The sequence below is a fragment of the Pseudomonas sp. MF6747 genome (genome assembly GCF_963890955.1).
Taxonomy (GTDB): Bacteria; Pseudomonadota; Gammaproteobacteria; order Pseudomonadales; family Pseudomonadaceae; genus Aquipseudomonas.
The window spans coordinates 1-56047 of record NZ_CAWPSZ010000020.1 but is presented as its reverse complement, the minus strand read 5'-3'; the positions used below and the strand labels follow the sequence as shown (position 1 = coordinate 56047).

At 60.8% G+C, this 56047-nt stretch carries 53 protein-coding genes, 4 tRNA genes and 1 riboswitch (1 of these 58 cut by a window edge); of the genes, 14 read left to right on the top strand and 43 right to left on the bottom strand.

What is annotated here, in order from left to right; translation table 11 throughout:
* The 16 genes from AACW30_RS18400 to leuC all read right to left on the bottom strand — a co-directional run.
* A protein-coding gene (locus tag AACW30_RS18400) for an SDR family oxidoreductase (RefSeq protein WP_106576690.1) crosses the window boundary here: on the bottom strand, positions 1-263 show its 5' portion. Its footprint begins 502 nt before the window's first position; only the first 263 of its 765 coding nucleotides appear in the window; its start codon is at positions 261-263; its stop codon lies off the left edge, out of view.
* Positions 264-274: 11 nt separating this feature from the next.
* Positions 275-1486: an O-succinylhomoserine sulfhydrylase gene (locus AACW30_RS18395; protein ID WP_099583998.1), complete on the bottom strand. Its 1212-nt coding sequence runs from the start codon at positions 1484-1486 to the stop codon at positions 275-277.
* A gap of 65 nt (positions 1487-1551) precedes the next feature.
* Entirely contained in the window at positions 1552-3057 is a 1506-nt protein-coding gene (gene purF / locus AACW30_RS18390; protein ID WP_058426877.1) for an amidophosphoribosyltransferase, read from the bottom strand.
* A 41-nt stretch (positions 3058-3098) separates the two neighbouring features.
* Positions 3099-3656 (bottom strand): CvpA family protein, encoded by a 558-nt coding sequence (locus tag AACW30_RS18385; RefSeq protein ID WP_003192538.1) that lies wholly within the window; start codon positions 3654-3656, stop codon positions 3099-3101.
* A gap of 255 nt (positions 3657-3911) precedes the next feature.
* Positions 3912-4589 carry an SPOR domain-containing protein gene (locus AACW30_RS18380; protein WP_200625574.1) on the bottom strand — a complete coding sequence of 226 codons (678 nt, stop codon included), beginning with the start codon at positions 4587-4589 and terminating at the stop codon, positions 3912-3914.
* The gene (folC, locus tag AACW30_RS18375) at positions 4573-5880 is read right to left on the bottom strand and encodes a bifunctional tetrahydrofolate synthase/dihydrofolate synthase (protein ID WP_200625573.1); all 1308 of its coding nucleotides are present in this window, start codon (positions 5878-5880) and stop codon (positions 4573-4575) included. The genes AACW30_RS18380 and folC overlap by 17 nt, the downstream gene beginning before the upstream one ends.
* Positions 5877-6797 carry an acetyl-CoA carboxylase, carboxyltransferase subunit beta gene (accD, locus tag AACW30_RS18370; protein WP_106576687.1) on the bottom strand — a complete coding sequence of 307 codons (921 nt, stop codon included), beginning with the start codon at positions 6795-6797 and terminating at the stop codon, positions 5877-5879. Before accD ends, folC begins: the two co-directional genes overlap by 4 nt.
* Positions 6798-7040: 243 nt before the next feature.
* A complete protein-coding gene (locus AACW30_RS18365) occupies positions 7041-7673 on the bottom strand; it encodes a phosphoribosylanthranilate isomerase (protein ID WP_169367230.1) in 633 nt (210 codons plus the stop codon).
* Positions 7674-7737: 64 nt separating this feature from the next.
* Complete coding sequence (gene truA / locus AACW30_RS18360; RefSeq protein ID WP_106576685.1) at positions 7738-8562, bottom strand: tRNA pseudouridine(38-40) synthase TruA; 825 nt, start codon at positions 8560-8562, stop codon at positions 7738-7740.
* A 234-nt stretch (positions 8563-8796) separates the two neighbouring features.
* Entirely contained in the window at positions 8797-11391 is a 2595-nt protein-coding gene (locus tag AACW30_RS18355) for a FimV family protein (protein WP_200625572.1), read from the bottom strand.
* Between the two features lie 161 nt (positions 11392-11552).
* Positions 11553-12563, bottom strand: coding sequence for an aspartate-semialdehyde dehydrogenase (locus AACW30_RS18350; RefSeq protein WP_200625571.1), 1011 nt, complete (start codon positions 12561-12563; stop codon positions 11553-11555).
* A 248-nt stretch (positions 12564-12811) separates the two neighbouring features.
* Entirely contained in the window at positions 12812-13924 is a 1113-nt protein-coding gene (asd, locus tag AACW30_RS18345; RefSeq protein WP_058412147.1) for an aspartate-semialdehyde dehydrogenase, read from the bottom strand.
* A gap of 64 nt (positions 13925-13988) precedes the next feature.
* Positions 13989-15071 (bottom strand): 3-isopropylmalate dehydrogenase, encoded by a 1083-nt coding sequence (leuB, locus tag AACW30_RS18340; RefSeq protein WP_200625570.1) that lies wholly within the window; start codon positions 15069-15071, stop codon positions 13989-13991.
* Between the two features lie 52 nt (positions 15072-15123).
* Positions 15124-15888, bottom strand: coding sequence for a class I SAM-dependent methyltransferase (locus AACW30_RS18335; protein ID WP_200625569.1), 765 nt, complete (start codon positions 15886-15888; stop codon positions 15124-15126).
* A 136-nt stretch (positions 15889-16024) separates the two neighbouring features.
* The gene (gene leuD / locus AACW30_RS18330) at positions 16025-16669 is read right to left on the bottom strand and encodes a 3-isopropylmalate dehydratase small subunit (RefSeq protein WP_179677043.1); all 645 of its coding nucleotides are present in this window, start codon (positions 16667-16669) and stop codon (positions 16025-16027) included.
* 10 nt (positions 16670-16679) lie between these two features.
* A complete protein-coding gene (gene leuC, locus AACW30_RS18325; protein ID WP_106576679.1) occupies positions 16680-18098 on the bottom strand; it encodes a 3-isopropylmalate dehydratase large subunit in 1419 nt (472 codons plus the stop codon).
* Positions 18099-18246: 148 nt separating this feature from the next.
* Between leuC and AACW30_RS18320 the strand changes: the two genes are divergently transcribed.
* A complete protein-coding gene (locus tag AACW30_RS18320) occupies positions 18247-19137 on the top strand; it encodes a LysR family transcriptional regulator (protein WP_106576678.1) in 891 nt (296 codons plus the stop codon).
* Between the two features lie 65 nt (positions 19138-19202).
* The gene (locus AACW30_RS18315; RefSeq protein WP_200625568.1) at positions 19203-22481 is read left to right on the top strand and encodes an EAL domain-containing protein; all 3279 of its coding nucleotides are present in this window, start codon (positions 19203-19205) and stop codon (positions 22479-22481) included.
* Positions 22482-22484: 3 nt separating this feature from the next.
* On the opposite strand, the gene AACW30_RS18310 is transcribed toward AACW30_RS18315, so the two are convergent.
* From AACW30_RS18310 to AACW30_RS18280, 7 genes are all read right to left on the bottom strand, one after another.
* Positions 22485-23768: a hypothetical protein gene (locus tag AACW30_RS18310; RefSeq protein WP_200625567.1), complete on the bottom strand. Its 1284-nt coding sequence runs from the start codon at positions 23766-23768 to the stop codon at positions 22485-22487.
* Between the two features lie 98 nt (positions 23769-23866).
* Positions 23867-24817, bottom strand: a complete 951-nt coding sequence (locus AACW30_RS18305) for a CsgG/HfaB family protein (RefSeq protein ID WP_234452749.1) — start codon at positions 24815-24817, stop codon at positions 23867-23869.
* 87 nt (positions 24818-24904) lie between these two features.
* The gene (locus AACW30_RS18300) at positions 24905-25900 is read right to left on the bottom strand and encodes a hypothetical protein (RefSeq protein WP_200625566.1); all 996 of its coding nucleotides are present in this window, start codon (positions 25898-25900) and stop codon (positions 24905-24907) included.
* A 365-nt stretch (positions 25901-26265) separates the two neighbouring features.
* The gene (locus AACW30_RS18295; protein ID WP_200625565.1) at positions 26266-27225 is read right to left on the bottom strand and encodes a tRNA dihydrouridine synthase; all 960 of its coding nucleotides are present in this window, start codon (positions 27223-27225) and stop codon (positions 26266-26268) included.
* A 55-nt stretch (positions 27226-27280) separates the two neighbouring features.
* A complete protein-coding gene (locus AACW30_RS18290) occupies positions 27281-27715 on the bottom strand; it encodes an acyl-CoA thioesterase (RefSeq protein ID WP_106576673.1) in 435 nt (144 codons plus the stop codon).
* A gap of 38 nt (positions 27716-27753) precedes the next feature.
* Positions 27754-28587 (bottom strand): alpha/beta hydrolase, encoded by an 834-nt coding sequence (locus AACW30_RS18285; RefSeq protein ID WP_200625564.1) that lies wholly within the window; start codon positions 28585-28587, stop codon positions 27754-27756.
* A gap of 15 nt (positions 28588-28602) precedes the next feature.
* The gene (locus AACW30_RS18280) at positions 28603-29142 is read right to left on the bottom strand and encodes a TetR/AcrR family transcriptional regulator (protein ID WP_083357717.1); all 540 of its coding nucleotides are present in this window, start codon (positions 29140-29142) and stop codon (positions 28603-28605) included.
* Positions 29143-29302: 160 nt separating this feature from the next.
* Between AACW30_RS18280 and AACW30_RS18275 the strand changes: the two genes are divergently transcribed.
* Positions 29303-29863 carry a hypothetical protein gene (locus tag AACW30_RS18275; protein WP_106576671.1) on the top strand — a complete coding sequence of 187 codons (561 nt, stop codon included), beginning with the start codon at positions 29303-29305 and terminating at the stop codon, positions 29861-29863.
* An 89-nt stretch (positions 29864-29952) separates the two neighbouring features.
* Here AACW30_RS18275 and AACW30_RS18270 read toward each other — a convergent pair.
* From AACW30_RS18270 to uvrB, 6 genes are all read right to left on the bottom strand, one after another.
* Positions 29953-30028: transfer RNA gene (locus AACW30_RS18270), tRNA-Glu, on the bottom strand.
* Between the two features lie 79 nt (positions 30029-30107).
* Positions 30108-30183, bottom strand: a tRNA-Ala gene (locus tag AACW30_RS18265).
* Between the two features lie 50 nt (positions 30184-30233).
* Positions 30234-30309 (bottom strand) — tRNA-Glu (locus AACW30_RS18260).
* Between the two features lie 78 nt (positions 30310-30387).
* A tRNA-Ala gene (locus AACW30_RS18255) sits at positions 30388-30463 on the bottom strand.
* 147 nt (positions 30464-30610) lie between these two features.
* Positions 30611-32092: a glutamate--tRNA ligase gene (gene gltX / locus AACW30_RS18250; protein WP_124418046.1), complete on the bottom strand. Its 1482-nt coding sequence runs from the start codon at positions 32090-32092 to the stop codon at positions 30611-30613.
* Positions 32093-32310: 218 nt separating this feature from the next.
* Positions 32311-34326, bottom strand: a complete 2016-nt coding sequence (gene uvrB / locus AACW30_RS18245) for an excinuclease ABC subunit UvrB (protein ID WP_124418047.1) — start codon at positions 34324-34326, stop codon at positions 32311-32313.
* A 343-nt stretch (positions 34327-34669) separates the two neighbouring features.
* On the opposite strand from uvrB, the gene AACW30_RS18240 reads away from it, so the two are divergent.
* Both AACW30_RS18240 and AACW30_RS18235 read left to right on the top strand, forming a co-directional pair.
* Positions 34670-35866 carry an amino acid aminotransferase gene (locus AACW30_RS18240; protein ID WP_200625563.1) on the top strand — a complete coding sequence of 399 codons (1197 nt, stop codon included), beginning with the start codon at positions 34670-34672 and terminating at the stop codon, positions 35864-35866.
* Between the two features lie 295 nt (positions 35867-36161).
* Positions 36162-36371 (top strand): hypothetical protein, encoded by a 210-nt coding sequence (locus AACW30_RS18235; protein WP_078738148.1) that lies wholly within the window; start codon positions 36162-36164, stop codon positions 36369-36371.
* A gap of 109 nt (positions 36372-36480) precedes the next feature.
* On the opposite strand, the gene ptrR is transcribed toward AACW30_RS18235, so the two are convergent.
* Positions 36481-37353 carry a putrescine utilization regulator PtrR gene (gene ptrR, locus AACW30_RS18230; protein ID WP_106576666.1) on the bottom strand — a complete coding sequence of 291 codons (873 nt, stop codon included), beginning with the start codon at positions 37351-37353 and terminating at the stop codon, positions 36481-36483.
* A gap of 102 nt (positions 37354-37455) precedes the next feature.
* On the opposite strand from ptrR, the gene AACW30_RS18225 reads away from it, so the two are divergent.
* Positions 37456-38847, top strand: a complete 1392-nt coding sequence (locus AACW30_RS18225; RefSeq protein ID WP_200625562.1) for an aldehyde dehydrogenase family protein — start codon at positions 37456-37458, stop codon at positions 38845-38847.
* Between the two features lie 869 nt (positions 38848-39716).
* On the opposite strand, the gene AACW30_RS18220 is transcribed toward AACW30_RS18225, so the two are convergent.
* The 4 genes from AACW30_RS18220 to AACW30_RS18205 form a co-directional block, all read right to left on the bottom strand.
* Positions 39717-40109: a YciI family protein gene (locus tag AACW30_RS18220; RefSeq protein ID WP_200625561.1), complete on the bottom strand. Its 393-nt coding sequence runs from the start codon at positions 40107-40109 to the stop codon at positions 39717-39719.
* Between the two features lie 135 nt (positions 40110-40244).
* Complete coding sequence (locus tag AACW30_RS18215) at positions 40245-41264, bottom strand: sensor histidine kinase (RefSeq protein ID WP_200625560.1); 1020 nt, start codon at positions 41262-41264, stop codon at positions 40245-40247.
* Between the two features lie 9 nt (positions 41265-41273).
* A complete protein-coding gene (locus tag AACW30_RS18210; protein ID WP_200625559.1) occupies positions 41274-42740 on the bottom strand; it encodes an ATPase domain-containing protein in 1467 nt (488 codons plus the stop codon).
* Complete coding sequence (locus tag AACW30_RS18205; RefSeq protein WP_234452748.1) at positions 42737-43171, bottom strand: hypothetical protein; 435 nt, start codon at positions 43169-43171, stop codon at positions 42737-42739. The genes AACW30_RS18210 and AACW30_RS18205 overlap by 4 nt, the downstream gene beginning before the upstream one ends.
* Positions 43172-43282: 111 nt before the next feature.
* Positions 43283-43475: riboswitch (cobalamin riboswitch) on the top strand.
* Between the two features lie 116 nt (positions 43476-43591).
* Between AACW30_RS18205 and AACW30_RS18200 the strand changes: the two genes are divergently transcribed.
* Genes AACW30_RS18200 through AACW30_RS18190 form a run of 3 tightly spaced genes read left to right on the top strand, consistent with a single transcriptional unit; the run spans position 43592 to position 46364 of the window.
* Positions 43592-44602, top strand: a complete 1011-nt coding sequence (locus tag AACW30_RS18200; protein ID WP_200625558.1) for an ABC transporter substrate-binding protein — start codon at positions 43592-43594, stop codon at positions 44600-44602.
* On the top strand, positions 44599-45603 hold the full coding sequence (locus tag AACW30_RS18195) for a FecCD family ABC transporter permease (protein WP_179677036.1): 1005 nt from the start codon (positions 44599-44601) through the stop codon (positions 45601-45603). Before AACW30_RS18200 ends, AACW30_RS18195 begins: the two co-directional genes overlap by 4 nt.
* Positions 45600-46364, top strand: coding sequence for an ABC transporter ATP-binding protein (locus tag AACW30_RS18190; RefSeq protein ID WP_200625557.1), 765 nt, complete (start codon positions 45600-45602; stop codon positions 46362-46364). Before AACW30_RS18195 ends, AACW30_RS18190 begins: the two co-directional genes overlap by 4 nt.
* 685 nt (positions 46365-47049) lie before the next feature.
* On the opposite strand, the gene AACW30_RS18185 is transcribed toward AACW30_RS18190, so the two are convergent.
* The 6 genes from AACW30_RS18185 to AACW30_RS18160 all read right to left on the bottom strand — a co-directional run bounded on the left by AACW30_RS18185 (position 47050) and on the right by AACW30_RS18160 (position 50606).
* Positions 47050-47547, bottom strand: a complete 498-nt coding sequence (locus tag AACW30_RS18185; RefSeq protein WP_200625556.1) for a GNAT family N-acetyltransferase — start codon at positions 47545-47547, stop codon at positions 47050-47052.
* Positions 47544-47768: a hypothetical protein gene (locus AACW30_RS18180; protein ID WP_106576654.1), complete on the bottom strand. Its 225-nt coding sequence runs from the start codon at positions 47766-47768 to the stop codon at positions 47544-47546. The genes AACW30_RS18185 and AACW30_RS18180 overlap by 4 nt, the downstream gene beginning before the upstream one ends.
* 85 nt (positions 47769-47853) lie before the next feature.
* Positions 47854-48393, bottom strand: a complete 540-nt coding sequence (locus tag AACW30_RS18175) for a hypothetical protein (RefSeq protein WP_200625555.1) — start codon at positions 48391-48393, stop codon at positions 47854-47856.
* A 200-nt stretch (positions 48394-48593) separates the two neighbouring features.
* Positions 48594-49538, bottom strand: coding sequence for an alpha/beta hydrolase (locus AACW30_RS18170; RefSeq protein ID WP_200625554.1), 945 nt, complete (start codon positions 49536-49538; stop codon positions 48594-48596).
* Positions 49538-49978 carry a tryptophan-rich sensory protein TspO gene (gene tspO, locus AACW30_RS18165; protein ID WP_124418050.1) on the bottom strand — a complete coding sequence of 147 codons (441 nt, stop codon included), beginning with the start codon at positions 49976-49978 and terminating at the stop codon, positions 49538-49540. The genes AACW30_RS18170 and tspO overlap by 1 nt, the downstream gene beginning before the upstream one ends.
* Before the next feature lie 58 nt (positions 49979-50036).
* The gene (locus AACW30_RS18160) at positions 50037-50606 is read right to left on the bottom strand and encodes a nucleotidyltransferase family protein (RefSeq protein WP_124418051.1); all 570 of its coding nucleotides are present in this window, start codon (positions 50604-50606) and stop codon (positions 50037-50039) included.
* Positions 50607-50730: 124 nt separating this feature from the next.
* Between AACW30_RS18160 and AACW30_RS18155 the strand changes: the two genes are divergently transcribed.
* Positions 50731-51336 carry a hypothetical protein gene (locus AACW30_RS18155; protein ID WP_169367243.1) on the top strand — a complete coding sequence of 202 codons (606 nt, stop codon included), beginning with the start codon at positions 50731-50733 and terminating at the stop codon, positions 51334-51336.
* A 611-nt stretch (positions 51337-51947) separates the two neighbouring features.
* On the top strand, positions 51948-52187 hold the full coding sequence (locus tag AACW30_RS18150) for a DUF6124 family protein (RefSeq protein ID WP_200625553.1): 240 nt from the start codon (positions 51948-51950) through the stop codon (positions 52185-52187).
* Between the two features lie 37 nt (positions 52188-52224).
* On the opposite strand, the gene AACW30_RS18145 is transcribed toward AACW30_RS18150, so the two are convergent.
* Complete coding sequence (locus tag AACW30_RS18145; RefSeq protein ID WP_017136894.1) at positions 52225-52524, bottom strand: hypothetical protein; 300 nt, start codon at positions 52522-52524, stop codon at positions 52225-52227.
* 75 nt (positions 52525-52599) lie between these two features.
* The gene (locus AACW30_RS18140; RefSeq protein WP_106576648.1) at positions 52600-52833 is read right to left on the bottom strand and encodes a hypothetical protein; all 234 of its coding nucleotides are present in this window, start codon (positions 52831-52833) and stop codon (positions 52600-52602) included.
* A gap of 234 nt (positions 52834-53067) precedes the next feature.
* Between AACW30_RS18140 and AACW30_RS18135 the strand changes: the two genes are divergently transcribed.
* Together AACW30_RS18135 and AACW30_RS18130 are read left to right on the top strand one after the other, a co-directional pair.
* Positions 53068-53478: a hypothetical protein gene (locus AACW30_RS18135; protein ID WP_169388929.1), complete on the top strand. Its 411-nt coding sequence runs from the start codon at positions 53068-53070 to the stop codon at positions 53476-53478.
* A 580-nt stretch (positions 53479-54058) separates the two neighbouring features.
* Positions 54059-54277 (top strand): hypothetical protein, encoded by a 219-nt coding sequence (locus AACW30_RS18130; RefSeq protein WP_145166012.1) that lies wholly within the window; start codon positions 54059-54061, stop codon positions 54275-54277.
* Positions 54278-54380: 103 nt separating this feature from the next.
* On the opposite strand, the gene AACW30_RS18125 is transcribed toward AACW30_RS18130, so the two are convergent.
* Positions 54381-54752 carry an immunity protein Imm33 domain-containing protein gene (locus tag AACW30_RS18125; RefSeq protein ID WP_234452747.1) on the bottom strand — a complete coding sequence of 124 codons (372 nt, stop codon included), beginning with the start codon at positions 54750-54752 and terminating at the stop codon, positions 54381-54383.
* Between the two features lie 379 nt (positions 54753-55131).
* Between AACW30_RS18125 and AACW30_RS18120 the strand changes: the two genes are divergently transcribed.
* On the top strand, positions 55132-55875 hold the full coding sequence (locus tag AACW30_RS18120) for an abortive infection family protein (RefSeq protein WP_200625552.1): 744 nt from the start codon (positions 55132-55134) through the stop codon (positions 55873-55875).
* The last annotated feature ends 172 nt before the right edge of the window (positions 55876-56047 follow it).

Sequence of the window (56047 nt, the reverse complement as noted above, 5' to 3'; positions counted from 1 at the left end):
ACCAACGCGTCCAGCCGCCCGAACTGCCCCAGTACTTCTGCGACACCCTGGGCCACTTGTTTTTCGTCGGCGACGTCCATGGTAATAAACCAGGCATTGTCGCCCAGCACCTTGGACACCTTGGAGCCACGCTCGCGGTCCAGGTCGGTCAACACCACTTGCCAGCCTTCGCTGATCAGCCACGCCGCGATCCCGAGACCAATGCCCCGCGCCGCGCCGGTCACCAGTGCGACGCGGCCGTTACCGACCGCCGCAGCATCCATGGACCACTCGATCACAAGGCCGCCAGCCCGCGGGCCAGGTCAGCCTGCAAGTCGGCCACATCTTCCAGGCCCACCGCGATGCGGATCAGGCTGTCGCGGATGCCGGCCGCTTCGCGCTCTTGCGGCGCCAGGCGACCATGGGAGGTGGTGCTCGGGTGCGTGATCGTGGTCTTGCTGTCGCCCAGGTTGGCGGTGATGGAAATCAAGCGAGTGGCGTCGATAAAGCGCCAGGCGCCCTCTTTGCCGCCCTTCACTTCGAAGCTGACCACGGCGCCGAAACCACGCTGCTGGCGTTGAGCCAATTCGTGTTGCGGGTGGCTCTTGAGGCCGGCGTAATGCACTTTCTCGATGCCATCCTGCTGCTCCAGCCACTCGGCCAGGGCCTGGGCATTGGCGCAATGGGCCTTCATGCGCAGGCTGAGGGTTTCCAGGCCCTTGAGGAAGATCCAGGCGTTGAACGGGCTCAGGGTCGGGCCGGCGGTGCGCAAGAAACCCACCACTTCTTTCATCTGCTCGCCACGCCCAGCCACCACGCCGCCCATGCAACGGCCCTGGCCGTCGATGAACTTGGTGGCCGAGTGCACGACGATGTCTGCGCCCAGCTTCAACGGCTGCTGCAATGCAGGCGTGCAGAAGCAGTTGTCGACCACCAGCATCGCGCCTTTGGCGTGCGCCACTTCGGACAATGCGGCGATGTCGACCAACTCGGCCAGCGGGTTGGACGGCGACTCGACGAACAGCAATTTGGTGTTGGCCTTGATCGCCGCGTCCCAACCGGACAGGTCTGCCAGCGGTACGTAGTCCACTTCAATACCGAAGCGCTTGAAGTACTTCTCGAACAGGCTGATGGTCGAACCGAACACACTGCGTGATACCAATACATGGTCGCCAGCGCTGCACAAGCTCATCACCACGGCGAGGATGGCCGCCATGCCGGTCGCCGTGGCCACCGCCTGCTCAGCGCCTTCGAGGGCCGCAATACGCTCCTCGAACGCACGGACGGTCGGGTTGGTGTAGCGCGAGTAAACGTTTCCCGGCACTTCACCGGCAAAACGCGCGGCAGCGTCGGCGGCGGTGCGGAACACATAGCTGGAGGTGAAGAACATCGGGTCACCGTGCTCACCTTCCGGGGTGCGGTGCTGGCCGGCGCGCACAGCCAGGGTATCGAAAGCTACGCCATCGAGGTCGCTGTCCAACCGACCGGCATCCCATTCCTGACTCATGCTGCGACTCCTTACTCAATTCTTTATTTAAGATACAAAACCGGCCCCTCAGGGCCGGTGTTTACTCAGTTGTTGTACAGATCGATGATCGCGCTGACCGCCTGGGTCTTGATCTTCGACGAGTCGTTGCGCGCCTGCTCGATCTTGTTCAGGTAGGCCTCGTCGACATCGCCGGTCACGTACTTGCCGTCGAACACGGCGCAATCGAACTGCTCGATCTTGATCTTGCCGCCGCCAACCGCTTCGATCAGGTCCGGCAGGTCCTGATAGATCAGCCAGTCGGCGCCGATCAGGTCGGCCACGTCCTGGGTCGAACGGTTGTGGGCAATCAGCTCGTGGGCGCTCGGCATGTCGATACCGTACACGTTCGGGTACCGCACAGCAGGCGCAGCGGAGCAGAAGTACACGTTCTTGGCGCCCGCTTCACGGGCCATCTGAATAATCTGCTTGCAGGTGGTGCCACGTACGATGGAGTCATCCACCAGCATCACGTTCTTGCCGCGAAACTCCAGCTCGATGGCGTTGAGCTTCTGGCGGACCGACTTTTTGCGCGCTGCCTGGCCCGGCATGATGAAGGTACGGCCGATGTAGCGGTTCTTGACGAAGCCTTCGCGGAACTTGACGCCCAAATGGTTGGCCAGCTCCAGCGCAGCGGTACGGCTGGTGTCCGGAATCGGGATTACCACGTCGATGTCGTGCTCAGGACGCTCGCGCAGGATTTTCTCGGCCAGCTTCTCGCCCATGCGCAGACGCGCCTTGTACACCGAAACGCCGTCGATGATCGAATCCGGACGCGCCAGGTAGACGTGTTCGAAGATGCACGGGGTGAGTTTCGGCGCCACGGCGCACTGACGGGTGTGCAGCTTGCCGTCTTCGGTGATGTACACCGCTTCGCCCGGGGCCAGGTCGCGGATCAGGGTAAAGCCGAGCACGTCCAGGGACACGCTTTCGGAGGCGATCATGTACTCGACGCCTTCGTCGGTGTGGCGCTGGCCGAACACGATCGGGCGGATGCCGTGCGGGTCGCGGAAACCGACGATGCCGTAACCGGTGACCATGGCCACGACCGCGTAACCACCGACGCAACGGTTGTGCACGTCAGTCACGGCGGCGAACACGTCTTCTTCGGTTGGCTGCAGCTTGCCGCGCTGGGCCAGCTCGTGGGCGAACACGTTGAGCAGCACTTCCGAATCGGAACTGGTGTTGACGTGGCGCAGGTCAGATTCGTAAATCTCCTTGGCCAGTTGTTCAACGTTGGTCAGGTTACCGTTGTGCGCCAGGGTAATGCCGTAAGGCGAGTTGACGTAAAACGGTTGAGCTTCGGCCGAGGTCGAGCTGCCCGCAGTCGGGTAGCGCACATGGCCAATGCCCATGTGCCCGACGAGGCGCTGCATGTGACGTTGATGGAACACGTCACGCACCAGGCCATTGTCCTTGCGCAGGAATAACCGGCCGTCGTGGCTGGTCACAATACCGGCAGCGTCCTGGCCGCGGTGCTGGAGGACGGTTAGCGCGTCATACAGCGCCTGATTCACGTTCGACTTACCGACGATACCGACGATGCCACACATGCGACGCAACCCCTACTTAATGAATCTTGACTGAACACTGCTTACTGAGGCGTTTTGGCCGGCAAGAGGTGTTCCTTGAACGGAAGATCAGCGGGTACGCTGATTCCGCTGGCCAGCCACTGACTGCTCCACCCCAGAATGAGGTTCTTGGACCAATCTGCAACCAATAGAAATTTTGGCACGAGTACCGACTCCTGCCACCACGAATCCTGCTGTACCGGCCCCAGGCTCAACAGCCCGACCGCCACGACCACCAGCAACGCGCCACGCGCAGCGCCGAAGGCCATGCCGAGAAATCGATCGGTCCCGGAGAGGCCGGTGACACGTATCAACTCGCCAATAAGATAATTGACCATCGCCCCCACCAGCAGCGTGGCGATGAACATGATGGCGCAGCCCGCGATGACGCGAGCCGAAGGTGTCTCGATGTAACCGGCCAGATAAACCGACAATGAACCACCGAACATCCAGGCTACGACTCCTGCGATGATCCAGGTCAGCAACGACAGTGCTTCTTTTACGAAGCCGCGGCTTAGACTGATCAAAGCGGAGATGGCGACGATTGCAACGATCGCCCAATCAACCCAGGTAAATGGCACAGTGCAGCCTACGTACGGATAAGGCGGCGCATTTTAGCAGAGCGCCGGGCTGTCGGTAAGCTGTGATTGCGGGCGCTTTGCAAATCAATGGGTTGAGTAGGGCGAAGGCCCCCTCAGGACCACCCAATACAATGTGGGAGGGGGCTTGCCCCCGATAACGATGGGTCATTATCAGAGAGGCTGACTGACCTACCGCCATCGGGGGGCAAGCCCCCTCCCACATTGAGTGCATTCCAAGCTGAAACGGGGGTGAAATCAGCCGCGCTCAGGCTGAAAACGCACCACAAAACCATTCAGGTTCTGCTGGCGACCCAGCAAGTCGCGCAGACGATCGGCCTCGGCGCGCTCGATCAGCGGCCCGATAAACACCCGATTCTTGCCATCGGCACTGCGGATATAAGCGTTGTAGCCCTGAGTGCGCAGCTTTTTCTGCAAGGCTTCGGCGCTCTCGCGATTGGCCAGGCTGGCGAGCTGGATCGACCAAGTGATCGGCAGACCATTGGGATCGATACGGCTTTGACCAACGTCCGGCTTGCCCGGGGCGGCAGGTTGCGGCGCAACCGGCTTGGGCGCTGGCGCCGGCGCGGCCGGTTTGGCGGCAACCACAGGCGCTGCCGGCACGGGCGCAGGTGCAGGTGCAGGCTTGACCACCGGCACACTCGGCTGCACCGGCATGCTCGGCGCCTGCTGCGCAGCCACATCCGCATCACTCGGCACACGCTCCTCAGGCAACGCCTGCGGCTCGGGCACCACCACCGGCTCGACCTGAACTTGCGGTACCGTCGGCGCCTGGGGCGCAGCCGGCGCCTCAACGACTACCTGGCGCTGCTCGTCCTGACGCGAAAACAGCATCGGCAGAAAAATCACCGCCAACGCCACCAACACCAGGGCCCCAACCATTCGCTGCTTGTATGCGCTATCCAGTAATGCCATGTGCAGCTTCCTCCGTGGAGCGCCGGGCCAACCACTCTAGCGCCTCGGCAACACAATAAAATGATCCGAACAACAGAATCTCGTCCTCGGCCGTGGCCACCGCACACTGCGCTTCAAGCGCGGCGGTGACGCTTGGATACGACGCCACCGATGCACCAAGGTTCTGCAAGGCCGTTTCCAATTCGGCGGCCGGCCGACTGCGCGGCGTATCCAGCGGCGCCACCGCCCACGATTGGACATCGCCGAGCAACGGCGCAACCACGCCGTCCAGGTCTTTATCGGCCAGCAGCCCAAACACCGCCAGGCGACGCCCGGCCGGAGGCGTACGCGACAGGCGTTGCGCCAGGTATTCGGCGGCGTGGGGGTTGTGCCCCACATCCAGCAGCAGGTTCAGGCGCTTGCCCTCCCACTCGAAGGTGCGACGATCCAGACGCCCGACCACCCGAGTGGCCAGCAATGTCGCGGCAATTTGCTCCGCATGCCACGGCAGATCCAGCAGCAGGTAGGCCTGCAGCGCCAGCGCAGCGTTTTCCATCGGCAGGTTCAGCAGCGGCAGATCATGCAGCTCTACCGCCTGCCCGCGCGCATCACGCCCACGCCATTGCCAATGTTGAGCACCGATGTCGAGATTGAATTCGCGGCCGCGCAGGTAAAACGGACAATCCAACTCGCGCACCTTGTCGAGCAAGGGTTGCGGCGGGTCCAGATCACCACACAGCGCAGGCTTGCCCTGGCGGAAGATCCCGGCCTTTTCATAGGCCACCGACTCGCGGGTATTGCCCAGGTAGTCGGCATGATCCACGCCAATGCTGGTGACCAGCGCCATGTCGGCATCCACCACATTGACGGTGTCCAGACGCCCACCCAGGCCGACTTCCAGAACAACCACATCCAATTGCGCACGCTCAAACAGCCAGAACGCCGCCAGGGTGCCCATTTCGAAGTAGGTCAGGGAAATTTCGCCGCGCCCGGTATCCAGTGCGGCAAAGGCTTCGCAGAGCTGCTCATCAGTGGCTTCGACGCCATTGAGCTGCACCCGCTCGTTGTAACGCAGCAGGTGCGGAGAATTGTAGACGCCAACTTTCAGCCCTTGGGCTTGCAGCAGCGCCGCGACAAAGGCACAGGTTGAGCCTTTGCCGTTGGTGCCGGTCACCGTGATCACGCGCGGTGCCGGCCGGCCCAACCCGAGGCGGGCCGCTACCTGTTGCGAGCGCTCCAGGCCCATGTCGATGGCTGACGGATGCAACTGCTCAAGGTAGGCGAGCCATTCGCCAAGGGTACGTTGGGTCATAGGTTTGCAGGCACCGGCGGTACAACGATCGGTTCGACTTTAGGCGCGACGTACACAGGCGTCGGCAGGCCCATCATTTGCGCCAGCAGGTTACCCAAGCGTGGACGCAGCTCGCCACGGGCGATGATCATGTCAATCGCGCCGTGCTCCAGCAGGAACTCGCTGCGCTGGAAACCTTCCGGCAGTTTTTCGCGAACGGTCTGCTCGATCACGCGCGGGCCAGCAAAGCCGATCAGGGCCTTGGGTTCGCCGACAATCACGTCACCCAGCATCGCCAGGCTGGCGGAAACGCCGCCATAGACCGGGTCAGTCAGCACGGAGATGAACGGAATGCCTTCTTCACGCAGACGCGCCAGTACCGCAGAGGTCTTGGCCATTTGCATCAGGGAAATCAGCGCTTCCTGCATGCGCGCGCCACCGGAGGCGGCGAAGCAGATCATCGGGCAACGGTTTTCCAGGGCGTAGTTGGCGGCACGTACGAAACGCTCACCGACGATGGCACCCATGGAACCGCCCATGAAGGAAAACTCAAACGCCGACACCACCACGGGCATGCCCAGCAACTTGCCGCTGACGGAAATCAGCGCGTCCTTTTCACCGGTCTGCTTTTGCGCGGCGGTGAGGCGATCCTTGTACTTCTTGCCATCGCGGAACTTGAGACGGTCAACCGGCTCCAGGTCAGCGCCCAGCTCGGCACGGCCATCGGCGTCGAGGAAAATGTCGATGCGGGCGCGGGCGCCGATACGCATGTGGTGGTTGCACTTGGGGCAAACGTCCAGGGTCTTTTCCAGCTCCGGGCGATACAGCACCGCGTCACAGGATGGGCACTTGTGCCACAGACCTTCAGGAACCGAGCTTTTCTTCACCTCGGAACGCATGATCGAAGGGATCAGTTTGTCTACTAACCAGTTGCTCATGCTTTCTTTCTCCAGTACCGGTGGCTTGAACACAGCCCCGCGTATGCCCTTGAGCTAAATTCATATGTGGCGATGACACAGACGGGACGGGGTCAGACGTTCGACCAGCCATTTCCTGCCCGTATCCTCAGCCTTCCAGACAACCCGCAGCGCGGGTTGCCACTACGTTTCCGGGCCTCCCGCAGGCGGCGCCGATGCTGTTTTACACAGTGGTAGTTATGGACGGCGGCAGACTGCGAGCCGTCACATCACACCATTGCTGTTGCGCACCGCTTGCATGAATGCGCGAATCTTGTGGTGATCCTTGATGCCCTTGCCCTGCTCCACCCCACCGCTGACGTCCACGGCGTACGGCCGAACCTGCTCGATGGCGGCTCCGACATTCGCGGGGTTGAGCCCGCCGGCGAGGATAATCGGCTTGCTCAGCCCCTCGGGAATCAGCGTCCAGTCGAATGCTTCGCCCGTACCGCCCGGCACGCCTTCGACATAGGTATCCAACAGAATGCCACGAGCGCCAGTATAGGCAGCACACGCGGCGGCGATGTCATCCCCGGCCTTGACGCGTAGCGCCTTGATATACGGGCGTTGGTAGCTTTCACACTCCTCGGGGCTTTCATCGCCGTGAAACTGCAGCATGTCCAGCTGCACGGCATCCAGGGTTTCGTTGAGCTCGCAGCGGCTGGCGTTGACGAACAAGCCGACGGTGGTCACGAACGGCGGTAACGCGGCGATGATTGCACGCGCCTGCAGCACATTCACCGCCCGTGGGCTCTTGGCATAAAACACAAAACCGATGGCATCCGCCCCCGCCTCGACTGCCGCCAGCGCGTCTTCTATGCGGGTGATCCCGCAAATCTTGCTGCGAACGGCTGACATGTCGTAGAAACCTCAGGGGTTGAACCGAGAAAGTCCCGGATGGTAACAAAAGCTATTCCGGGCGTCAGCCGCCAAGTTCGCTGAAACCTGTGAGGAAGTGTGGCCCGATGAAGCGATCCGGCAATTCGAACTCGTCGCGGTACTCCACGTCCACCAGATACAGGCCAAAGGGATGCGCCGTCACCCCACCTGTGCGGCGGATGCGACTTTCCAACACCTCTTTGGCCCACTCCACCGGGCGCTCGCCGGTGCCGATGGTCATCAACACGCCTGCAATATTGCGCACCATATGGTGCAGGAAGGCGCCAGCGCGGATATCCAGCACGATCATCTTGCCGTGACGGGTCACGCGCAAGTGATGGACTTCCTTGATTGGCGACTTGGCCTGGCACTGGCCGGCACGGAACGCGCTGAAATCATGCACACCGACCAAATGCTGCGCGGCTTCGGCCATGCGCTCGGCATCCAGCGGGCGATGGTTCCAGGTGATTTCCTGGTTGAGGTGCGCCGGACGGATCTGGTCGTTATAGATCACGTAGCGATAACGCCGGGCAATGGCCTTGAAGCGCGCATGAAAATGCGCAGGCATGACCTTGGCCCAAGTGACGCTGACGTCATGAGGCAAGTTGATATTGGCGCCCATCACCCACGCTTTCATCGTGCGCTCGGCCTGGGTGTCAAAGTGCACCACCTGGCCACAGGCATGCACACCGGCGTCGGTTCGCCCGGCGCACATCAGCGACACCGGCGAGTCGGCGACCTTCGACAAGGCGTTTTCGAGGGTTTCCTGCACCGTCAGCACACCCGAGGCCTGGCGCTGCCAGCCGCGATAGCGCGAGCCTTTGTATTCCACGCCCAGAGCGATGCGGTTAAAGCCTGCGGCCGCCATTTCGGCGGCCGCGTTATCTAGATTTGCCAAGAACTGAGAGCCCGATGAGTTGCGCAAAGGCGGCCATTATAAAGGCGGAGCACGCATGAGGGGCGCTTTTGTTGCGAGGCCACGCGCCAAACCAACTGTGGGAGCGGGCCTGTTCGCGAATGCAACGTGCCAGGCGCTCAATCCGCTAACCGACACGTCACGCTCGCGAGCAAGCCCGCTCCCACATTGGCGTTACACTCCTGTTCAGATTTTGCCGAGCATTTCCTTGGCTTCACCGCGCTGGGCTTCATCGCCCTCAGTCAGCACTTCGGACAGAATGTCGCGCGCGCCGTCGGCATCGCCCATGTCGATGTAGGCCTGGGCCAGGTCGAGCTTGGTGGCCACCTCATCGGTGCCAGAGAGGAAATCAAACTCCGGCTCATCAGCACCCAACGCCGCATCTTCGGCGGTAAAGGAAGGCTCGATCGGCGGATGCTCGAGGCTCTGGGACAGGCGATCGAGCTCAGCGTTGACGTCGTCCAGCTCGGATGTGAAGGCATCCGGCTTGGCGGCCGGCGGCGCTTGCGGTTCGTCAGCCAGGGACAGGTCGAAGTCTTCCGGCAGGTCGAAATCATCCAGTGCGGCAGGGGTAAGGGTTGGCGGCTCAACAGCCGGCACATCCTTCATCTGGTCTTCAAGGCCCGAGAGGAAGTCATCGTCCGATTGCGTGGACGACGGCGCGTCCAGCTGCAGGTCCAGATCGAAGTCCGACACATCATCCGGCGCGGGCTTGGCTTGCGTCTGGCGCTGCAGGACAGACTCGAAACTCGATTCATCCTTGGGGCTGACCACGGCCGGCGAAGCGGCTTCCAGATCGTCCAGGCTCAAGTCGAAATCCGTATCGAACGCGTCGGGTTCCGGCGCCGGCGCTGCCGGTTTGTCTTCAAGCAAGTTCTTCACGTATTGAGCGTCCAGCGCCGCCGCGGCCACCGCAGCGCTGACGCCCGCGGCCAACACGGCCATGGCCGGGAAGCGACTCTTGAGCTGCTCGACCTGGGCGTGGTTTTCGCCCGTGGCCACCAGTTGACGCTCTTGCGTGACGAAGCCGTCCTTATCGCTTTGCAGACCGTAGACTTCCATCAGCTTCAAGCGCAGGTCACTGCGCTTGGGCTCGCGCTTGATCGCCTGCTCCAACACATCGGCGGCCTGATTCAGGTGACCACGGTCGATATGGGATTGGGCTTGTGCGAGCGCATCGCTGGAATTTTCCGGGGCCACGGCGACGGCCAAAGGCGCCAGCACGGAAGCCACGCTCGGCACCACGACAGGCTCAACCACCGGGGCAGGCGCAGGCGCGGCCGCCAGCTTGACGTTCGGCGGCGGCACTTCCAGGCCTTCGAAGCTGTCCGGCGGCAGGTCGTGATCCACATTCGGCGAAAACTGTGGTTCTTCAGCCAGCGCCCGCGCCATACGCAGGTGCTTTTCCTCTTCGAGGCGGGCATTGCGGTGACGGGCCCACAGCAGCAGGAGCAACAACACCAGCAAGCCGGCAGCACCGCCGATGACCCCGAGGACAATCGGGTTGGTCAGCAGATCGTTGAATTTACCTTCGGTGCTGCTGGCCGGCGCGGCATCCGGCTTGATCGGCTCGGGCGTAGCTACCACGGCAGCCGGCGTCGCATCGGGCGCCGGCGCCGTCGATGCAGTCGCCGCAGGCTCACCTGGCAGCTGCGCCGGAATGGCTGCCGTCGTCGGCGCAGTGCCCGGCACTGCCGGGTTACCGCCCTGAGCCTGCAACTTGGCCAGTTGATCGTTTTTCAATTGAATAAGCTTTTGCAGCTTGTCCAACTGACTTTGCAGGTCGGCCGCGCGGCTTTTCAGCTCGGCATTGTCGCGGCGCGTGGTGTCCAGCTCTTCCTGGGTCATCGCCAGCTTGTCGCTCAATGCACGCCCGTCAGCGGCCCTGCCCTTGGCACCTTTCTTGGCGGACTCGGCCGACACCAGGCTCAAGTTGTCCTTGGCATTGGTGCTCGAGGGCGCATCGCCTGCCTGGGTGCGCCGAGTGGCGTCCAGTTGCTGCTTGCCGGCGGCCTGATTATTGGCCGTGCGACGGCCCTCGCGCCAGGCGGCATTTTGCGCAGTGACTTCGGCAATCGCCTCCGGCTGCGGCAGGCTGGTGGCTTGCTGGCGATCCGGAAGACGCAGCACCTGGCCGGTTTTCAGGCGGTTGATATTGCCGTCGATAAAGGCATCAGGATTGAGCGCCTGGATCGCCAGCATCGTCTGCTGGACCGACGCGCCGTTGCGGTTCTTCGCGGCAATTTCCCACAAGGTATCGCGAGACGTCGTGGTGTGCTGCGCAGCTTTGCTGACCGTGGGCGCCGTGCTGGCAGGTGCCGACTGGGTCGGCGCACTCAAGCGCGGTGCAGGTGCGCTGGCGGTCGGTGCCGGCTGCTCGAACTTGGCCGGGTCGAGCAGCACACTGTAGTCGCGCATCAGACGGCCGTTGGGCCATTGCACTTGAAGCAGAAACCGTACGTAGGAATCAGGCAGCGGCTTGCTGGAGGTGACGCGCACCACACTGCGGCCATTGGGGTTGATCACCGGGGTAAACGTCAGGTCATTCAGAAACGCCTGGCGATCCACGCCGGCGTCCACAAACGCCTGGTCAGACGCCAGGCTCGGGGTGATCTCGGAGGCAGTGAGGCCGCCGACATCGAGCAATTCGATTTCCACCGCCAACGGCTGGTTCAACTTCGACTTGAGGGTCATCTCCCCAAGCTGCAGCGCCTGCGCCATACCGGAAGACAGCGCCGAGGCGGCCGCTATTGCTAACACCAGTTTGCGAACTTGAACCATAGCCTCATCCTTTGTTTGAACACTCCCCGGCCTGCGAGAAGGTTGGTAACCGCTGCCATAAGGCATGGCGAGCCGATAGGTTACCGACGCGCTTCTGTTTCGCTTGGGGCCAAGCATAGCGCTTGGCTAGAATCAATCTACAAATTGCCGCCAAGTATCTTTTACACAAGGCCTTTTATCAACAACTGCGCCAGTTGCACGGCGTTCAATGCCGCGCCTTTGCGTACGTTATCTGACGTCAGCCACAGATTTAGTTCCGCCGGGTCGTCCACGCCCGCACGCACTCGGCCAACGTAGACCACATCCTGGCCGGCCGCATCCCCAACGGCCGTGGGGTAGTCGCCCTCTTCCACCAGCTCGATCCCCGGCGCTGCCTCCAGTGCACGGTTGACAGCGGCCAGGTCGACCGGCGCGCCCAACTGCAATGACACTGTCAGGCTATCGCCAAAAAACACCGGGGCTTGAACGCAGGTTGCGGAAATCTTTAGCAGAGGTGTTTCCAGCACCGCACGCAACTCGTGTACGAGGCGTTTCTCCAGGGCTGTATGACCCTGGGCGTCAGGCGTGCCGACTTGCGCCAGCAGGTTGAAGGCCATCTGCCGATCAAAGAACTTCGGCTCCAGCGGGCGCACGTTCAGCAACTCGGCGGTCTGCCGGGCCAGCTCGCTGACGGCCTCGCGGCCCTGGGCCGAAACGGCCAGGTTGGCAGTGACGCTGACGCGCTGGATCTCCAGCAGGCCGCGCAACGGCGCCAGAACCACCGCCAGGTTGGTGGCCGACGGACTCGGGCTGCCGAGCTGGAAGGGCTTTTTCAGACCCTTGAGAATATGCGCGTTGGCTTCCGGCACGACCTGAGGTGCCTGATCGGCCGGCAAGGCGCCGGAGAGGTCGATCACCGAGCAACCGGCCGCCGTGGCGCGTGGCGCGAAACTCAGGGTCACCGCCGGGCCTGCCGCGAAGAAGGCCAACTGGGCTTTTTTGAAGTCGAACTCATCAACTTCCTTGACCCGCACATTCTTGCCGCGAAACGGCACCGAGGCGCCGGCCGAGTTGCTGCCCGCCAGCAGATACAGGGTGCCTACCGGAAAATCCAGCTCTTCGAGAATCTGCACCAGGGTTTCACCCACGGTGCCGGTTGCACCGATCACGGCGATTTCAAAGGTCTGGGTCATGGTGGCTGCCTCGGGCATTGCGGGGGGAGCGGCACTTTACCGGGTGGTGGGAAGTGAGGCAATTGACCTGGGGTTGTTGGTGTGGCTGATGGCCTCATCGCCGGCAAGCCAGCGTCCACATTCAAACGCCTCCCAACGTTGAAATGCGATCGAATGTGAGAGTGGACTTGCCCGCAAAGAGGCCCTGAAGGGCAATAAAAAACCCGCGCCTGTCACCAGAACGCGGGTTTCCTACTCACCAGCAGCGATCAACGCTCCAGCAAAATCCGCAGCATGCGACGCAGCGGTTCAGCCGCGCCCCACAGCAGTTGGTCGCCGACGGTGAACGCGCCCAGGTACTGAGTGCCCATGTTCAGCTTGCGCAGACGGCCAACCGGCACATTCAGGGTACCGGTGACCTTGGTCGGGCTCAGCTCCTGCATGCTGATGTCGCGGTTGTTCGGCACCAGCTTGACCCATGGGTTGTGCTGGCTGATCAGCCCTTCGATATCGGCGATCGGCACATCTTTGTTCAGCTTGATGGTCAGCGCCTGGCTGTGGCAGCGCATGGCGCCGATGCGCACGCAGATGCCGTCCACCGGGATCGGGTTTTTGAAGCGACCGAGGATCTTGTTGGTCTCAGCCTGGGCCTTCCACTCTTCGCGGCTCTGGCCGTTCGGCAATTCCTTGTCGATCCACGGGATCAGGCTACCGGCCAAAGGCACGCCGAAGTTTTCGGTCGGGTAGGCATCGCTGCGCATGGCTTCGGCCACACGACGGTCGATGTCGAGGATCGCGCTGGCAGGGTCAGCCAGTTGATCGGCAACGGCCGCGTGGGTGGCACCCATTTGCTTGATCAGCTCGCGCATGTTCTGCGCGCCGGCGCCGGAGGCCGCCTGATAGGTCATGGCGCTCATCCACTCGACCAGGCCGGCTTCGAACAGGCCACCCAGGCCCATCAGCATCAGGCTGACGGTGCAGTTGCCGCCTACATAGTTCTTGGTGCCAGCGTCCAGCTGCTGGTCAATAACCTTGCGGTTCACCGGGTCGAGGATGATCACGGCGTCGTCCTGCATGCGCAGGCTCGAGGCGGCGTCGATCCAGTAACCCTGCCAGCCGGCTTCGCGCAGCTTGGGGAAGACTTCGCTGGTGTAGTCGCCACCCTGGCAGGTCAAAATCACGTCGAGGGTTTTGAGCTCTTCAATGCTGTAGGCGTCTTTGAGCGGAGCAATATCCTTGCCCACGGACGGCCCTTGGCCACCCACGTTCGACGTGGTGAAAAACACCGGCTCAATAAGATCGAAATCCTGCTCTTCCAGCATCCGCTGCATGAGCACGGAACCGACCATACCGCGCCAACCGATCAGACCTACACGTTTCATCGCAACTACACCTTGTTAAAAAGTGGGCCGCCTTGCAGCAACAACTGCAAGCGGGCCCGAGAGATTACAGATTCCGCAGCGCGGCGACTACTGCGTCGCCCATTTCTTGCGTCCCAACCTTGGTGCAACCCTGCGACCAGATGTCGCCGGTGCGCAAACCCTGGTCCAGTACCAGGCTCACAGCCTTCTCGATTGCATCCGCCGCTTCACTCAGGTTGAAGCTGTAACGCAGCATCATCGACACCGACAAGATGGTCGCCAACGGGTTGGCAATGCCTTGGCCTGCGATGTCCGGCGCCGAACCGTGGCACGGCTCGTACATGCCCTTGTTGTGGGTGTCGAGCGACGCCGACGGCAGCATGCCGATGGAACCGGTCAGCATCGACGCCTGGTCGGACAGGATGTCGCCGAACAGGTTGTCGGTGACGATCACGTCAAACTGCTTGGGTGCACGCACCAGCTGCATGGCGGCGTTGTCGACGTACATGTGGCTCAGTTCGACGTCCGGGTAGTCCTTGGCCACTTCTTCGACGATTTCGCGCCACAGCTGGCTGGAGGCCAGTACGTTAGCCTTGTCGACCGAGCAGACCTTCTTGCCACGCACGCGGGCCATGTCGAAACCGACACGGGCGATACGGCGGATCTCGCTCTCGCTGTACGGCAGCGTGTCGTAGGCCTGACGCTCGCCATTTTCAAGGGTGCGCACGCCGCGTGGCGAGCCGAAGTAGATACCGCCGGTCAGCTCACGCACGATCAGGATGTCCAGGCCCGCCACCACTTCCGGCTTGAGGCTCGACGCATCGGCCAGTTGCGGGTAGAGAATCGCCGGGCGCAGGTTGCCGAACAGGCCCAGTTGCGCGCGGATTTTCAGCAGGCCGCGCTCCGGGCGGATGTCACGCTCGATCTTGTCCCACTTCGGGCCGCCCACGGCGCCGAGCAGTACGGCGTCGGCTGCATGGGCGCGGTCCAGGGTTTCGTCGGCCAGGGGCACGCCGTGCTTGTCGATGGCGGCGCCGCCGATCACGTCGTGGCTCAACTCAAAGCCCAGGCTGTACTTGCTGTTGGCCAATTCCAGGACTTTGACCGCTTCGGCCATGATTTCCGGACCAATACCGTCGCCAGGAAGAATCAGAATCTGCTTGCTCATGCGTTCCTCATTTCATCAAGCGACCCGCCCGTGGGCAGGTCGGGAAAATTAATCAGCGTTCGGCAAAGACCACCAGCACGTCGGTGCTGAAGGTGCCGTCGGCTTGAATCTCGTAGTAATCGCGTACTTCCTGGCCCATCGCCTGCTGCAACTCAAGGATCGCGGCGCGCAATACCTCTGGGGTGCGCATGCGCTCCACCCACGAGGTGTATTCCAGGCGCAGGCGCTGACGGCTGCTGGTGCGTACGTGCAGGCCGGCCTCGCTGAGCTGGCGCATCCATTCGGCGGCGGAGTAATCGCGCACGTGGCTGGTATCGCGCAGCACTTCGACGGTTTGCAGGTAAGTGTCCAACAGCGGGCTGCCCGGTGACAAGACATCGACAAATGCCGCGATACCGCCAGGCTTGAGCACCCGACGCACTTCACGCAGGGCCAGGCCAAGGTCGCTCCAATGGTGAGCCGAATAGCGGCTGAACACGAAGTCGAACTCGCCATCGGCGAATGGCAGGCGCTCAGCGGCGCCATGCACGGTGCGGATGTTGTTCAGGCCACGCTCTTTTGCGGCGGCTGCCACCACGTCGAGCATCTGCTGGGACAGGTCGTAGGCCACCACTTCTTCAACCAGCGGCGCAACGTGGAAGCTCACATGCCCGGCACCGCAACCCAGGTCCAGCAGTCGCGCAGCGCCCTGCCCGGCCAATTCGGCCTGGAGTAGCGCGAATTCGGTGCCTTGAGCGTGAACTGCGCTGCTCAGGTAGGCCGAGGCCTGTTCGCCGAATTGTTTTTGCACGACTTGGGTGTGGGCGGTGCTGGTCATGGTGGTTTTCCTTGGGTTTTGTGGTGTTGGTACGGGCGCTATCGCAGGCAAGCCAGCTCCCACACTCGACCGTGTTCACAGGTCAACATGTGGGAGCGGGCTTGCCCGCGATGGGGCCCGCACGGCCTACCTCAAATCAAGCGTCGCGAAACAACCAGGGCTGGCTCGCCCGGTGCCTGGTTTCAAACGCGGCAATCGCATCGCCGTCCTGCAAGGTCAGGCCGATATCGTCCAGGCCATTGATCAGGCAGTGCTTACGGAACGCATCGACTTCAAAGTGATACACCTTGCCGTCCGGGCGGGTCACGGTCTGCGCAGCCAGGTCAACGGTCAGTTGGTAGCCGACATTGGCTTCGACCTGCTTGAACAGCTCGTCCACTTCGGCGTCGCTCAAGATGATCGGCAGCAAGCCGTTCTTGAAGCTGTTGTTGAAGAAGATGTCGGCGTAGCTCGGCGCGATGATGCTGCGAAAGCCATATTCTTCCAGGGCCCACGGCGCGTGTTCACGGCTGGAGCCGCAGCCGAAGTTCTCGCGGGCCAGCAATACGCTGGCGCCTTGGTAACGCTCGGCGTTGAGCACGAAGTCCTTGTTCAACGGGCGCTTGGAGTTGTCCTGGTAGGCGTAGCCCACGTCCAGGTAGCGCCACTCATCGAACAGGTTCGGACCAAAGCCGGTGCGCTTGATCGACTTCAAGAACTGCTTGGGGATGATCTGGTCGGTGTCGACGTTGGCTCGATCCAAAGGGGCGACAAGGCCAGTGTGTTGAGTAAAAGCACGCATCGGGTATTCCTCAGATCAATTCGCGAACGTCGATGAAACGACCGTTGACGGCAGCGGCGGCGGCCATGGCCGGGCTGACCAGGTGGGTACGCCCACCGGCGCCCTGACGCCCCTCGAAGTTACGGTTGGAGGTGGACGCGCAATGCTCGCCCGACTCCAAACGGTCCGGGTTCATCGCCAGGCACATGGAGCAGCCCGGTTCGCGCCATTCAAAACCGGCCTCAAGGAAGATCTTGTCCAGGCCCTCGGCTTCGGCTTGCGCTTTGACCAGGCCCGAACCTGGCACCACGATGGCTTGCTTGATGGTCGAGGCCACTTTGCGGCCCTTGGCGATCACCGCCGCGGCGCGCAGGTCTTCGATCCGCGAGTTGGTGCAGGAACCGATAAACACGCGATCCAACTGGATGTCGGTGATCGCCTGGTTGGCCTTCAAGCCCATGTACTTCAAGGCACGCTCGATGGAGCCACGCTTGACCAGGTCGGTTTCCTTGGCCGGGTCCGGCACGTTCTGGTCGACGGCCAGGACCATTTCCGGCGAGGTGCCCCAGCTGACTTGCGGCTTGATCTGCGCGGCGTCGAGTTCAACCACGGTGTCGAAGACAGCGTCGGCGTCGGACACCAGGTCTTTCCAGGCCTCTACGGCAGCCTCCCAATCGGCGCCTTGCGGAGCGAAAGGACGGCCTTTGACGTATTCAACGGTTTTTTCGTCCGCCGCGACCATGCCGACACGGGCACCGGCTTCGATGGACATGTTGCAGATGGTCATGCGGCCTTCGATGGACAGGTCGCGGATGGCGCTGCCGGCGAACTCGATGGCATGGCCGTTACCGCCGGCCGTGCCGATCTTGCCAATCACGGCAAGCACGATGTCCTTGGCGGTCACGCCAAATGGCAATGTGCCTTCGACTTTGACCAACATGTTCTTCATCTTTTTGGCGACCAGGCACTGGGTGGCGAACACATGTTCCACCTCGGAAGTGCCGATGCCATGGGCCAGGGCGCCGAATGCGCCGTGGGTGGAGGTGTGAGAGTCACCGCAGACCACGGTCATGCCCGGCAAGGTGGCGCCCTGCTCCGGGCCGATCACGTGCACGATGCCCTGACGCACGTCATTCATCTTGAATTCGGTGATGCCATATTCATCGCAATAGTCGTCGAGGGTTTGCACCTGCAAACGCGACACCTGGTCGGCAATGGCCTCGATGCCGCCTTTGCGCTCCGGGGTGGTCGGTACGTTGTGGTCCGGGGTGGCGATGATCGAGTCGACGCGCCAGGGCTTGCGCCCGGCCAGCCGCAGGCCTTCGAACGCTTGGGGCGAGGTCACTTCATGGATGATGTGACGGTCGATATAGATCAGCGACGAGCCATCGTCGCGCCGTTTCACTTCATGGGAATCCCAAAGCTTGTCGTAAAGCGTTTTGCCGGCCATCAGTCGGTCCTCATCATCGGTCTTTCTATGCCCCGGGCTTTTGAGACATTCAATAACCCTTTGGCTTGTGAGGCTGATGGTATGGCGCTACATTAAATAACTCAAATTCATATTTTTTATACTTTGGATTACCAACTGGAATACCACAATGGACCTGGCCAACCTTAATGCCTTTATTGCCATCGCCGAGACCGGCAGCTTCTCCGGCGCCGGCGAACGCCTGCACCTGACCCAACCGGCCATCAGCAAGCGCATTGCCGGGCTGGAACAACAATTAAAGGTACGTTTATTCGACCGCCTGGGCCGTGAAGTCGGCCTGACCGAGGCCGGGCGCGCTCTGCTGCCGCGTGCTTACCAGATTCTCAATGTGCTGGACGACACCCGCCGCGCGCTCACCAACCTGACCGGCGAAGTCAGCGGCCGCCTGACATTGGCCACCAGCCACCACATCGGCCTGCACCGCCTGCCACCGATTTTGCGCACCTTTACCCGCGAGTACCCGAACGTGGCGCTGGATATTCAGTTCCTCGATTCGGAAGTTGCCTACGAGGAAATCCTCCATGGTCGCGCTGAAGTGGCCGTTATCACCCTGGCGCCCGACCCGCACAACCTGGTACGCGCTACGCCGGTGTGGGACGACCCGCTGGATTTCGTGGTCGCGCCCGAGCACAGCCTGACCGCCAATGGCACGGTCAACCTGGCCGATATCGCCAAACACCCGGCGGTATTCCCCGGTGGCAACACCTTTACCCACCATATTGTCAGCCGCTTGTTTGAAGCCCAGGGCCTGACGCCGAACATCGCCATGAGCACCAACTACCTGGAAACCATCAAGATGATGGTGTCCATCGGCCTGGCCTGGAGCGTGTTGCCGCGCACCATGCTCGATGAACAGGTGGCAAGTATCGCTTTGCCGGGCATACAGCTCAGTCGCCAGCTAGGCTATATCGTGCACACCGAAAGGACGCTGTCGAACGCTGCGCGGGCTTTCATGAGCCTATTGGATGCACAGGTCGATCTGCCAGGGACACCGGCATGAAGCTGTGCGGCCTCAAGGTCTGAATAAACCGCGCCGAACGCCCATTGAGCCAAGGCCCTTTGATAATGCGCAACCCCGTCGATTCCGTGCCACCCCTGCCCCGCATTTACGCCCTGGACCCTCAAGAGGCGGAACAAAGCTGGGACAGCGCTCCGCAGTTGCTGGCAGCCCTCAACGCTGCCCGCCTGGGCGCGTGGTGCTGGGAAATCGACACCGGCAGGATCAGCTGGTCACGCGGCACCCAGGCGCTGTTCGGCTACGATCCGCGCCAGCCGTTACCCAAAGACCTGGATTACCTGGATCTGCTCGCGCCGTCGGATCGCGCGCGTGTGGTGCGGGCCTTTCACGCCGTGCTGGCGGGCGAGCCGTTTGAACAGGCCATGCACCACCACATCGAATGGCCCGATGGCAGCCACCACTGGCTGGAAATCAACGGCAGCCTGGCACCGGACAAGACCGGCCGGCGCCGCATGATCGGCGTGATTCGCGAAACCACTCGCCAGCGCGAGCGCGAACACGCCCTTATCCACTCGGAAAAACGCTTCGCCACACTGTTTCATCTGTGCCCGAATATGGTCCTGCTGACCCGCCAGGCCGACGGCCTGATCAGCGAAGCCAACCAGTATTTCGAGATGCTTTTCGGCTGGCCCGTGGCCCAGGCCATCGGCCGCACCACGCTGGACCTGGGCCTGTGGCGTGACCCGCAACAGCGCGCCCTGCTGGTCAGGGCCACCCAACGCAAGGGCGAACCCATCAGCATGGAAGTGCAGTTCTGCGCCAGCAACGGCCAGATCCACGACGGTACCTTGAGCGCACAGAAAGTCGAGTTGGAGGGCGAGGCCTACCTGATCAGCACGTTTGTCGACACCACCGAGCGCAAAAACGCCGAGCAGGCGCTCAAGGACAGCCAGGAGCGCCTCGACCTGGCCCTGGATTCGGCACAGCTGGGCACCTGGGACTGGCATATCCCCAGCGGCATGCTGTATGGCTCGGCCCGCGCGGCGCAACTGCACGGCCTGGAGGCGTTGCCGTTTCACGAACCTTTCGATGCGTTTTTTGAAGGCATGTCCGATGAAGAACGCGAGGGCATGCGCAACGCCTATCGCAGCCTGCGTGAAGGCCCGGACGGCAATTACCAGCTGACCTACCGCGTACAGATGGAGGACGGCAGCGCTCGTTACCTGGAAAGCCGCGCGCGGCTGTATCGCGACGAATCGGGCAAACCGTTGCGCATGGCCGGCACCTTGCTGGATATCACCGACCAGGTGGAACGCGAGCAGCGCATCACCGCCTCCGAAGAAAAGTTCGCCAGCCTGTTCCAGGCCAGCCCTGACCCAATCTGCGTGACCTACCTGGACAGCGGCGCCTTTATCGAAATCAACCCCGCGTTCACTCAGACCTTTGGCTGGACCGCCGCCGAGGTGATCGACAAAAGCGCCGACCAGATCGGGCTGTGGGATGACTCGAGCAAGCGCCTGCAACGTATCGAACGGGTCATTCGCGAGCAGTCGTTAAACAATGTCGCCATTGTGGTGCATCACAAAAACGGCCAAAGCCTGACCTGCGTGATTTCCAGCCGCCTGATCAAGGTCGGCGACCAACCCTGCATTGTCACGACCCTGCGCGATATCACCCAGCAACAACGCTCCGAGGCCGCCCTTAAGGCCAGCGAAGAAAAATTCGCCAAGGCCTTCCATTCAAGCCCCGATGCCATCTCCATTACCGAACGTGACACCGGCCGTTATGTGGAGGTCAATGACGGCTTCTGCCGCCTCACCGGTTACCGCGCCGAGGAGGCCATCGGGCTGACGCTGTATCAGATCGGCATCTGGGCCGATGAGAATCAGCGCGCGGCGCTGCTGGCCGAACTGCAGATCAAGGGCCGAATTCATCACCTGGAAATGCTGTGGCACAACAAACGTGGCGAATTGTTGGCCGTGGAGGTATCGGTCGAACCGATCACCCTCAATGAGACGCCGTGCCTGCTGCTGACGGCGCGGGACGTGAGCCTGCTGAAAAACGCCCAGGCGCAGATCCGTCACCTGGCCTATCACGACCCGCTGACCAACCTGCCCAATCGTGCGCTGCTGATGGACCGCCTGAGCCAGCAGATCGCCCTGCTCAAACGCCATAACCTGCGGGGCGCCCTGCTGTTTCTCGACCTCGACCATTTCAAGCACATCAACGATTCCCTCGGCCATCCGGTGGGCGACACCGTGCTGAAAATCGTCACCGCACGCCTAGAAGCCAGCGTGCGCATGGAAGATACGGTGGCGCGCCTGGGCGGCGATGAGTTCGTGGTGCTGCTCAGCGGCCTGGAAGGTACACGCGTGGAAGTCAGCGCCCAGGTACAGGAACTGGCGGACACCCTGCGCGAATTGCTCTCGGAACCGATGTTCCTCGATGGCCATCGCCTGCAGGTCACGCCGAGCATTGGCGTGGCGCTGATCCCCGACCATGGCTCGACACCCGCAGACCTGCTCAAGCGTGCCGACATTGCGCTGTATCGGGCCAAGGATTCAGGACGCAACACCACGCAGATGTTTCATAACAGCATGCAGAAAACCGCCAGTGAACGCCTGCGCATGGAGACCGACCTGCGTCTGGCGCTGTCACGCGGTGAGTTCAGCGTGCATTACCAGCCTCAAGTGGATGCGCGCGGCAATCGCATCATCGGTGCCGAAGCGCTGGTGCGCTGGCAGCACCCGCAACTGGGGGCGCAGTCACCCACCGAATTTATCAAAGTGCTGGAAGACAGCGGCCTGATCCTGGAAGTCGGCACCTGGATTCTTGATGAAGCCTGCGGCGCATTTGCCCAATTGATCGCCGATGGCTTGGTGGACCCGTTGAATTTCAGCCTGTGCGTGAATATAAGCCCGCGCCAGTTCCGCCAGAACGACTTCGTGGAGCGGGTGGAGCGCAGCCTCAAGCAGCATCACCTGCCGTATAGCCTGCTGAAACTGGAAATTACCGAAGGCATCGTGATCCAGAACCTGGATGACACAGTGGCCAAGATGCGCCGCCTGAAAAAACTCGGCGTGAGCTTTGCCATGGACGACTTCGGCACCGGCTATTCGTCGCTGACCTACCTCAAGCGCCTGCCGGTGAATGCGTTGAAGATCGATCAGTCCTTTGTGCGCGACGCCACCCACGACCCCAACGATGCCGAAATCATCCGCGCCATCGTCGCCATGGCGCGCAGCTTGAACCTGGATGTGATCGCCGAGGGCGTGGAAACCCCGGAACAACTGGCATTCCTGCAAAAGCTGGGCTGCCATTTGTTCCAGGGGTATTTACACAGCCGGCCTCTGCCCATCGAGGCGTTCAGGAAGCTACTGGGCTGACCCTTACACGAGCTTCAATGCGCGAAACCCGGTGTTCATCCATCGCGATGACGCCAGGTCCTGCTTTTGCCCATAGAAGTCCAGCGCGCCATTGATGACCGCGACCGAGTGGCCCGTGTCCGCCAGCGTGCCGACCGCGCCCCGGGCCAGTTCTTCAACCGTGCTTTCACGCATATAGGCGTACAACCCAAGCCGCCGCAGCGCCTCCCCCGGGTACTCGCCGTCGTTGAGGGTGTGCAGGGCCGTTGCATAGCTCTGCCCGGCGCGCATGTCGTTATTTTCCATGTGCGCGCGCTTGGCGCTGACCGCGTACAAGAAGTTGGCGTAATTGATCAGCTGCGTATTACTGCCGTGGAAGTTTGACGCGACGATGGCCTGGCGCAGTTCATCATGGGTCACCGTCAGCGTGAAGGAGTCCCTCATGACCACCTCAAAACCGTCGGCGGTGACTTGGATGCGCTTATAGATCCCCTGAGGGTCCTGCCAGAACCGGATGATCGCCGCCTTGATCGCCGACACCGTGACGCAATTGCCTTCCACGCCCTGATAAAAACCACCCCAGATCTGTTCGGGCGTCATGCCGGACACCACATCGGACACCTGCCTGGCGTTGTCGGGGGCCACCGGTTTGTCGTCGAACAACACGTACCCGTAACCCTGCTTGACCGTGCGCCGCTCGTGGTAATGATGGCTTACGCCCTCCATCACCAGCGCCGAGCCAAAGTTGTGCGTCCCCATGACCCCCACCGCGCCCTTTGCCTGCATGGCACTTGACGGCACGTACTGGCACAGGCCGAACAGGCCCATGCCCTGCAAACACCGCTGGACGGTCTCGCCCTCCAGTGTTTTTGCCAGCGCAGCTTCAAACGTCGGGTAATTGCCGGTCAGTTGCTTGCGCTTTACGAACGCCGCGAACACAAAATTGGCATCCTTGACTGCCCCGCTATCGTCGCCGCTGAACCTTGAGGCCTGCGTCGCCTGCGCCAACTCCTGGCGAGACAACTGAACCTTGAACTCGTCCTTCATGGTGATGTGGTACCCATCGCCCGTGGCAGTCAGCGCATTGAACATGCCAGCCGGGTGTTGCCCGAAGGTTGTCATCATCAGTTTGATGACGGCTGCGTGGGTGCTGGTGTCAAAGTGCTCGCCAAACTGGCCGTGCGCCGCATTGAATGCACGGATGATCTGCGCAGGTTTTTCCCCCGCACGTTTTGACGAAAACACCGAAGCCGCGTCGTCGTACCCGTTGGCCGGCGAGCCTGGGCCATTACTTGCTGTGATATTCATTCACTGATTCCTGAGACTTACCGAAGCAATAACCTGCAAAACACAATCGGGGCGGCGTTGCGATGGGGTGAGCCGCCCGCATCGCCTGTGGTCGCGCCCTAGAAAAGTGCTATCGCCTGACCGCGGGCAGGCGTGGCGCCCCTGCGTCCCCACAACTCTTCGCGGCCGTTGATCACCGCCACCGAATGCCCGGTGCGATTGCACATGCCCAATTGCCCACGGGCGAGCTCGCGCACAGAGACCGTTTTCATGTGCTTGCGCAGCCCCAGTCGCATGAACCCCTCCCCCGGCCCATGCTCATCCTCACCGTTGTTCAGGCTGCGAATCGCAGCCTGATAACTTCTGCCCGCCGTGTAATCGTTGTTTTCCATCTGTGCGCGCTTGGCACTGACCGCAAACAGAAATTGCGCATCCTTGAGCATGCCCTTGTCCTGCCCTCTAAACTTCGCGCCTCGCGCACCTTCGGCCAATTCACGGTCAGTCAGGGTGAGCTGAAAATCATCGCGCATCACTACTCGATAACCGCCGCTGAGGCGGGTGACGTGCTGGTAGATATCCGTGGGGCTCTGGCCAAATCGGTGCATCGCCGCCTTGATCGCCGACACCGTTACGCAGTTGCCATCGGGGCCTTGGCGAAACCCACTCCAGATGTTGTCCGGCTTCGCACCGCCGCGCTTGTTTGAAAGGCACGGGATCGCGGCTTCGGGATTGGGCCTGGGGGTGATCGGCTCATGCACCACCGACGGATTGACCGGTGGCGTGGGTATAACGGGGACGGGCTTATCTTTGTCGGCCGACAACACCCTCAGTATCTGAGTCAATAAAGAACTCAACAGCGCAGCAAACGATTGAACAGCATCGCGTTCATTATCGCCGCGCACCCGGTGCTCTGAATGACTGACAGAGGGACGACAAATAGTCGCCGCAGTTTTTTGTTCAATCAGGTTCAAGTGAATATCCACTGGATGATTGGCACTTCTTAAATCACTATTGATCGCCTGCCTGACATCGATGACACGCGCAATATTATTAATTAAACAGTTAGACATATGCCCCCCATGGGCAGGCGCCTCTTTGCAACTTACAGCCAAAGAGGTGCCTGTTTTCTTCAAGAAGTTAAACCGGGTTTGGGACGATCAGGCCTTGAACACGGGCCTGGTATTTAACCGCCAGTTTCTTGGATCAAAATGATCTTCAACCGGGCCTGGGCTGGTTAAGTCCGGAACCGGCGTATCAGGCAAGGGCTTTGGAGTGATGTCCGGCACCACCGAGGGCGCTGGCTCTGGCGTGACCACCGGCGTGACGCTGCCTGGCACCGCCGGTGTGTGGTCTGGCTTGATCTCGGTGTTTGGCGCTGGCGGCACGCCAGGCTTGGTACCCGACTCGACCTCAGGCGTGACCGTGTTGGGCACCTCAGGGGCAGGTTCTGGCGTGATGTCAGCCTTCACGTCCGGTGTCACACCTGGCTTGATCCCCGGCTGCGGGGCGGTTTCAGGCAATGGCGACAGATCCAGCACACGCTTTAGTTGGGGCACGTTGTTCACAACCGCCTGCGCATCCGTGCAATGGCAATGACCGGCATTCACATTGACGTGTACGTTGGTCTTGCCGTCATTCGTCACGGTAATCGCCGGCTCGGACGCGGGCTGATGTGACAGCGCCACTGGCGCCTTGAGTGCCGAGGGCACTAGTACCGCAGCGTCCATCAGCTGCCGCTTTGCTTGCGGCTGCGGCGCCTGCGGTTCGGCCGGCAAGTTGCCCACCTCCGGCGTACTCGACTGCTTGGCGACATCGAAACTCACCGGCAATGTGCGCGCCTCAGGCTTGGCGTCTGGCACAACGCCTGGGCCGGACAGCAGCGCGGGCGTCAAATCCTTTCCGGAGACCATTTCACGTATAGCCTTGAAAACCTGTTCGAGCATGTCAAATAACCGCATGAGCGCAGTACCCGGAATCATCAGTTCGTTGGGCGAGAACCGGACGTTGTCAGTGCTCAGTGGCGTGGTGGCAACACGCACTCCGGAAACCTGCACGTCTGTTGTTTCAGCCAACTTAGCGGATGAAATACTGTTGCGATCCAGCACAGACGCATTAACTTTCATGAACGATGGATTATTAACCGACAGCGACATTTAGCAATTCCTTATTTAACAGTGCCTGGCCGATCAGCGGGCCAGAGAAGTGAGCGTGTCAACAGCTGAGAACAACAACGTTGCTTCACAGTCCTTACTTACGTGGAAAGTTAGGCTATCGAGTTCCGCTAATCGCAGCTCATATAAGGAAACCAATGCGCGTTATCAGACTTTGCCGCATGAACTATCGCGACAGGGCCTTTGGCGCAAGCCCCTCGTGACGCTGAAGAATCGTCACACCCGTTAATACACTGCGGGCATGCAACTCACCGACAAGATTAAACCGCCTGTTCGCCACTCTTTTGTGCTAGCCCACATACGAAAAAAGGGCGCCAATGGCACCCTTTTTTAGTGAACGTGAACAATCAGGCTGCAACGGGGTGCTGCATGCCCAGCAGGTGGCTGACGTGTTTTAAATCCGTCTCGCGCCGCAATGCGGTAAACAGCGCCACCGCCTCGGGATAATTGCGCGTCAGCATCGCCAGCCATTGCTTCAACCGGCCCGGTGCCTGCTTTTCAGTCAGTTGCGCCACTGATTGGCTCCAGAACGCCTGAAGCATCGGCTGCATCTGCGCCCAGGTCATTTCCACCACTTCTTCGCCCGCCTTGGCTGCCACAATTTGGCGCGCCAGGTCAGGCCGTGCCACCAGGCCACGGCCGAGCATGATGTCTTCGGCGCCGCTGATTTCACGGCAACGCTTCCAGTCTTCGACGCTCCAGATATCCCCATTGGCGAACACCGGCACGTTGACCACGTCCTGCACCCGCGGGATCCATTCCCAGTGGACCGGCGGCTTGTAGCCGTCGGTCTTGGTACGCGCATGCACCACGATATGCGCCGCGCCGCCTTCAGCCAGCGCCGTGGCGCACACCAGCGCACCGTCCGGGCTGTCGAAGCCAAGGCGCATCTTGGCGGTCACGGGGATATGCGCGGGCACGGCACGGCGCACATGTTCAACAATCTGGTTGAGCAGCTCCGGCTCCTTGAGCAGCACGGCGCCGCCGCGCGACTTGTTGACCGTCTTGGCCGGGCAGCCGAAGTTAAGGTCAATCACCTGGGAGCCCAGCTCGCACGCCAGCGCGGCGTTTTCGGCCAGGCACACCGGGTCCGAACCCAGCAACTGCACACGCAGCGGCACGCCCGCTGCGGTGTGGGCACCGTGCAACAGTTCCGGGGCGAGCTTGTGGAAATAGGCGGGAGTCAGCAGGCGGTCGTTGACGCGGATGAACTCGGTCACGCACCAGTCAATACCGCCCACGCGGGTCAGCACATCGCGCAGGATGTTGTCGACCAACCCCTCCATGGGCGCCAAAGCAATTTGCATGGAAAACACTCAACAAAAATCGTGGCGCAGTTTACTGGGTTTCCTGCAAGAAACGTTAACCCCCTGTCAGCGCGGGACCGTAGCCGTCGAGAAATTCGGCCGGCATACGCTTGGGTTTGCCCGTGGAGAGTTCGATGCAGACAAACGTGGTGTGGGCGCGCAGCAAGGTCGCGCCGTCGCGAGGACGGACCAGCTGGAAACGGCGGGTCATTTTCAGGCGCTGGTCCCAGTCGACGATCCAGGTCGCCAGCTGCAGCTCATCACCTTCGTAGCCGGCCGCCAGGTAGTCGATCTCATGGCGCACGACGGCCATGGCGCGGTCGAGTCGGCGGTATTCGGTAAGGTCCAGCCCCAGGCGCTGGGAATGGCGCCAGGCGCAGCGCTCCAGCCAGGATACGTACACCGCATTGTTGGCGTGCCCGAGGCCGTCGATGTCTTCAGCGCCAACCTGCAGATCGATGATGAATGGCGTTGCCAAATCCCAGCCCATGCCTTGCTCCAGTCGATTGATGTCGGCGGGGCAGTGTATCAGGCAGTTTGCCGCGCCTGTAGACGGCGGCCGGCCAACAGGGCAAGCACACCCTCGATCACCCGCGGGTCGGCCAGCACTTTCTGGTGCCCGCCTTGCTCCAGTCGCAGCAGGCGGCTGTCGAACCAGGCCTCGTGAATGGCTTGCGAGGCTCTGACCGGCACAAAGGTGTCGTCTTCGGCGTGCACGATCAAACCGGGGATATTCATCTGGTAGTGAGCCACGTCCAGGTGTTTGAGCGGCATGCCGAAGGTCAATTCGACTTCCTGGATAAACGCCGAGCGCGCCCGTGGCGGCAACCCGACCATGCCGGCGAACCCGCGCAGCACATCGAGAAAGCGCGAAGGCGCCGCAATGCTCACCAGCGCCTCGGTGCGCAGGCCCAGTTGCACCGCCAGCATCGCGCTGGCACCGCCCATGGAATGCCCCACCACCGCGTGCAACGGCGGCAACTCAGCGGCGGCGTCGAGCATGGCGCGGGCGAACAGCAGCACATGCGCCTCGCGCCCCGGTGAACGGCCATGGGCCGGGCCGTCCAGGGCAATCACCGAATAGCCGTCATCCACCAACGCCGTGATCAGGCTGGCGAACTGCGTGGGCCGCCCTTCCCAGCCGTGCATCAGCAGCACGGCGGGGCCCTGGCCCCAACGCAACGCCGACAAGCCGAAACGCAAGGTGATGCGCTCCGATTGCGCCAACAGCGGCAACTCCCAGTCGCGCGGCGGCAGAGTGCGTGGCGTCATGAAGGTACGGCGCAACTTGCTGGCCACCAGGTGCGGCGCCACGCGGCCGACGGTGCCATTAAAGCCTCGAATCCAGGTCAACGCGCCCATCAGGCGACTCCTTTTTCAGCGCACCGCCGATTTGGCCGCGCGCAACACGCGGTCCGACAACTCGCCCGGCCCGAGCGCGCGAGCCAAAGCCAGGCCGCCAATCATCAAGGCCATATCCGCCAGGGCTTTGTCGGTGTCCTCAGGGCTGGCGGCCAACTGCGCGGCCATCAGCTCCGTGTGCTCGTTGAGCGCCTGGCGGAACTCATCCGGCAAGCGGCTCATCTCGCCCACGGTGGCTGGTATCGGGCAGGCCTGGTCCGTGGAGTCACGGTGCTTGCGCGACAGATAAAACGCCGCCACCAGGCCTCTGCGCTCTTCACCGGTGAGTTGCGCGTCCATGTCGTCAATCGACGCGCGCCGCCGGGCGAGCAACTGGGTGAAGGCCTCCAGCATCAACGCGTCCTTGCTTTCAAAGTGCGCGTAGAAACCGCCGACCGTAAGCCCCGCCGCGCCCATGACTTCGCCGACACTCGGTTCGGCCGGGCCGCGCTGGATCAACGCCGCGCTGGCAGCCTGCAAAATGCGTTCGCGGGTTTGCGCTTTTTTATCGCTCATCGTTGCCTCCGTCTCTCATGGGTTGAATATTATTACCATAATAATATTTCGCAAGCCACCCGCATGACCGCTCGTCCGAGCAGCACAGATCACATCAAGGGAATAAATCGCTCGCCCCAGCCGTTCTCATTGCAATGAACTGCACATCGGAGAGAACGACATGGCCTGGCGGCAGCAAAACCAGAACTGCGCGTGGGTAGCCGGAGAAGCCCCCTACGTGTTCGCCAACGAGTACACCGCGAACTTCATCAGCGGCTTTCGCACGGTGCTGATCGCCAAGGTTGAAGGCGAAGGCGTGGGCAACCAGCCGTTTGGCAAATTCTTCAACGACGCCGACGGGCATGCCGAGGCCAACTTCCTGGAGGCCCTGCGTGCCAATGACTGGGTATTCGATGCGGGGTATCAGGAGATCGTGGTGAGCATCAACAACTCACCGTGTCGGCAATGCTGCGTGCTGTTCAAGCAGTTCATGGAAGACATCCTGCTGCGCTTTCCAAACACCCGGCTGGTGATTGAAACCGCGAATATCTACCACCCCAACGACGAAATAGACCAGGGCTGCCTGCGTGCGATTTCACGCTTGCCCGGCATTCGCGTCGAAATGTGGAACGTCGCGCTGGAGAATGCCCAGAACAGAGGCCCACAGGTTGATCAGCAAAAAGAGCTGGCGCGCATCAACAAATCCCTGCGCACCGCCAACGTGGTACGCAGGATGCCGTAAACGGCTGCGCGAAAACCCAAACGCCAGACAAACAAAAGGGCCATTCAATAATTGAATGACCCTTAAAAATCCCGCAGAGCGGGTAATCGTGGCGTCCCCTAGGGGACTCGAACCCCTGTTACCGCCGTGAAAGGGCGGTGTCCTAGGCCACTAGACGAAGGGGACACAAACCTTCTATACAACTAACCAGCGCTGAGAGCTGATCGATTCAAGGACGGTGTGGCCAGACCTTGAACCTGTAAATTGGTGGAGCTAAACGGGATCGAACCGTTGACCTCTTGCATGCCATGCAAGCGCTCTCCCAGCTGAGCTATAGCCCCGGATTTTTCGTCTCGCGACGCAGCAGACCTTTCGAGCTGCTTGTTGAAACTGGCGTCCCCTAGGGGACTCGAACCCCTGTTACCGCCGTGAAAGGGCGGTGTCCTAGGCCACTAGACGAAGGGGACAAAACCTTCTGTACATCTGATCAGCGCTGAGAGCTGATCAATTCAAGGACGGTGTGGCCAGACCTTGAACCTGTAAATTGGTGGAGCTAAACGGGATCGAACCGTTGACCTCTTGCATGCCATGCAAGCGCTCTCCCAGCTGAGCTATAGCCCCTCATCGGTGAGGACGGGGCGAATCTTAATGGCGGTTTGGAAACGTGTCAAATTTATTTTCAACTATTTCCAAAATTTTTTGCCGGGATAACAATCACTTACCGACGAAACCCCGGAAAACCGGGGTTTCGTCGTAACAACAGCCGACTTAAGCGATAGCGCCCAGCAGCTTTTCCCACTCTTTGTTTTCTTTCTTCGACACACCACCAAGCAAATCAAGGGCTTGGCGCAGACGGAAACGCGTCAGGTCCGGGCCGAGAATTTCCATCGCATCCAGTACCGACACCGAACTGGCCTGCCCGGTGATCGCTGCAAACATCAGAGGCATGGCATCGCGCAGTTTCAGCTCAAGGGACTCGACCACCGCCTGAATCGTCGCAGTGATTGCATCCTTCTCCCACTGACGCAGGCTTTCGAGCTTCCACAGGATCAATTGCATCAGTTGGCGAACCTGATCGCCCGAGAGCTTCTTGGACTCAAACAACGTGGCATCCGGGTTCACGCCACCGGCAAAGAAGAAGCTGGCCAACGGAGCAACCTGGCTGAACGTCTCCACCCTGCCCTGCACCAACGGCGCGATCTTCATCATGTACTCGGGGTTCAACGCCCACTGCTGCACACGGCTGGCGAATTCTTCTACCGGCAGGTCACGCAGCCACTGGCCGTTGAGCCACGACAGCTTCTCGATATCGAAAATCGGCCCGCCCAGGGATACGCGGGACAGGTCGAAGTTGTCGACCATTTCCTGCAGCGAGAACTTCTCACGCTCGTCCGGCATCGACCAGCCCATGCGGCCCAGGTAGTTGAGCATCGCTTCGGGCATGAAGCCCATGCGCTCGTAGAACGTCACCGAGGTCGGGTTCTTGCGCTTGGACAGCTTGCTCTTGTCCGGGTTACGCAGCAGCGGCATGTAGCATAGCTGCGGCTGTTCCCAGCCGAAGTATTCGTAGAGCAGGATCAGTTTCGGCGCCGACGGCAGCCATTCTTCGCCGCGCAGCACGTGGGTGATGCCCATCAGGTGGTCGTCGACCACGTTGGCCAGGAAGTACGTCGGCAGGCCGTCGGTCTTCATCAACACCTGCATGTCCATGCGGTCCCACGGAATTTCGACGTCACCGCGCAGCATGTCCGGCACCACGCACACGCCTTCGCTCGGCACTTTCATGCGGATCACGTGAGGCTCACCGGCAGCCAGGCGCTGGGCCACTTCTTCTTTGGACAGCAGCAGCGCACGGCCGTCGTAACGCGGGGTTTCGCCACGGGCCTGTTGCTCGGCACGCATCTGGTCGAGTTCTTCGGCGGTGCAGAAGCACGGGAACGCATGGCCCATGTCGACCAATTGCTGGGTGTACTGCTTGTAGATGTCGCTGCGCTCGCTCTGACGATACGGGCCGTGCGGGCCGCCGACGTCCGGGCCTTCGGCCCAGGTGATGCCCAGCCAGCGCAAGGCATCGAAAATCTGCTGTTCCGACTCACGGGTCGAACGCAGTTGATCGGTGTCTTCGATCCGCAGGATGAATTCACCGCCGTGCTGCTTGGCAAAGCAGTAGTTGAACAGGGCGATGTAAGCAGTGCCGACGTGGGGATCCCCAGTAGGCGATGGCGCAATGCGCGTGCGGACGGTGGTCATGGCAGGTCTCGAATGGGCGATATAACTGAAAATTGAAACAAGGGGCGAATGGTAACAGCCTGGGGTGGTTGGGCTCCAGCGTGGGTGATTCTGGTGGACCGCGGTGCCGCCATTCGCGAGCAAGCCCGCTCCCACATTCGACCGCATTCTCATGCTGGAAATCGGTCAACTGTGGGAGCTGGCTTGCCTGCGATGAGGCCACTACCGTCAGCGCAAAATCAAACAGCCAGCAACCGCTCGCGCAATTTGCCGATCTCGTCGCGCATCTGCGCCGCCGCTTCAAACTCAAGGTCGCGCGCCAGCTGGTACATCTTCTCTTCCAACTGCCGGATACGCTTGGTGATCTCACTCGGCGAGCGCAATTCGTTCTCGTACTTGGCGCTTTCTTCAGCGGCCTTGGCCATGCCTTTGCGCTTCTTGCTGCGCGAGCCGGGTACGGTGGCGCCTTCCATGATGTCGGCGACGTCCTTGAACACGCCTTTGGGGATGATGCCGTTCTCCAGGTTGAACGCGATCTGCTTGTCACGGCGACGTTCGGTCTCGCCAATCGCGCGTTCCATGGAGCCGGTGATACGGTCCGCGTACAGAATCGCCCGGCCATTGAGGTTACGCGCCGCCCGGCCGATGGTCTGGATCAGCGAGCGCTCGGAGCGCAGGAAGCCTTCCTTGTCGGCGTCCAGAATCGCCACCAGCGACACCTCCGGCATGTCCAACCCTTCACGCAACAGGTTGATGCCCACCAGCACATCAAAGGTGCCCAGGCGCAGGTCGCGGATGATCTCGACGCGCTCCACGGTGTCGATGTCCGAGTGCAAATAGCGCACGCGCACGCCATGGTCGGCCAGGTAATCGGTCAAATCTTCGGACATGCGCTTGGTCAGCGTGGTCACCAGCACCCGCTCTTCCAGGGCCACGCGCTTGGTGATTTCCGACAGTAAGTCATCGACCTGGGTCAGCGCCGGGCGGATTTCGATTTGTGGGTCCACAAGGCCTGTCGGGCGCACCAGTTGCTCAATCACGCGGCCCGCGTGTTCAGCTTCGTAGTTACCTGGCGTGGCCGAGACGAAGATCGTCTGCGGGCTGATGCTTTCAAACTCGTCGAAACGCATCGGCCGGTTGTCCAGTGCCGACGGCAGGCGGAAACCGTATTCCACCAAGGTTTCCTTACGCGAGCGGTCACCTTTGTACATCGCGCCCACCTGCGGCACGCTGACGTGGGACTCGTCGATCACCAGCAAGGCGTCATCCGGCAGGTAATCGAACAAGGTGGGCGGCGCCTGCCCGGATTCGCGACCCGAGAGGTAGCGCGAGTAGTTTTCGATGCCGTTGCAGTAACCCAGCTCCAGAATCATTTCCAGGTCGAACCGCGTGCGCTGCTCCAGGCGCTGGGCCTCCACCAGCTTGTTGTTGGCGCGCAGGTAATCCAGGCGCTCCACCAGTTCGGCCTTGATGCCTTCGATGGCGCCCATCAGTGTTTCGCGCGGCGTTACGTAGTGGCTTTTGGGGTAGAAGGTGAAGCGCGGCAGCTTGCGAATCACCTCACCGGTCAACGGGTCGAAGGCCGACAGGCTTTCGACTTCATCGTCGAACAGCTCGATGCGAATCGCTTCCAGGTCGGATTCGGCCGGGTAGATGTCGATCACATCGCCGCGCACACGGAAGGTGGCGCGGGCAAAGTCCATGTCATTGCGGGTGTACTGCAAGCTCGTCAGGCGCCGCAGCAGCTCGCGCTGGTCGAGTTTGTCGCCACGATCGACGTGCAGCACCATCTTCAAATAGGTTTCCGGGCTACCCAGGCCGTAGATGCACGACACCGTGGTGACGATGATCGCGTCCTTGCGTTCCAGCAGCGCCTTGGTCGCCGACAACCGCATCTGCTCGATGTGGTCGTTGATCGACGCGTCCTTCTCGATGAAGGTGTCAGAGGATGGCACGTAGGCTTCGGGTTGGTAGTAGTCGTAGTAGGAAACGAAGTACTCCACCGCGTTGTTCGGGAAAAACGCCTTGAACTCGCCATACAGCTGGGCGGCCAGGGTTTTGTTCGGCGCCAGCACCAGGGTCGGGCGATTGGTCTGCGCAATCACATTGGCAATGCTGAAGGTCTTGCCTGAACCGGTCACCCCAAGCAGCGTCTGGTGCGCCAGGCCGGCTTCAATGCCTTCAACCATCAGGCGAATGGCTTCGGGTTGATCGCCGGCGGGTTCAAAGCGGGTGACGAGCTGGAAATCCGACATAACGTACCTCGTGTAGTCACCCCAGACTCGAAACCGCCAGGGACGAAAAAGCTCAGCAACCCGCGAATAGTCAACGCAGGTTGCAGGAAAAAACCATGATAGCTGTAGAAGTGGAGGCGAATGTGACGGGTTTCAAGGCAATCGTCCTACCTGCCGTCGCCGCCCCATGTTGCAATAAGACTAACGGTCGGCAAATAAACCGAAAAACTTGGCCGAAAAGCCGTTTCGGTTGTCGCCCTGAGCCTGGATGGCCTCTATACTAGCTCCCCGTTTGTGCACCGCTCTAGTGCATTCGGCTGGAGCGCGACACGTCCCTCCATTCCCCCATAGAGCTGCCGCAAAAATGAGCCTGTTCTCCGCTGTCGAAATGGCACCACGCGATCCAATCCTGGGCCTCAACGAAGCATTCAACGCCGACACACGAACCACCAAGGTCAACCTTGGCGTGGGCGTTTACTGCAACGAGGAGGGGAAGATTCCACTCTTGCGTGCCGTTGCCGAAGCGGAAGCCATTCGCGTGGCGCAACACGCCGCCCGTGGCTACTTGCCGATCGACGGCATCGTTGCCTACGACCAGGCCGTGCAAAAGCTGCTGTTCGGCGCCGACTCGCCCCTGCTCAGCGCTGGCCGTGTGATCACCGCGCAAGCCGTCGGCGGCACCGGCGCGCTGAAGATCGGCGCCGACTTCCTCAAGCAACTGCTGCCCAACGCCGTGGTTGCCATCAGCGACCCGAGCTGGGAAAACCACCAGGCGCTGTTCGAAAAAGCCGGCTTCCCGGTGCAAACCTACCGCTACTACGACGCCGCCACCCACGACGTCAACCGTGCCGGCCTGCTCGAAGACCTCAACGCCCTGCCGCCACAGTCCATCGTGGTGCTGCACGCCTGCTGCCACAACCCGACCGGCGTCGACCTGAGCCCGGCCGACTGGCAAAACGTGCTGGACGTGGTCAAGGCAAAGAACCTGGTGCCGTTCCTCGACATGGCCTACCAGGGCTTTGGCGATGGCATCCACGAAGACGCCGCAGCCGTGCGCCTGTTTGCTGAGTCGGGCCTGACCTTCTTTGTGTCCAGCTCGTTCTCCAAGTCGTTCTCGCTGTACGGCGAACGCGTAGGTGCGCTGTCGATCGTCAGCGAATCCAAGGAAGAAAGCGCGCGCATCCTGTCCCAGGTCAAGCGCGTAATCCGCACCAACTATTCCAACCCGCCGACCCACGGCGCGGCGATTGTGGCGGCGGTGCTGAACAACCCTGAGCTGCGCGCCCAGTGGGAAGCGGAACTGGCCGAAATGCGCCTGCGCATCCGTGGCATGCGTGAGCAGATGGTGGCTGAACTGGCCAAGGCTGCCCCAGGTCACGACTTCAGCTTCGTTGGCCGCCAGCGTGGGATGTTCTCCTACTCCGGCCTGACCGTGGAGCAAGTCACCCGCCTGCGTACCGAGTTTGGTATCTACGCGCTCGACACCGGCCGCATCTGCGTAGCGGCGCTGAACCAGTCCAACATTGGTGCAGTGACCAAAGCGATTGTTCAGGTGCTGTAAGCCTGCAACGGTTGTGACAAAGGGGAAGTCATTCAATGGCTTCCCCTTTTTTGTCGCCAGCAGGCTTCCCGTGGCAAACAGGCCTCCTGTGGCGAGCGGGCTTGCCCCGCGTTGGGCTGCGAAGCAGCTCCATAAAGCCCCCCCGTGAACTTACTGAAAGAACCCGGTGCCTGAACAAGGGGCCACTGCGCAGCCCAACGCGGGGCAAGCCCGCTCGCCACAAGAGGAAAACCTCGCTGCTTGCCGCGACCAGCCCTAGACTGAACCCCAACTGCCCCTTTGCTGTGAGAGCCTTATGAGAAACGACGACCTGGACCTGCGTGCCGACCGCGACGAACTGCATGACTTCACCCCGCGCGCGCCGCAAGCCAAGCGCCAGAAAAGCCTGGTGCTGCAAGTGGCACTGGGTGTGTTCCTCGGTGGCCTGGCTCTTTGGTTGGTGCAACTGGGCGCCACGGCCATCATGGCAAAACTCGCCATGGGCACCCTGCAATTTGGCGGCTGAAAACACGATCAACCGGTGGGAGCTGGCAGGCCTGCGATGGCGTCAGCCCAGCCTGCACGGCCTTGGCTGATACACCGCCATCGTAGGCCAGCCAGCTCCCACATTAGATCTAAGTGGCTACCAGACCACGTTCCTCCAACAGCTTCACAAAACTGTTCAAGCTCTGCGACACCGTGCCCCGGCGCCAGATCAGCCAGGTATTGAGGATGCGGAACGCGTCGCTCAGCGGCCACACACTCACCGCCGTGAACCCTGGCATGCTCTCCAGCATGCTGCGCGGCATCAGCGCCAGGCCGGCCCCGGCACTGACGCAGGCGAGCATGCCGTGATAAGACTCCATTTCAAAGATCTTGCCCGGCACCGCGCCATCCTGTGAGAACCAGCGCTCGAAGTGATGGCGATACGAGCAGTTCGAGCGAAACGTATAGATGCTCTCCCCCGCCACATCCTGCCCGCGCGTGATCGGCGCATGGTGCAGCGGCGCAATGACCACCATCTCCTCCTCAAACACCGGCACGCCTTCCAGCGTGGCATGCAGCACCGGCCCGTCGACAAACGCGGCCGCCAGGCGTCCCGACAACACGCCCTCGATCATCGTGCCGGACGGCCCGGTGCTCAGGTCCAGCTCAACCTTGGCGTGCTTCTGGTTATACGCCGCGAGCAACGCCGGAATGCGCACCGCCGCCGTGCTCTCCAGCGAACCCAGCGCAAACGCGCCCTGGGGCTCCTCCCCCGCCACCGTGGCGCGGGCTTCCTGCACCAGATCAAGAATGCGCCGCGTGTAGCCGAGGAAATTCCACCCGGCCGGCGACAGGCGCAGGCGGCTCTTCTCACGGATAAACAACTCAACGCCCAGGTCCTGCTCCAGTTGCTTGATGCGCGTGGTCAGGTTCGACGGCACGCGATGAATCAACTGCGCGGCGGCGCTGATGCTGCCTTGCTCGGCAACGGCCTTGAAGATTTCCAGCTGCACCAGGTCCAAGTCATTCTCCAATCGTGAATGTATTGCTTAATATTATTCAGTTTCCAGAAAACATGCAGCCCCGTAGGCTGAACCCATCCACTCATTCAGCCGGACGGTGCCATGAACGCTATCACTCACCAGACTCACGCCTTGTCGATCAACCCCGCCACTGGCGAAACAGTTGGCAGCTACCCTTACGAAACCGAGGCGCAGTTGGACGCGGCGCTTAATCGCGCCACTGAGGCCTTCCGCACCTGGCGCCGCCAACCAGTAAGCCAGCGCGCCGAGTTGTTGCTGGCCCTGGCCGCTGCGTTGCGTGAGCAAGCCGAAGACATGGCGCAGATGATCACCCTGGAAATGGGCAAACCCATCGCCCAGGCCCGCGCCGAAATCGAAAAATGCGCGCAACTCAGCGAATGGTATGCCGCCCACGGCCCGGCCATGCTCGCCCCGGAGCCCACGCTGGTGGACAACGGCAGCGCCCAGATCGAATACCGCCCACTGGGCCCGATCCTCGCCGTCATGCCGTGGAACTTCCCGGTCTGGCAAGTGCTGCGCGGCGCCGTGCCGACCCTGCTCGCCGGCAACACCTACGTGCTCAAACATGCACCCAACGTGATGGGCAGCGCCTACCTGATGAAGGCGGCGTTTCAAAAAGCCGGCTTCGCCGATGGCCTGTTTGAAGTGGCCAACGTGACCAACGACGGCGTGTCCAAGGCCATCGCCGACCCACGCATCGCCGCGGTCACCCTCACCGGCAGCGTGCGCGCCGGCGCCGCCATCGGCTCTCAGGCCGGCGCCGCGCTGAAGAAATGCGTGCTGGAACTGGGCGGCTCCGACCCGTTCATCGTGCTCAACGACGCCGACCTCGACGCCGCCGTCCAGGCCGCCGTGATCGGGCGTTTCCAGAACAGCGGCCAAGTCTGCGCTGCCGCCAAGCGCCTGATCATCGAAGAAGGTGTGGTGCAAGCCTTTACCGCCAAATTCCTCGCTGCCAGCCGCGCCCTGGTGATGGGCGCCCCGACCGACACCAGCACCTACGTCGGCCCAATGGCCCGCTTCGACCTGCGCGACGAACTGCACGGCCAGGTGCAGGCCACGTTGGAAGAAGGCGCAACCCTGCTGCTGGGCGGCAACAAAGTCGCCGGTGCCGGCAACTACTACGAACCGACCGTGCTGGCCGACGTCACCGACCAGATGACCTCGTTCAAACAGGAACTGTTCGGCCCCGTGGCCTCGATCATCACCGCCCGCGATGCCGACCACGCCGTGGCCCTGGCCAACGACAGCGAGTTCGGCCTCACAGCAAGCATCTTCACCACCGACGCGGCGAAGGCACGGGATATCACCAACCAGCTGGAAACTGGCGCAGTATTCGTCAACTCGTTCAGCGTGTCCGACCCGCGCGTAGCGTTTGGCGGAGTGAAAAAGAGTGGGTTTGGGCGCGAACTGTCCCACTTTGGCGTACGTGAATTCTGCAACGTACAGACCGTATGGCTGGATCGCAAATAAAACAGGCAACACCCTCCAACTGTGGGAGCTGGCTTGCTCGCGAAGGCGGTGTCTCAGTTGGCAAATTTGCCGACTGACAGACTGCATTCGCGAGCAAGCCCGCTCCCACCTTTGATTTGCGGTGTTTGTGGCCGTGCGTGAATTCTGCAACGCACAGACCGTGTGGCTGGATCGCAACTAAAACAGGCAACCCCCCATCAACTGTGGGAGCTGGCTTGCCTGCGATAGCGGTGGATCAGTGACAACTCTTTGGCTGACACGCTGCAATCGCAGGCAAGCCAGCTCCCACCTTTGATCTTCGGTGTTTGTAGCCGCGCGTGAATTCTGCAACGCGCAGACCGTGTGGCTGGTTCGCAAATAGAACAGGCAACACCCTTCAACTGTGGGAGCGGGCTTGCTCGCGAAGGCGGTGTATCCGTTGGCAAATTTGTCGACTGACAGACTGCATTCGCGAGCAAGCCCGCTCCCACCTTTGATTTGCGGTGCTTGTGGCCGTGCGTGAACTCTGCAACGCACAGCCCGTGTGGCTGGATCGCAAATAAAACAGGCAACCCCCTTCAACGGTGGGAGCTGGCTTGCCTGCGATAGCGGTGGATCAGTGACAACTCCTTGGCTGACACACTGCAATCGCAGGCAAGCCCGCTCCCACCTTTGATCTGCGGAGTGTGTAGCCGTGCGTGAATTCTGCAACGCGCAGACCGTGTGGCTGGTTCGCAAATAGAACAGGCAACACCCTTCAACTGTGGGAGCGGGCTTGCTCGCGAAGGCGGTGCTTCAGTTGGCAAATTTGTCGACTGACAGACTGCATTCGCGAGCAAGCCCGCGCCCACTCAAACCCGCTCCCACCTTTGATCTGCGGTGTTTGTGGATTAGTCCACAGTGACCTTTCCGGTTGAAAACTCGACCTTCAAATTAAGCCTCCCTTCATTCACCAACCACGGCCGAATCGAAAACCTGCGCGCGCCGCACTGATGCATCGGGTCTTGCGCGGCAATGGCCTTGGCATGCTCAAGCGACGTTGCACGAATCACAAACATGCCGTCGCCGTCCCAATACTGCTCATTTTCACTCCAATGCGGCCCGGCAGCGACGAGGATACCGTCGCGCTCGATCTGGCATTGATGCTCAAGGTGAATCGGCAGGTTCTGCATCACCGGGCCAAGCCCATCCGTCGGGGTCGAAAACACCACATAGAACTGCTTTTGCAGCATGCCCTTACTCGCTTCCAGCACTTGCTGGCGCGTTACCCGGTTTGTTTGCATGGGTTTACCTGTAGGAATATCGACGTAGTAGCGCAGGCGTGTTGGCACCGCGTGTCGTGGAGCATTCCCTATCCGTCAGGGCAAGCAGTAGGCCGGTCGCAGGCATAAACCTTATGCCGGGCAGGAATACACGAGTCAGCCGTTCAACAACGGCAGCGTCACCACAAACTCACTGCCCTTGCCCTTGCCCGCGCTTTTGGCGGTGACCTTGCCGCCATGTGCTTCAACCAGCTCGCGCACCACCGTGAGCCCGATCCCCAAGCCCGAGCCGTTGAAGCCGATGGCGTGTTCATCCTGCACGTAAGGGTCAAAGATCAGCGGCAGCGCCTTGGCTGAAACGCCGATGCCGTTGTCACAAATGCTGATCCTCAGCGCGTCCGTCGCGGTCACAGACAGCACAATCGAGCCACCCACCGGCGTGTACTTGGCCGCGTTGGCCAGCAGGTTGTGCAGAATCTGCGCAAGGCGCCCGGGGTCTGCGCTCACCATCAGTTGGCCGTCAGGCAGGTGGGCATCAAATTGCTGTCTTTTCGCCCGCATCACCGGGCCGCAGGCATCAATGGCACTTCTAAGGATCTGCAGCATGTCCACATCGCGTCGATCGATGCGCAGCTTGCCGGTGCTGACGCGGGACACGTCCAGCAAGTCGTCGACCAACTGTGAAATATGCTGCACCTGACCTTCAATCAGCGCACGCATGCGCGGCAGCTGGTCGCTGGGCATGCGAACCATGCGCTCGGCGATCATGCTGATCGGCGTCAATGGGTTGCGCAGCTCATGCGCCACCATCGCCAGGATGCTTTTCTGCTGACTCAACGCGCGCTCGGCCGTGGCTTGCAGGTCTTGCGCACTGAGGGCCGCGATCACCAGTTGCGCATTCGCCTCGCGAAGCTCCTGGTACAGGCGTTGTTCCTCCATGGGCGGCGGGCTGGCGGCGTCCGACTGCGCAAGGAGAATCGCCAGCACCAACTGCTGGTTAGCTTCAATCACCTGCTCGACGTGCTGGGTATCCACCAGACGGCTGCTGGCGTCAGTCAGTTGCTGCTGCAGCGCCGCGAGCGCCGCACGCGCCTCAACGGTTTTTTGGCCAATCAGGAACAGCTCGTGAGCCGCCGTGGTCAGCTCACTTTCATGCTTACCGTCGCCGTCACTCATGAGTCGGGCTCACACATGTTTGGTTTTCGCCGAAACCTGCCGGGTCGGGTGCCCACCCAGCAACCCTTCCTGTTCCGGCAGCATGTCGCGAATCTGCAGGCCGTTATCGTCGATGTGGTACTGGCGCAGTTGGTCGGAGTGGGCGCTGGCGCGCACCTTGACCACGGCCATGATGCGCAGTAACCGGCTCTGCACCTCGATATAGCGCTGCACGATGATCGCGTCGGTCAGAAACGCCGTGCCGTAAGGGCTGAAGCGCAGGTCGGTGTAACGGTCTTCCAGCTCCGAGGTCATCAACACGCTGACCCCAACGGCAGTCAGCGCCGTCACCATGCGTGACAGCGACTCGCGAAAATCCGCACGGAAGGTAGGCGCCAACGCCAGTTCAAAGCCTGACAGCGAGTCAATCACTACACGGGTGGCGTTCAACCGGCTGATTTCACCGAGCAGCAGCTGCACGATTTCGTCGATGGACAGGTCCGGCGCGCGGCTGTCCACCAGGCCCACTTTCCCGCTCTTGATCAACTCGGCCAATTGCGGGTTCTGCGAATGGTTGGGCCGTTGCTCGAACGCCGCAATCACCCCGGTTTCACCGTTGCGCGCGCCTTCAGCGAGGAAGGTCGCCGCCAGGATGCTCTTGCCCGAGCCGGACGGGCCGGCCACCAATAGCGAATAACCCCGAGGCAGGCCGCCGCCGAGCATCTCATCGAGCGCCGGCACGCCCATTTTCAGACGGGTGATCGGGAACGTCGACGGCGCTTCAACCAGACGGTTGACGGCGGCCGGCGGGAACACCTTGACCCCCGAGGTGGCAATACGAAAGGTGTGCAGCCCCGGCAACGTCGGTTGGCCGCGCATCTTCATGATTTCCATCTTGCGCACCATCGAATTACGCTCAACGCTCTGGCGCAGCCAGATCAGGCCATCGGCCACGGTGAAAATCGGATTGGTGTCGGTCTCGGTGAAGTATTCGCCGATCAGGAAGGTGGTCGCCTGCCACGTGGTCATCAACATGCCCAATTGCTGGATGAACTGCGGCAAGTTGTTGTTCGGGTTGTGCTGGGTCTGGCTGGCCAGCACCACGGAGCGGAACGAATCGACAAACACCAGCGACGGTGAATGCGCCTCCACCTCGCTGACAATGCGCCGCAATACCTCGTCCAGGTCGCCCGCCAGGGTGTCGTCGGCCAGGTTGATATAACGAATCGACCGGTTAATGGCGGCGGCGTCGAAAAAATCGAATTGCTGCTGGTAGCGCAGCATCTTCAGCGGCGGCTCACCGAGCACGGTAAAGAACAGCGCCGGGCGCTCCGGCGTGGCCAGGGCGAACATCATTTGGTGCGCGAGGGTGGTTTTGCCGCAGCCTGGCGGGCCGGCGATCAGGTTGAACGAAAACTCCGGCAGGCCACCGCCCAGGACCTCGTCCAGTCCTGGCACACCCGTGGCCAGACGGTTGATAGTCACTTTGGTGCTCATGGCGAAATTTCCTGCGAAGAGGTGTCGCTCGAAGGGGGCTGCCACACGCCAACCAGCAGACGTGCGGTGAGTGAAGGCCCGATCAGCGTGGTCAGAAGCTCGTAGAGGGTAGTCAGCAACACCTCACCGAAAAACAGCGCATCGGTTTCGTTCTGCTCGACGAGTACGGATTTGAGGGCAATCAAGTCCATCGCGGCCGGCACCCTGTCAAAGGTGGCGGCCAGGCGTGGATGGGTCGAGACGCACAGATGGAAGCTGCGACGGTACAGCGCGGCAACGCCTTGCTGGCCGATGATGGGCGCCAGTGCTGCGCCCACATCCTGCAAAATCGAAACAATCGCCGCGGCGATGCTTGCAGTGTCAGCCTGCGGACCAACACGGTGCGCCAGAGAAGCTACGATCCGGCGGCTCTCTTCGCTAAGCGTGGGCATGTCTGACTAATATCTGATGAACAGAGACCGATGGTACACCCTATATCCGGAGATAGAGACCCCGGCGGCCTGCCAATTGCGCATGGACAGGCTCCCCCTTGCGGGCATGATCGACTACCATAACGCGCCGGTTCCCACACGGGACTAATAGGGAATCCGAAGCGCGTTCATTGCGCCAATCGGAACTGCCCCCGCAACTGTAGGTGCTGAGCCTGCTCCACATCGCCACTGGGCATTGCCCGGGAAGGTCGGAGCGTGGCGACGACGCATCAGTCAGGAGACCTGCCGGCCCAGCAAAATCACTAACCGGCGGGGTGTCCGGGAAGTACCTCCGCGCCCTGCGATGCCCGCAGCGCTACAGGGTGTATTTCCGAGCCGTACCTCCCCAGTTCCACGTACGGTTTACCCGGAGATTGCCCGATGCTGCCACGCGTTACTGCCCTGATCACCGCCCTGGGCTTTTGTGCCCTGGCCCAAGCGGCGCCCACTCACTACCCGCTGACGGTGCAGAACTGCGGCAGCACCCTGACCTTTGAGCAGGCGCCTGCGCGCACGGTGACCATCGGCCAGGCCGCCACCGAAATGCTCTACGCCCTGGGCGTCGGCGACAAAGTGGTCGGCACCTCGCTGTGGTTCAACAACGTATTACCCCAATTCAGGGCGCAGAACGACGCCATTGAGCGCCTGGCCAACAACGAACCCAGCTTCGAAGCGGTGATCGCCAAGCGCCCGCAGCTGGTGGCCGCCGAGCTGGAATGGGTAGTGGGCCCGCAAGGTGTGGTCGGCACCCGCGAGCAGTTTCACGAGCTGAAAATCCCCACCTACCTGCTGCCCTCCGACTGCGAAGCCAAGGACAACCTGGTGGGCGCCGACGGCACGCGGCTGGAGCCGTTTCGCGTCGAGACCGTCTATAAGAGCATCAGCCAACTGGCCGAGATTTTCGACGTACAGGCGCGCGGCCAACAATTGAACGACGAACTCAAGGCGCGCTTGGCCAAATCCATCGCCACCGCCCACAGCAAAGGCCTCAAGCAGGCCAGCGCATTGGTGTGGTTCTCCAGCTCGGAAATGGCCAGCGACCCGTACGTGGCCGGCCACAAGGGCGTGCCCGAATTCATGCTCCAAACCCTGGGCCTGCACAACGTGGTGCAGTCCGATGAAGAGTGGCCCGCCGTCGGCTGGGAGACCATCGCCAAGGCCAACCCGACCTTCCTGGTGATCGCGCGCATGGACCGGCGCCGCTACCCCGCCGACGACCATGAAAAGAAACTCGCCTTCCTGCGCAGTGACCCGGTGACGCGCAACATGGACGCGGTGAAAAACAACCGCATCATCATCCTCGACGCTCTGGCATTGCAGGCCAGCGTGCGCACGTTCGATGGCCTGGAACAGCTGGCCGCCGCCATCGACGGCTACGACCTGCGCAAATGATGCGTACCCTTCTCGCCCTGGCGCTGCTGTTGCTCGCCGTGCTCGCCGGCGTGGCCATCGGCGAAACCGCCATCGCGCCGCAGGTGGTGTTGCAGGTGCTTGCCAACAAACTGTGGGCAGCCGGTTACGCGCTCGACCCGATCGACGAAGGCGTGGTGTGGAACTACCGCCTGACCCGCGCCCTGGTCGCCGCAGCGTGCGGTGCCGGGTTGGCCACGTGCGGGGTGATCTTGCAGTCGTTGTTGCGTAACCCGTTGGCCGATCCTTATCTGCTGGGCATCAGCGCCGGCGCCTCGACCGGCGCGGTATTGGTGGCGCTGATCGGCGTCGGCGGCGGGCTGGTTTCGCTGTCGGCAGGCGCGTTTGTCGGCGCCATGGCGGCCTTTGCACTGGTGATTCTGCTGGCGCGCGCCAGCGGCTCGGCGAGCGGCACCGGCCAGATCATCCTCGCCGGCATCGCCGGGTCACAGCTGTTCAACGCCCTCACCGCGTTCCTGATCACCAAGTCCGCCAGCTCCGAGCAGGCACGCGGCATCATGTTCTGGCTGCTGGGCAACCTCAGCGGGGTGCGCTGGCCGTCGGTGTGGCTGGCGGTGCCGGTGACCGTCGCAGGCCTGGCGGTGTGCCTGTGGCACCGCCGCGCGCTGGACGCCTTCACCTTCGGCACCGACTCGGCGGCCTCGCTGGGCATTCCAGTGCGCCGGGTGCAGTTTGTGCTGGTGGGCTGCGCGGCGCTGGTGACGGCGGTGATGGTGTCGATTGTCGGCTCCATTGGCTTTGTCGGGCTGGTGATTCCGCATGCCGTGCGCCTGCTGGTCGGTACCGGGCATTCACGGCTACTGCCGGCCAGCGCCTTGGGCGGTGCGCTGTTTTTGATCGCCGCCGACGTGCTCTCGCGCACGCTGATCAAGGGCCAGGTGATTCCGGTCGGCGTGGTCACCGCGCTGGTCGGCGCGCCGGTGTTTGCGCTGATCCTGATCGGCCGGAGAAATGCGCGATGACGGTGCTCAGTTGCACAGCGCTGGGGTTCAAAGTGCGCGATGCCGAGTTGCTGCGCGATATCCACTTGGACGTTCAGCAAGGTGAAACCTTGGGCATTGTCGGGCCGAATGGTTCCGGCAAGTCCACCCTGCTCAAACTGCTGGCCGGTTTGCGTGCACCGGCGTCCGGTGAAGTGCTGTTGGGCGGCCAGCACTTGGGCCGCCTATCCCGGCGCGCCATCGCGCAGCAACTGGCCGTGGTGGAGCAGCAGGCTGATACCGACGATGCCATCCGCGTGTTCGACGCCGTGGCGCTGGGCCGCACGCCCTGGCTGTCGGCGCTGAGCCCGTGGTCTGACGAAGACGACGCCATTGTGGGTCAGGCGCTGCACGACGTAGACGCCACCCACCTGAGCAAACGCGCGTGGCGCAGCCTTTCCGGCGGCGAACGCCAACGCGTGCACATCGCCCGCGCCCTGGCGCAACGGCCGCAGATTCTGTTGCTGGATGAGCCGACCAATCACCTGGATATCCAGCATCAACTGGCGATCTTGAAGGGCGTGCAGGCCCTGCCGGTGACCACCTTGATTGCGCTGCATGACCTCAACCAGGCACTGACCTGTGATCGCCTGGCCGTGCTGGACCGCGGGCGGCTGGTGGCGCTGGGCCCACCACTGGAGGTGCTGACGCCGCGGCGATTGCAAGAGACATTCGGGGTACAGGCGCACTACCTGACAGACCCGTTTGACGGCGCTCAGATCCTGCGGTTGCGCTCGAACTGATGAGCTGACTGCGGCCCCTAACAACACCACCAATCAACTGTGGGAACTGGCTTGCCCGCGAGGGCGGTGTGTCAGTGGCATGTCAGTCGGCAGACCCGCCGCCTTCGCGGGCAAGCCCGCTCCCACAGTTTGACCGCGTTCATCTGCCAGTGCCGCACCGCTTTGCCTTTCTGTGGGAGCTGGCTTGCCTGCGAGGGCGGTGTGTCAGTGGCATGTCAGTCGGCTGACCCGCCGCCTTCGCGGGCAAGCCCGCTCCCACATTGAATTGGGTTCAGCTCTCAGAATCAGGTCGGCTGTCAGGCCGCCTCGCTTGCGCTTTTGATCTAACCACTCAGGTCGGCTACTAGGCCGCCGTGCTCTGCTTTTGATCTTGATCTGCTTTTGATTTTGATCTTAGGCGCCCCGTTAAACCACGCTGGCCGAACGCAGGTTTTGGAGCGTGGGTAAACCGGCAGGACGCCGGTTTAGCCGTGTTGGGCCATGGATGGCCCATCGCGGCGGCCCACGGTCCAAAGCCTGCGTGAGGGCACACCGAGCCTAAGCGAGGTGCCGAGTGGTGGGGCAAGAGCCCTTTGGTTACTTTGGGGCTTTTCCAAAGTGACCCGCCGTAAGGGCGGAACCCCTCTAAGCCACCCCCCAATCACGGATATCCACTCACCCCCCCAAAAAAACCCAGCCGCCAGCGCTACAGCGACCGCTGCATATGCGTCGTCCGCCAAACCGGATCCGCCTCGACATCAACAATCTCAAACCCCTGCCGAAGCCAAAAATCAATCGCCCCAGCAAGAAACGGATGAGTATGCAGGTAAACCATCTCCACCCCCTCCCCCCGCGCCTTCGCCTCCAGCGCGCCGTACAACTCACCCGCCAAACCGAATCGGCGCGACGCCGGCGCCACAAACAGGCGTACCACCTCCACCGTCTTGAGGCCCTGGTAATTCAACTGGGAGAAGCGCCCGTCGTAGGGCACATAGCCGATGGCCGCAACAATCCGGCCATCGACGCGGGCGATCAAAAACTGGCCGTCGCCATGAACATACACCGCTTCAAATCGCACCAGATCGTCCGGCATGCCGGTTGCGCTGAGCTTGGGGAAAAGCTCGCTGCGAGCTTCAAGGACAAAGTCCAGCACTGCTGGAATGTCGTCGCAAGTCACGCCCTGAATGATCGGACGCTCGTTCATACAACCCTGATCTGACTGATCCCTACCACCTGCGCCTGCTCCAGAATCTCCTCGGGCGTCGCATCCGCAGGCGGCAGGATCAACCCATTCTCCGCATCGCCAAAATGCAATTGCAGTAAATGCATCGCCGCCTCGTGCAGGGGCAGTTCAGGCTGTTTGAGTTCAAACACGTGGGTGCGGGGCTCGTCGTTGAACAGGTAGTTCAGGGTGTATTCGCGCATGGTGAAGTCCTGATGACGGGAAAGGAGCAACTGATTAACCTGACTTATCGATCAGCTTTTAAGTTCCCAACCCACACGCTCAGTGTCATTTGGTCTGCACGTAGCACAAAGCAGAGCCCTTCACGCCCGAGGCATGGACGCTGACATGGCGAGTGGAAAAACCTGGCTTCTCGACGAACTGCTTCTCTTGCCAACTCGCATAGACGCCGTACTGATAACCGATGGCGCCATTGGCATACCACGACACGGCGAGCTTATACACGCCCTTCTCATCGGGGGCCTGCCACAGCGTCTTGTCGATGACCGGCTTCGCCTGATTGAACGTGCGCAGGTGGAACGTGCGAGGCCCGCCGTTTGGCTCGGTAGAGCTGGAGAGAAACAGCGTGTCGTCCTCGGCATCGTCTTCGGCAGCCGCCAGAATCACTGCCGGCACCCACTTCTCGCCCCGGTATTCTTTTTCGATGAACACCGTGCAGTTCAACGTGCCGTCACCTGGGGTCTTCATTTTGAATTGCCGCTCGTACTGCCCATAGGGCACATCAAACGAGAAGTTGTATTCGGCGGCTTGAACACCCGCCACCAGCAAAAATGCCGATAGCCCTACGACTGGATGGGAAACGGTCACGTGTGCGTCCTTGCGAGAGTCTGAAAATCGGGGTGTCAGAGGTTACGCGGCCTGTAGGAGAATCGGAAAGATATCACCACTCTGTCTTCACTTTTCAGGACTTCACGCTGGAAGGCGTCGTGAGTGAAGACGAGTGTTCATGACCGCAGATCCAGATGTTGACGTCGGAAGATGAAGCGAGCGCCGTGTGGCTTGAATGGCTAATGGCTGCAATCCAATACCGCCTGGATCCTCGCCGATATCCACCCCCGACTGTAAGCAAGTACGCCATCTGCCATCGCCACCGGAAAATGAATAAACCCATGGGCTGATTCCGGCAACAGGTGTGCCTCAACCTGCGCAGCCGCGCCCCAGCGTTCGGCCATCTGCAGCGTGTCGTCCAGCAACGGGTCGAGTTCGCCGACAAACATCAACGCTGGCGGCAAGCCGGTCAGGTCGCCATACAACGGCGACAACGGTGGCTGCCGGCGCTCCTCATCATTCAATCCCGGCGTGAGCATGCGCAACGCCTCAACCATTCCCGGCCCGTCCAGCAACAATGTCTGCGGCCCCGCCGTGCGCACGCTCGGTGTGCCGGTCAAGTCGTACACGCCGTAGTACAACACCGCACCGCGCACACGTTTGAGCAAATCCGGCCATTGCTTAAGCGCCAGCAAGGTTGCCGCCGCCAGATGCCCACCGGCTGACTCACCCACGACAAACACCGGCAAGTCGGCAAACTCGTCACTGCTGAGCAGCCAACGCGCAGCATGCAGGCAGTCCTCCATCAGCCCCTTAACCGGCGTGTCGATCGCCAGCCGATAATCCACCGACACCACTGCCACGCCACACGCCTGCACCATGCCCAGGTTCAGGTCGTCATCCATCTGCGCATTGCCGATCACCCAGCCGCCGCCGTGAATATCCAGTACCACGCCTTTGGCTTTGCCTGCCGGCCGCAGAATACGCACGGGCACTGCGCCCACCGTGCGGGTTTCTGTCGGCGGCGCTTTCTTGAGCGTTTGGCTGACCCGCAACAGCGCCTGAATCACACGCGGCGTGACGCGGTTGCGGATTTTAAAGCGCGGCATCCAGGCAAGCTTCTTGTTGAAGTCGCGCATCTGCGCCAGCTCTGGCTCGCTGGCAGGCCACGGTGTGTAGGCCATCAGCGGTTATTTCGCAAAATCGAGAAATTCAACGCCGCCGCCACGCTCAGCCACGCCAGGTAGGGGAACAGAATCAACCCGGTGATCAAGTCCAACCGCAACGCCATCACCACCAACGCCGCCACCACCAGCCACAGCAGCACAATCACCACCATCCCGGCGAAGAGGTTATGCGCGCCGAAAAACACCGGCGTCCACAGCGTGTTCAGCGCAATCTGCGCCGCCCACAAGCCCAGGGCCAATTGGCTGCCGGGGATCATCGTCAGGCGATAGCCCGCCCACGCGAGCAGCAGGTAGATGACCGTCCAGGCCACCGGAAACAGCCAGTTGGGTGGGGTGAAGCTGGGTTTGACCAGGCTTTCGTACCACTGGCCGGGCTTGAAAATAACGCCGGTGCTGGCGGCGGCGGCGCAGGCGATGAGGAAAATCAGGAAGATCATGGGCTATCCACTCTCAGGGTTCATTTGAAGATAGGACGTATGAGGAGCCGGTAAAAGTTCACAAATCATCCGGCGCAACGATCTTCAGCCAAGGCCAGCGCGCTTGATAACTGCGAGCCTTGGCGGCGAACAACTCAGGCTCCGGGTGCAGCGGGTTAATCCGCAACACGCCCTGCTCCACATCCGCTAAGCCATAGGGCGCATACACTTCGCCCGTGTCGATCTCCAGCCCAATGCAGGTGCCGGCCACCAGGTAACGGTCCACGCCCTGTTTAGCCGAGTGCAACTGTGGATAAGGCCGACCAAAGCGCTCGCCGTACCAAAGGTGCACCCGCGCCTGGTTCTTGACCTCGACGTTAACGCCCAAATCCTCAAATAAACGTTCGGCGGCGCGGATCACTTTGTCCTCAGCTTCGTAGGACAGATCCGTGTCGAAGTAAAAGACGTCGTAGTCCTTTACGCCCTGAGCCGCAGGCAAGTTTGACTGATGGTTCCATACGGCCTGGAACAGGCAGCCCGCCGTGAGCATGCACTGCTCCACACCGAGGTCGGGCAGGCGCGCGGTAATCTGGGCGTTGATGGGGTTGGCCATGGCCAGTTCGAGCAGGGTGTTGACGGTCAATGTCATGGTTAATCCTTGGCTGTTCAGTGCGGCTCAAGCCACCGACCCTACACGACTGGCGGGAGGGTTTCGTGACAGCAATATTTCTATACACTTTGCCCGCCCGCTACCAATCGTCAAGGATAAAACGATGCGAATCAGAGAAATGGCCCTCATCACCGCCGCCGCGTTGCTGCTCACCGCGTGCAGCGACAGCCCATCGGACGCCGACATTCAAGCCGCGCTGCAACCCAGGCTGGAAGGGGCTTCCTGCGTAAAGGCGGCGATGTTCAACAGCTTCCCGGTGACCTTGAGTGACAGCGTCATGAGCGGTACCTCCAGCGCCAACCAGCCGGCCTTCGATGCGCTGACCAACGCCGGCCTGCTGGCCAAAAGCGACAAAACCTACACCCTCACCGACGCCGGCCGCGCCGCCTACGTGCAGCAGGAATCCGGGTTCTGCTACGCCCAGGGCTATGAAATCGCCAAGGTCCAGAACATTGCCGCCAACACCAACCCCATGGGCGCCGCCGTGGACAAATCCTGGGTGGTGACCGTCGACATTCGCCAGAAAACCATCGCCGACTGGGCCAACACCCCGGCGATTGAAAAACTGGCCCGCAACCCGGAAAACCTCTCCGAAGTGCCAAAGACCTACCACGTGGTGGTCGGGCGCTTGAAGGGCGAGCAAACGCTGAAGCTGATCGACCCACGGTTTTCGATCATGCGTGGGGTTGGGGTGAACCAGGCGTTCTAACCCGGCATGGTGGTGGCAAGCAGGATTGTTGTGGGTTGAAGGCCTGTTGTGGCTTGAAGACTTGTTGTGGCTTGAAAACCTGTTGTGGATTGAAGATTTGCTGTGGCTGAAGGCCTGTTGTGGCTTGAAGACTTCTTGTGGCGAGCAGGCTTGCCCTGCGTTGGAGTGCGCAGCGCTCCCAACCCAGCCGGCGCTGGTCCAACAGTAAAACTCGGTCGCCTGTGTGGAGGGGCCGCATCGCACCCCAATGCAGGGCAAGTCTGCTCGCCACAAAGCAGTTTCCTCAGCCTGGGGAATTGCGAACGGCCCGCAGCACCTTGCCCCATTGCCTACGCGTGCGTCAGAATCCGCCGGCTTGTGCGCTGGGGTGGCCGTCTCTAAGGTGGCTCGGTCGCTGAATGTTCAGTGATCGGGTTTAGTAGCCTGAGTTGGGTATTGAAAAGTGCATGAGCTTCATCAATCAGACATTGAGTCTGTGCTTGATGGTGGCTGTGCGTAGGGCGTCTTCGGGCGCGCCGGCTTTGATATCCACCGGTCTACTAACCTGCGCACAGCTGCCACCTTTTCGTTTAGTAGCGAAAAGATGGCGGCCAAAAAACCAGGATATCGTTATGACTCAAGCAAAAACTGACTCAACCACCCTCTTCACCGTCGTCCCCGACGCCAGCACCGAAACCCTCATCACCAACAGCTACGAAACCTTCACGAGCGTCAGCACCCTGCTGCTCGACCTGTCCGAAGACCTGTGCGGCAAACACCGCGACATCGCCCTGGCCATTCACCAACTGAGCGAACTGGGCGTGCTGCTCACCGCCAAATCGCTCGACCGTGAAGCGCCTTGCCCTGGCTGACCCACAGCCCACGGCAGCGCCGCTGACGGCGCTGCCTTCAATTAACCCCAGGGAACGAATCAACGTACTGAATGGTGAAGTCTGGAAAGGAGTCAACAATCTGGATCTTGTAGTCGGGGAAGCTCTCGACTGTTTTCCACTTGCCGGCCGAATCGGGAAAACTGCTCACCTGTTTTACCTTAAGGTCAGGGAAACTGTTTACCACCTTGACCTTATAGTCCGGGAAGCTACTGACAAACTTGATGTTGCCGTAAATCTTTGACACATCAACAGTCGTATCCGCTTGAGCGCCGAAAGCACACGCCAGCAGCAGTGACGCAAGAGCAACTTTGAACATGACAGCCTCATCCTGAGAAATAAAAAGGCGCCCAGTTTACCGACCTGCGCGCGCAACGTCCTGCATTGCCGGTTCTTAACCCTTCAACTCACCCGCGCGGTTACTCGCCGCATCGTCGTAAGCCACATACAACGACTCGGCGATCTGGCTTTTGATGGCTTTGGTGGCTTCCAGCCCCAACACAAACCCTTCAGCCTTGCCGCCAGCGCGGTTGAGTTCTTCGTGCGTGGAAGCGCCGGTGATGGCGTCGAGCAGCTTGATGGCGTGAGGGCCGACGCCTTTTGGGAGGGAGATTTGGTCGATGGACATGGCGATACCTTGATAAAAAAATGATCGGGAGCGCATGGACCACTGCCGGGGGATGCCATGGTAGACCGGTTGGCGTGGAAAGGGGCTGGTTTCGGCCAAAAGCAGCCGCCCACGCATGGCCTTTTCCAGCCCAAAAAGATAATAATCGGAGCGGAGACGGCCTATTGAAAATTGGCTACATGGCTGAATACGCCTCTTCTTCAGCATTCCATTATCGAAATCAGAGTAAGACTCATGGGCGCGCCCATCATTATCGGCAACAGCTATGACCTCTGGGTCAGCAACAGCATGAAAGATACTTTTTGCGAGGTACTCACCGCTGTCGCAACCTTGGAAGGCCATGATGTGAAGGCCATATATGAGGAGGCACCAGGTGTGGCCGGCACCTATGGTGTTCCAGGCGTGGGTATCCTTCTCGACGAGTTCTATCTCTATCTTGGCGGATTTTCCGGGGTTCGACGCCACCTCGATGTTTGCCGAGTACGGCTAGACGAAGTCAGAGAATCTTGCGGACTGTCGCCAGTTGCTGCCGAACGCATGGCACACCTACTGGCATGGGCCGCGTACCATATGGATGGCAACCCGATCCCTGTAGGTGGCTCTTTCTATGAGAGCTGGCCTCCTGACGCAGCTGAAACAAGGTAATACCCGCCTGCTTTCGGCCAGAAGATGCCAGTCACAAAAAGCTGTTTTCGACCCAAAGCGGACAATACGGAGAACCTATGTACACAGTGACCGTCGTTAGCGAACGGCCCGACTTCAGATGTTTTCTGGATTTGCTCTATGGCCCTGGGCGAAACGTAGACACGGATGGTGATTCATACCCTGTGAACAGCCGCTCTTGGACATACCTGTATGTGAAGGACAGAGAGAGCAATGACCCTTACATCGAAATCCATGCGAGCGAGGTAGATGTCTCAAGGTTTACCGTGCAGTCCGACTCGTCGAGGCTGGAGGCCCTGGCTGCGTTGTACTTGTACCTGACCTGTGGTGGGTCAATCTCCTCTTCAGATCAGGCACTTGATAAAGCCGCCATCGAAATGTTGTGCGACAGATATTCCGTTGAGCTCTGCCGAGCCCATGGATCTATTTGGCATCAGTCGGCAGATAACGCGCCTTACACACAGGAGTGAACAATGGCTTGTTTCGGAGCGCGCAGAAAAACGGGGTCAGACCACAATTACTTTAACGGTGGTCTGACCCCGTTTTTTCATAGGAACCTGACATGGGACATGATCCCTCGTTGCAGATCGAACGCGCCGCTTATGAGGAGTTCGTCTGGCTTTGGAGTCAAGGAAGCTTCGAGCATCAGCGACTGGGCCAAGCGTTTTACAACCACTTCAATCTACACAAACTCACCGATCAGGCCGGATTACACGGTCTATATGAGGCCGACGGTGATAAAGCCTCACGCTTGATCTTGAGGCTTTTCCACCTTCACTGAGTGGCAGCTATCGACCCTAAGCTGCCCTTTACGGAGGGCAGCAATCGGCCAGAAGTAGTCATTCGATGTGTCTATGAAAACTCAGGGCAATTCATCAAGCGAGTCAGGTGCGTACCAACTCTGCGTCAAGCCAAACGTCTTCAAAATTATTGCCGTCGATGTAAAAACGATAGCCTGGCGGCAAATCGAGATATCCGACAACTTCCGGTAGATAGTCCGTGATGTGCTCTACATGCAGGGGCGAAAAAAAATCGTCAGCCTCAGACCACTCCATACCGCACCACAGGTACCAACCATTCGTACCGTTTTCCGGATTAACCCTTAACCCATTTATGGGCTGAAGCCCCAGGGTTCCCAACGCTATTCCGATTTTCGACCCCGATTGTGGTCGATCTGGGGTAACTCCCTGCCATTCAAAAATGCTTTGCTCCTTCCTTACTCGCATGGCGATTTTCTCCACAGATTTGGGTGCCATACAGTTCGCACTCTCATGGCTGGGGTGTTGGGTATGGGCCGATTACTACCTGTAACGACTGGCCGGACTGAGTCGATGTCGGTCAATCATAACAGGCAGAAATCCGCCATTTGCAGTCTTTAGCGAACGACTGCAATGGGTCGAGAGCAGCCTATCTCGCAGCGCATAACGCCATAAAAACCGGGTCAGGCCACCCTTTATAACAGTGGTCTGACCCTATTTTCTCGTCATTCACCCATACGGTGAGTAGCGGACCTGAGATTGTGCGGAACCTCCGCCCCCGAAGGCGCCCGCGCAGAGATGCCGTTACAAGCTAGGTTCACAGGCAATCGTGAGCTGGTATAACTGTTTGGTATACAGGCACGAAGGAAGGGAAGCCATGGCTCTCATTGATGAAGTTGAAGGCTTGCAATCGATCTACATCAATCGTTCCACCGGGAATGCAAACGACGATGATGAGCGGGATTACCCTCTTTACCGGCAGAGCGTTCTTGATGACCCTCGTGTGGCCTCGCTGGTGCCCGCGTGGGTGCGTCGTTACAGGAACTTGGATCAGTTTTGGGGGTTCATCCAGCCGAAATTCCCAAGCTACGCAGAGCGCAGGAAGTTCATCTGGGATGAATTTAGGGCGCTCGTCGACTTCGCTGAATCGGGTGGGGAGCACCCTTCGGATATCGTTGTCTCGGAGGCGCTGGACCGAATTGACGCTGAGCACGTTCGGATCGCTTGGACAAAGGCGCTTGAAAGGCGCTCAACTGACCCCGAGGGAGCTATTACCATGGCTCGTACGCTCCTAGAATCGGTATGCAAACACATTCTTGACGAAGCCGGAACGAGCTACCATGAGACGACTCCTGATCTGAACAAGCTCTACAAACAAACAGCTACGCTTTTAAATCTGACGAAGGCACAGCATGAAGAGGTCGTGTTCAAGCAAATCCTTGGAGGGTGTACAGCAGTTATAGAAGGGTTAGGCGCGCTTCGGAATCGTCTAAGCGATGCTCACGGAAGAGGAAAAAGCGGGGTGAAGGCTGCTCCACGGCATGCAGAACTGGCAGTGAATCTGGCGGGCTCAACTGCGCTTTTCCTGCTTGCCACATGGGAGGCGAAGAACGGCGATTGAGTGTGGTATCGCTCAATAAGGGGCGGATCAAATTCAGTACAGATGGATGGTCAAATCAACCTAGTACCGACAAATCAAAAACGTCCGCTTCTGGCCGAAAGCTGCCCTCCCCGACAAACATCTACCGAACAAACATAGATACATCTGTTATTTCCCCACCCTCCCCAACAAC

Excerpts from the sequence above, each read along its gene's own strand:
- AACW30_RS18295 (WP_200625565.1), bottom strand. The coding sequence starts at position 27,225 with ATGCAAATTGCTTTGGCGCCCATGGAGGGGTTGGTCGACAACATCCTG.
- AACW30_RS18150 (WP_200625553.1), top strand. The coding sequence starts at position 51,948 with ATGACTCAAGCAAAAACTGACTCAACCACCCTCTTCACCGTCGTCCCC.
- AACW30_RS18285 (WP_200625564.1), bottom strand. The coding sequence starts at position 28,587 with ATGGGCGCGTTGACCTGGATTCGAGGCTTTAATGGCACCGTCGGCCGC.
- AACW30_RS18280 (WP_083357717.1), bottom strand. The coding sequence starts at position 29,142 with ATGAGCGATAAAAAAGCGCAAACCCGCGAACGCATTTTGCAGGCTGCC.
- AACW30_RS18145 (WP_017136894.1), bottom strand. The coding sequence starts at position 52,524 with ATGTTCAAAGTTGCTCTTGCGTCACTGCTGCTGGCGTGTGCTTTCGGC.
- uvrB (WP_124418047.1), bottom strand. The coding sequence starts at position 34,326 with ATGTCGGATTTCCAGCTCGTCACCCGCTTTGAACCCGCCGGCGATCAA.
- AACW30_RS18350 (WP_200625571.1), bottom strand. The coding sequence starts at position 12,563 with ATGACCCAGACCTTTGAAATCGCCGTGATCGGTGCAACCGGCACCGTG.
- AACW30_RS18300 (WP_200625566.1), bottom strand. The coding sequence starts at position 25,900 with ATGTCGCTGTCGGTTAATAATCCATCGTTCATGAAAGTTAATGCGTCT.
- AACW30_RS18170 (WP_200625554.1), bottom strand. The coding sequence starts at position 49,538 with ATGGCCTACACACCGTGGCCTGCCAGCGAGCCAGAGCTGGCGCAGATG.
- AACW30_RS18200 (WP_200625558.1), top strand. The coding sequence starts at position 43,592 with ATGCTGCCACGCGTTACTGCCCTGATCACCGCCCTGGGCTTTTGTGCC.
- leuC (WP_106576679.1), bottom strand. The coding sequence starts at position 18,098 with ATGGCCGGCAAAACGCTTTACGACAAGCTTTGGGATTCCCATGAAGTG.
- AACW30_RS18315 (WP_200625568.1), top strand. The coding sequence starts at position 19,203 with ATGCGCAACCCCGTCGATTCCGTGCCACCCCTGCCCCGCATTTACGCC.
- AACW30_RS18225 (WP_200625562.1), top strand. The coding sequence starts at position 37,456 with ATGAACGCTATCACTCACCAGACTCACGCCTTGTCGATCAACCCCGCC.
- AACW30_RS18275 (WP_106576671.1), top strand. The coding sequence starts at position 29,303 with ATGGCCTGGCGGCAGCAAAACCAGAACTGCGCGTGGGTAGCCGGAGAA.
- AACW30_RS18335 (WP_200625569.1), bottom strand. The coding sequence starts at position 15,888 with ATGACCAGCACCGCCCACACCCAAGTCGTGCAAAAACAATTCGGCGAA.
- truA (WP_106576685.1), bottom strand. The coding sequence starts at position 8,562 with ATGGCGGCCGCAGGCTTTAACCGCATCGCTCTGGGCGTGGAATACAAA.
- leuD (WP_179677043.1), bottom strand. The coding sequence starts at position 16,669 with ATGCGTGCTTTTACTCAACACACTGGCCTTGTCGCCCCTTTGGATCGA.
- AACW30_RS18395 (WP_099583998.1), bottom strand. The coding sequence starts at position 1,486 with ATGAGTCAGGAATGGGATGCCGGTCGGTTGGACAGCGACCTCGATGGC.
- AACW30_RS18190 (WP_200625557.1), top strand. The coding sequence starts at position 45,600 with ATGACGGTGCTCAGTTGCACAGCGCTGGGGTTCAAAGTGCGCGATGCC.
- AACW30_RS18290 (WP_106576673.1), bottom strand. The coding sequence starts at position 27,715 with ATGGGCTGGGATTTGGCAACGCCATTCATCATCGATCTGCAGGTTGGC.
- AACW30_RS18185 (WP_200625556.1), bottom strand. The coding sequence starts at position 47,547 with ATGAACGAGCGTCCGATCATTCAGGGCGTGACTTGCGACGACATTCCA.
- AACW30_RS18320 (WP_106576678.1), top strand. The coding sequence starts at position 18,247 with ATGGACCTGGCCAACCTTAATGCCTTTATTGCCATCGCCGAGACCGGC.
- AACW30_RS18120 (WP_200625552.1), top strand. The coding sequence starts at position 55,132 with ATGGCTCTCATTGATGAAGTTGAAGGCTTGCAATCGATCTACATCAAT.
- AACW30_RS18155 (WP_169367243.1), top strand. The coding sequence starts at position 50,731 with ATGCGAATCAGAGAAATGGCCCTCATCACCGCCGCCGCGTTGCTGCTC.
- AACW30_RS18220 (WP_200625561.1), bottom strand. The coding sequence starts at position 40,109 with ATGCAAACAAACCGGGTAACGCGCCAGCAAGTGCTGGAAGCGAGTAAG.
- AACW30_RS18305 (WP_234452749.1), bottom strand. The coding sequence starts at position 24,817 with ATGTCTAACTGTTTAATTAATAATATTGCGCGTGTCATCGATGTCAGG.
- AACW30_RS18140 (WP_106576648.1), bottom strand. The coding sequence starts at position 52,833 with ATGTCCATCGACCAAATCTCCCTCCCAAAAGGCGTCGGCCCTCACGCC.
- AACW30_RS18235 (WP_078738148.1), top strand. The coding sequence starts at position 36,162 with ATGAGAAACGACGACCTGGACCTGCGTGCCGACCGCGACGAACTGCAT.
- AACW30_RS18135 (WP_169388929.1), top strand. The coding sequence starts at position 53,068 with ATGGGCGCGCCCATCATTATCGGCAACAGCTATGACCTCTGGGTCAGC.
- asd (WP_058412147.1), bottom strand. The coding sequence starts at position 13,924 with ATGAAACGTGTAGGTCTGATCGGTTGGCGCGGTATGGTCGGTTCCGTG.
- AACW30_RS18215 (WP_200625560.1), bottom strand. The coding sequence starts at position 41,264 with ATGAGTGACGGCGACGGTAAGCATGAAAGTGAGCTGACCACGGCGGCT.
- leuB (WP_200625570.1), bottom strand. The coding sequence starts at position 15,071 with ATGAGCAAGCAGATTCTGATTCTTCCTGGCGACGGTATTGGTCCGGAA.
- AACW30_RS18310 (WP_200625567.1), bottom strand. The coding sequence starts at position 23,768 with ATGAATATCACAGCAAGTAATGGCCCAGGCTCGCCGGCCAACGGGTAC.
- folC (WP_200625573.1), bottom strand. The coding sequence starts at position 5,880 with ATGACCCAACGTACCCTTGGCGAATGGCTCGCCTACCTTGAGCAGTTG.
- AACW30_RS18210 (WP_200625559.1), bottom strand. The coding sequence starts at position 42,740 with ATGAGCACCAAAGTGACTATCAACCGTCTGGCCACGGGTGTGCCAGGA.
- AACW30_RS18125 (WP_234452747.1), bottom strand. The coding sequence starts at position 54,752 with ATGGCACCCAAATCTGTGGAGAAAATCGCCATGCGAGTAAGGAAGGAG.
- AACW30_RS18160 (WP_124418051.1), bottom strand. The coding sequence starts at position 50,606 with ATGACATTGACCGTCAACACCCTGCTCGAACTGGCCATGGCCAACCCC.
- tspO (WP_124418050.1), bottom strand. The coding sequence starts at position 49,978 with ATGATCTTCCTGATTTTCCTCATCGCCTGCGCCGCCGCCGCCAGCACC.
- AACW30_RS18205 (WP_234452748.1), bottom strand. The coding sequence starts at position 43,171 with ATGCCCACGCTTAGCGAAGAGAGCCGCCGGATCGTAGCTTCTCTGGCG.
- accD (WP_106576687.1), bottom strand. The coding sequence starts at position 6,797 with ATGAGCAACTGGTTAGTAGACAAACTGATCCCTTCGATCATGCGTTCC.
- AACW30_RS18130 (WP_145166012.1), top strand. The coding sequence starts at position 54,059 with ATGGGACATGATCCCTCGTTGCAGATCGAACGCGCCGCTTATGAGGAG.
- gltX (WP_124418046.1), bottom strand. The coding sequence starts at position 32,092 with ATGACCACCGTCCGCACGCGCATTGCGCCATCGCCTACTGGGGATCCC.
- AACW30_RS18365 (WP_169367230.1), bottom strand. The coding sequence starts at position 7,673 with ATGTCAGCCGTTCGCAGCAAGATTTGCGGGATCACCCGCATAGAAGAC.
- purF (WP_058426877.1), bottom strand. The coding sequence starts at position 3,057 with ATGTGTGGCATCGTCGGTATCGTCGGTAAGTCGAACGTGAATCAGGCG.
- AACW30_RS18380 (WP_200625574.1), bottom strand. The coding sequence starts at position 4,589 with ATGGCATTACTGGATAGCGCATACAAGCAGCGAATGGTTGGGGCCCTG.
- AACW30_RS18240 (WP_200625563.1), top strand. The coding sequence starts at position 34,670 with ATGAGCCTGTTCTCCGCTGTCGAAATGGCACCACGCGATCCAATCCTG.
- AACW30_RS18195 (WP_179677036.1), top strand. The coding sequence starts at position 44,599 with ATGATGCGTACCCTTCTCGCCCTGGCGCTGCTGTTGCTCGCCGTGCTC.
- AACW30_RS18355 (WP_200625572.1), bottom strand. The coding sequence starts at position 11,391 with ATGGTTCAAGTTCGCAAACTGGTGTTAGCAATAGCGGCCGCCTCGGCG.
- AACW30_RS18180 (WP_106576654.1), bottom strand. The coding sequence starts at position 47,768 with ATGCGCGAATACACCCTGAACTACCTGTTCAACGACGAGCCCCGCACC.